The organism is Saccharothrix saharensis (assembly GCF_006716745.1).
Lineage (GTDB): Bacteria > Actinomycetota > Actinomycetes > Mycobacteriales > Pseudonocardiaceae > Actinosynnema > Actinosynnema saharense.
In genome coordinates this window covers 2,701,639-2,759,309 of the sequence record NZ_VFPP01000001.1, presented here as the reverse complement: position 1 = coordinate 2,759,309, position 57,671 = coordinate 2,701,639, and the positions used below count along the sequence as shown (strand labels likewise).

Annotated in this window: 51 protein-coding genes and 1 pseudogene (2 of these 52 only partly in view); 33 read left to right on the top strand and 19 right to left on the bottom strand. The window is 72.5% G+C overall.

The features are described 5' to 3' along the window. Positions 1-393: the 5' end (the start) of a DegT/DnrJ/EryC1/StrS family aminotransferase gene (locus tag FHX81_RS11275; protein WP_141983883.1), read on the bottom strand. 717 nt of this gene lie to the left of the window's left edge; only the first 393 of its 1,110 coding nucleotides appear in the window; it begins with the start codon at positions 391-393; its stop codon lies off the left edge, out of view. Between the two features lie 258 nt (positions 394-651). Between FHX81_RS11275 and FHX81_RS11270 the strand changes: the two genes are divergently transcribed. Together FHX81_RS11270 and FHX81_RS11265 are read left to right on the top strand one after the other, a co-directional pair. After that, positions 652-1,872, top strand: a complete 1,221-nt coding sequence (locus FHX81_RS11270) for a macrolide family glycosyltransferase (RefSeq protein WP_141977637.1) — start codon at positions 652-654, stop codon at positions 1,870-1,872. Continuing rightward, positions 1,869-3,344 (top strand): AfsR/SARP family transcriptional regulator, encoded by a 1,476-nt coding sequence (locus FHX81_RS11265; protein WP_141977635.1) that lies wholly within the window; start codon positions 1,869-1,871, stop codon positions 3,342-3,344. The genes FHX81_RS11270 and FHX81_RS11265 overlap by 4 nt, the downstream gene beginning before the upstream one ends. Before the next feature lie 57 nt (positions 3,345-3,401). Here the strand turns inward: FHX81_RS11265 and FHX81_RS11260 are convergent, their stop codons facing one another. Beyond that, the gene (locus FHX81_RS11260; protein ID WP_141977633.1) at positions 3,402-5,012 is read right to left on the bottom strand and encodes an FAD-dependent monooxygenase; all 1,611 of its coding nucleotides are present in this window, start codon (positions 5,010-5,012) and stop codon (positions 3,402-3,404) included. A 142-nt stretch (positions 5,013-5,154) separates the two neighbouring features. Here FHX81_RS11260 and fabG point away from each other — a divergent pair, with 142 nt between their 5' ends. From fabG to FHX81_RS11175, 17 genes are read left to right on the top strand one after another with little or no spacing between them, the layout of a single operon-like run. Continuing rightward, on the top strand, positions 5,155-5,901 hold the full coding sequence (gene fabG / locus FHX81_RS11255) for a 3-oxoacyl-ACP reductase FabG (RefSeq protein ID WP_141977631.1): 747 nt from the start codon (positions 5,155-5,157) through the stop codon (positions 5,899-5,901). Between the two features lie 39 nt (positions 5,902-5,940). Then, complete coding sequence (locus tag FHX81_RS11250) at positions 5,941-6,246, top strand: acyl carrier protein (RefSeq protein ID WP_141977629.1); 306 nt, start codon at positions 5,941-5,943, stop codon at positions 6,244-6,246. Further along, positions 6,243-6,722, top strand: coding sequence for a 3-hydroxyacyl-ACP dehydratase FabZ (fabZ, locus tag FHX81_RS11245; RefSeq protein ID WP_141977627.1), 480 nt, complete (start codon positions 6,243-6,245; stop codon positions 6,720-6,722). The genes FHX81_RS11250 and fabZ overlap by 4 nt, the downstream gene beginning before the upstream one ends. A 7-nt stretch (positions 6,723-6,729) precedes the next feature. Then, a complete protein-coding gene (locus FHX81_RS11240) occupies positions 6,730-7,803 on the top strand; it encodes an aminomethyl transferase family protein (protein ID WP_141977625.1) in 1,074 nt (357 codons plus the stop codon). Positions 7,804-7,849: 46 nt separating this feature from the next. Then, positions 7,850-10,123, top strand: coding sequence for a beta-ketoacyl-[acyl-carrier-protein] synthase family protein (locus FHX81_RS11235; RefSeq protein WP_141977623.1), 2,274 nt, complete (start codon positions 7,850-7,852; stop codon positions 10,121-10,123). Further along, the gene (locus FHX81_RS11230) at positions 10,120-10,848 is read left to right on the top strand and encodes a nitroreductase family protein (RefSeq protein WP_141977621.1); all 729 of its coding nucleotides are present in this window, start codon (positions 10,120-10,122) and stop codon (positions 10,846-10,848) included. The genes FHX81_RS11235 and FHX81_RS11230 overlap by 4 nt, the downstream gene beginning before the upstream one ends. Beyond that, on the top strand, positions 10,845-12,095 hold the full coding sequence (locus tag FHX81_RS11225) for an FAD-dependent oxidoreductase (protein WP_141977619.1): 1,251 nt from the start codon (positions 10,845-10,847) through the stop codon (positions 12,093-12,095). The genes FHX81_RS11230 and FHX81_RS11225 overlap by 4 nt, the downstream gene beginning before the upstream one ends. Continuing rightward, complete coding sequence (locus tag FHX81_RS11220; protein WP_141977617.1) at positions 12,092-12,973, top strand: alpha/beta fold hydrolase; 882 nt, start codon at positions 12,092-12,094, stop codon at positions 12,971-12,973. The genes FHX81_RS11225 and FHX81_RS11220 overlap by 4 nt, the downstream gene beginning before the upstream one ends. Positions 12,974-13,023: 50 nt before the next feature. Further along, positions 13,024-13,938 carry an ACP S-malonyltransferase gene (locus tag FHX81_RS11215; protein ID WP_141977615.1) on the top strand — a complete coding sequence of 305 codons (915 nt, stop codon included), beginning with the start codon at positions 13,024-13,026 and terminating at the stop codon, positions 13,936-13,938. Next, the gene (locus tag FHX81_RS11210; RefSeq protein WP_141977613.1) at positions 13,935-14,378 is read left to right on the top strand and encodes a holo-ACP synthase; all 444 of its coding nucleotides are present in this window, start codon (positions 13,935-13,937) and stop codon (positions 14,376-14,378) included. The genes FHX81_RS11215 and FHX81_RS11210 overlap by 4 nt, the downstream gene beginning before the upstream one ends. After that, a complete protein-coding gene (locus tag FHX81_RS11205; RefSeq protein WP_141977611.1) occupies positions 14,369-15,217 on the top strand; it encodes an ester cyclase in 849 nt (282 codons plus the stop codon). The genes FHX81_RS11210 and FHX81_RS11205 overlap by 10 nt, the downstream gene beginning before the upstream one ends. Before the next feature lie 19 nt (positions 15,218-15,236). After that, positions 15,237-16,010 carry an alpha/beta fold hydrolase gene (locus FHX81_RS11200; protein ID WP_141977608.1) on the top strand — a complete coding sequence of 258 codons (774 nt, stop codon included), beginning with the start codon at positions 15,237-15,239 and terminating at the stop codon, positions 16,008-16,010. Then, positions 16,007-16,522: a holo-ACP synthase gene (locus FHX81_RS11195; protein ID WP_246107757.1), complete on the top strand. Its 516-nt coding sequence runs from the start codon at positions 16,007-16,009 to the stop codon at positions 16,520-16,522. The genes FHX81_RS11200 and FHX81_RS11195 overlap by 4 nt, the downstream gene beginning before the upstream one ends. Next, entirely contained in the window at positions 16,513-17,541 is a 1,029-nt protein-coding gene (locus FHX81_RS11190; RefSeq protein WP_141977606.1) for a right-handed parallel beta-helix repeat-containing protein, read from the top strand. Before FHX81_RS11195 ends, FHX81_RS11190 begins: the two co-directional genes overlap by 10 nt. 13 nt (positions 17,542-17,554) lie before the next feature. Continuing rightward, positions 17,555-18,493, top strand: coding sequence for an ABC transporter ATP-binding protein (locus FHX81_RS11185; RefSeq protein ID WP_141977604.1), 939 nt, complete (start codon positions 17,555-17,557; stop codon positions 18,491-18,493). Positions 18,494-18,523: 30 nt separating this feature from the next. After that, positions 18,524-19,717, top strand: coding sequence for an ABC transporter permease (locus tag FHX81_RS11180; RefSeq protein WP_246107756.1), 1,194 nt, complete (start codon positions 18,524-18,526; stop codon positions 19,715-19,717). Then, positions 19,714-20,862, top strand: a complete 1,149-nt coding sequence (locus FHX81_RS11175; protein ID WP_141977602.1) for an ABC transporter permease — start codon at positions 19,714-19,716, stop codon at positions 20,860-20,862. The genes FHX81_RS11180 and FHX81_RS11175 overlap by 4 nt, the downstream gene beginning before the upstream one ends. 809 nt (positions 20,863-21,671) lie before the next feature. Here the strand turns inward: FHX81_RS11175 and FHX81_RS11160 are convergent. Then, positions 21,672-22,463 (bottom strand): TetR/AcrR family transcriptional regulator, encoded by a 792-nt coding sequence (locus FHX81_RS11160; RefSeq protein ID WP_141977599.1) that lies wholly within the window; start codon positions 22,461-22,463, stop codon positions 21,672-21,674. Positions 22,464-22,654: 191 nt separating this feature from the next. Here FHX81_RS11160 and FHX81_RS11155 point away from each other — a divergent pair, with 191 nt between their 5' ends. The 4 genes from FHX81_RS11155 (at position 22,655) to FHX81_RS11145 (ending at position 25,869) form a co-directional block, all read left to right on the top strand. After that, complete coding sequence (locus tag FHX81_RS11155) at positions 22,655-23,305, top strand: DUF2306 domain-containing protein (RefSeq protein ID WP_425473883.1); 651 nt, start codon at positions 22,655-22,657, stop codon at positions 23,303-23,305. Positions 23,306-24,129: 824 nt separating this feature from the next. Then, positions 24,130-24,327, top strand: coding sequence for a hypothetical protein (locus tag FHX81_RS41960; RefSeq protein ID WP_170232013.1), 198 nt, complete (start codon positions 24,130-24,132; stop codon positions 24,325-24,327). Positions 24,328-24,347: 20 nt separating this feature from the next. Then, entirely contained in the window at positions 24,348-24,869 is a 522-nt protein-coding gene (locus FHX81_RS41955; protein WP_170232012.1) for an RNA polymerase sigma factor, read from the top strand. After that, a complete protein-coding gene (locus FHX81_RS11145; RefSeq protein ID WP_141977593.1) occupies positions 24,862-25,869 on the top strand; it encodes a CU044_5270 family protein in 1,008 nt (335 codons plus the stop codon). Before FHX81_RS41955 ends, FHX81_RS11145 begins: the two co-directional genes overlap by 8 nt. Positions 25,870-25,949: 80 nt before the next feature. Here the strand turns inward: FHX81_RS11145 and FHX81_RS11140 are convergent, their stop codons facing one another. From FHX81_RS11140 to FHX81_RS11125, 4 genes are all read right to left on the bottom strand, one after another. After that, positions 25,950-27,221, bottom strand: coding sequence for a glycosyltransferase (locus FHX81_RS11140; RefSeq protein ID WP_141977590.1), 1,272 nt, complete (start codon positions 27,219-27,221; stop codon positions 25,950-25,952). A 188-nt stretch (positions 27,222-27,409) separates the two neighbouring features. Further along, a complete protein-coding gene (locus FHX81_RS11135) occupies positions 27,410-27,655 on the bottom strand; it encodes an acyl carrier protein (RefSeq protein WP_141977588.1) in 246 nt (81 codons plus the stop codon). Beyond that, a complete protein-coding gene (locus tag FHX81_RS11130) occupies positions 27,648-29,330 on the bottom strand; it encodes a fatty acyl-AMP ligase (RefSeq protein WP_141977586.1) in 1,683 nt (560 codons plus the stop codon). Before FHX81_RS11130 ends, FHX81_RS11135 begins: the two co-directional genes overlap by 8 nt. Next, complete coding sequence (locus tag FHX81_RS11125) at positions 29,327-30,385, bottom strand: SDR family oxidoreductase (RefSeq protein ID WP_141977584.1); 1,059 nt, start codon at positions 30,383-30,385, stop codon at positions 29,327-29,329. The genes FHX81_RS11130 and FHX81_RS11125 overlap by 4 nt, the downstream gene beginning before the upstream one ends. 83 nt (positions 30,386-30,468) lie before the next feature. Here FHX81_RS11125 and FHX81_RS11120 point away from each other — a divergent pair, with 83 nt between their 5' ends. Then, positions 30,469-31,026, top strand: coding sequence for an EF-hand domain-containing protein (locus tag FHX81_RS11120; RefSeq protein ID WP_141977582.1), 558 nt, complete (start codon positions 30,469-30,471; stop codon positions 31,024-31,026). Between the two features lie 123 nt (positions 31,027-31,149). Here the strand turns inward: FHX81_RS11120 and FHX81_RS11115 are convergent, their stop codons facing one another. Beyond that, a complete protein-coding gene (locus FHX81_RS11115; RefSeq protein WP_141977580.1) occupies positions 31,150-31,773 on the bottom strand; it encodes a peptidase inhibitor family I36 protein in 624 nt (207 codons plus the stop codon). Between the two features lie 317 nt (positions 31,774-32,090). Between FHX81_RS11115 and FHX81_RS11110 the strand changes: the two genes are divergently transcribed. Then, entirely contained in the window at positions 32,091-32,294 is a 204-nt protein-coding gene (locus tag FHX81_RS11110; protein WP_141977578.1) for a hypothetical protein, read from the top strand. Positions 32,295-32,303: 9 nt separating this feature from the next. On the opposite strand, the gene FHX81_RS11105 is transcribed toward FHX81_RS11110, so the two are convergent. Further along, a complete protein-coding gene (locus FHX81_RS11105) occupies positions 32,304-33,692 on the bottom strand; it encodes an FAD-binding oxidoreductase (RefSeq protein WP_141977576.1) in 1,389 nt (462 codons plus the stop codon). 417 nt (positions 33,693-34,109) lie between these two features. Here FHX81_RS11105 and FHX81_RS11100 point away from each other — a divergent pair, with 417 nt between their 5' ends. After that, positions 34,110-35,270 (top strand): cytochrome P450, encoded by a 1,161-nt coding sequence (locus FHX81_RS11100; RefSeq protein WP_141977574.1) that lies wholly within the window; start codon positions 34,110-34,112, stop codon positions 35,268-35,270. Here the strand turns inward: FHX81_RS11100 and FHX81_RS11095 are convergent. After that, entirely contained in the window at positions 35,256-37,808 is a 2,553-nt protein-coding gene (locus FHX81_RS11095; protein WP_141977572.1) for an ATP-binding protein, read from the bottom strand. The genes FHX81_RS11100 and FHX81_RS11095 overlap by 15 nt on opposite strands. Before the next feature lie 400 nt (positions 37,809-38,208). Here FHX81_RS11095 and FHX81_RS11090 point away from each other — a divergent pair, with 400 nt between their 5' ends. Then, complete coding sequence (locus FHX81_RS11090; RefSeq protein WP_141977570.1) at positions 38,209-38,751, top strand: LmbU family transcriptional regulator; 543 nt, start codon at positions 38,209-38,211, stop codon at positions 38,749-38,751. A gap of 438 nt (positions 38,752-39,189) precedes the next feature. Here the strand turns inward: FHX81_RS11090 and FHX81_RS11085 are convergent, their stop codons facing one another. From FHX81_RS11085 to FHX81_RS11075, 3 genes are read right to left on the bottom strand one after another with little or no spacing between them, the layout of a single operon-like run. Further along, on the bottom strand, positions 39,190-40,341 hold the full coding sequence (locus tag FHX81_RS11085; RefSeq protein WP_141977568.1) for a class I SAM-dependent methyltransferase: 1,152 nt from the start codon (positions 40,339-40,341) through the stop codon (positions 39,190-39,192). Positions 40,342-40,351: 10 nt separating this feature from the next. Then, on the bottom strand, positions 40,352-41,614 hold the full coding sequence (locus FHX81_RS11080) for a hypothetical protein (protein ID WP_141977566.1): 1,263 nt from the start codon (positions 41,612-41,614) through the stop codon (positions 40,352-40,354). After that, positions 41,611-42,462: an alpha/beta fold hydrolase gene (locus FHX81_RS11075; RefSeq protein WP_141977564.1), complete on the bottom strand. Its 852-nt coding sequence runs from the start codon at positions 42,460-42,462 to the stop codon at positions 41,611-41,613. The genes FHX81_RS11080 and FHX81_RS11075 overlap by 4 nt, the downstream gene beginning before the upstream one ends. Before the next feature lie 600 nt (positions 42,463-43,062). Here FHX81_RS11075 and FHX81_RS40440 point away from each other — a divergent pair. Further along, entirely contained in the window at positions 43,063-44,637 is a 1,575-nt protein-coding gene (locus FHX81_RS40440; protein ID WP_170232010.1) for a tetratricopeptide repeat protein, read from the top strand. A 119-nt stretch (positions 44,638-44,756) separates the two neighbouring features. Here FHX81_RS40440 and FHX81_RS11065 read toward each other — a convergent pair whose 3' ends face one another. Together FHX81_RS11065 and FHX81_RS40435 are read right to left on the bottom strand one after the other, a co-directional pair. Continuing rightward, a complete protein-coding gene (locus FHX81_RS11065) occupies positions 44,757-45,608 on the bottom strand; it encodes a trypsin-like serine protease (RefSeq protein ID WP_141977561.1) in 852 nt (283 codons plus the stop codon). 36 nt (positions 45,609-45,644) lie between these two features. Next, a complete protein-coding gene (locus tag FHX81_RS40435; protein ID WP_170232009.1) occupies positions 45,645-45,983 on the bottom strand; it encodes a hypothetical protein in 339 nt (112 codons plus the stop codon). Positions 45,984-45,996: 13 nt separating this feature from the next. Between FHX81_RS40435 and FHX81_RS40430 the strand changes: the two genes are divergently transcribed. From FHX81_RS40430 to FHX81_RS11045, 4 genes and pseudogenes are all read left to right on the top strand, one after another. Then, on the top strand, positions 45,997-46,251 hold the full coding sequence (locus FHX81_RS40430; protein WP_170232008.1) for a DUF732 domain-containing protein: 255 nt from the start codon (positions 45,997-45,999) through the stop codon (positions 46,249-46,251). A 10-nt stretch (positions 46,252-46,261) separates the two neighbouring features. After that, positions 46,262-47,205 (top strand): annotated as a pseudogene (locus tag FHX81_RS11055) (helicase domain-containing protein); the annotation flags it as partial. Positions 47,206-47,513: 308 nt separating this feature from the next. Continuing rightward, positions 47,514-51,848 (top strand): alpha-L-arabinofuranosidase C-terminal domain-containing protein, encoded by a 4,335-nt coding sequence (locus tag FHX81_RS11050; protein ID WP_141977557.1) that lies wholly within the window; start codon positions 47,514-47,516, stop codon positions 51,846-51,848. Next, on the top strand, positions 51,845-54,256 hold the full coding sequence (locus tag FHX81_RS11045; protein ID WP_141977554.1) for an OmpL47-type beta-barrel domain-containing protein: 2,412 nt from the start codon (positions 51,845-51,847) through the stop codon (positions 54,254-54,256). The genes FHX81_RS11050 and FHX81_RS11045 overlap by 4 nt, the downstream gene beginning before the upstream one ends. Before the next feature lie 60 nt (positions 54,257-54,316). On the opposite strand, the gene FHX81_RS11040 is transcribed toward FHX81_RS11045, so the two are convergent. After that, on the bottom strand, positions 54,317-54,754 hold the full coding sequence (locus tag FHX81_RS11040; RefSeq protein ID WP_141977552.1) for a hypothetical protein: 438 nt from the start codon (positions 54,752-54,754) through the stop codon (positions 54,317-54,319). 109 nt (positions 54,755-54,863) lie between these two features. Beyond that, positions 54,864-55,280, bottom strand: coding sequence for a DUF3592 domain-containing protein (locus FHX81_RS11035; RefSeq protein ID WP_141977549.1), 417 nt, complete (start codon positions 55,278-55,280; stop codon positions 54,864-54,866). 133 nt (positions 55,281-55,413) lie between these two features. Here FHX81_RS11035 and FHX81_RS41250 point away from each other — a divergent pair, with 133 nt between their 5' ends. After that, complete coding sequence (locus FHX81_RS41250; protein ID WP_211363461.1) at positions 55,414-55,641, top strand: hypothetical protein; 228 nt, start codon at positions 55,414-55,416, stop codon at positions 55,639-55,641. Between the two features lie 113 nt (positions 55,642-55,754). Here FHX81_RS41250 and FHX81_RS41950 read toward each other — a convergent pair whose 3' ends face one another. Both FHX81_RS41950 and FHX81_RS11020 read right to left on the bottom strand, forming a co-directional pair. Then, positions 55,755-57,371: a putative Ig domain-containing protein gene (locus FHX81_RS41950; protein ID WP_170232007.1), complete on the bottom strand. Its 1,617-nt coding sequence runs from the start codon at positions 57,369-57,371 to the stop codon at positions 55,755-55,757. Between the two features lie 250 nt (positions 57,372-57,621). After that, positions 57,622-57,671 carry the 3' portion of an oxidoreductase gene (locus tag FHX81_RS11020; protein WP_141977544.1) on the bottom strand. It continues 856 nt past the right edge of the window, so 50 of the gene's 906 nt are visible here — the last part of the coding sequence; its start codon lies off the right edge, out of view — the gene reads right to left on this strand; its stop codon occupies positions 57,622-57,624.

Here is a 57,671-nt window from a genome sequence, read left to right as displayed (position 1 = left end):
CACGGGCAGCAGGGCCTTGGTCCGCGGTGTGATCACCGAATCGACCTGAGCGACGTCCATCAGGTAGGTGTCCGGGTCCACGTCGACGAACACCGGCGTGGCGCCGACGGCGTCGATCGCCAGCACGGTCGGCGCGGCGGTGTTGGACACCGTGACCACCTCGTCGCCGCGGCCGACGCCGAGCGCCTGGAGGGCCAGTCGGATCGCGTTCGTGCCGTTGTCCACGCCGACGCAATGGGCGACGCCGTGGTAGTCGGCGAACTCCGCCTCGAAGGACGACACGCTCGGCCCGAGCACGAGCCTGCCGGAGGAGAACACGGTCTCGACCGCGTCGAGTATGTCCTTGCGCTCCGATTCGTATTCGCGCGAGTAGTCCCAGACGAGCGTGGCCATCGGCAGCCCTTTCGCGGTGGTCGGCATCCCGTCCAGCCTAGGTCCGGCTCCCGGCTAGGGGGTAACCCCTAACCTGCAGGTCAGGGTGGGCGGCGCGGGCCACAGGGGTGAACGGCCACTGGTCCGTTCGCGCGCTGCCCGAGCCTCGGGTGAATAGGGGGGATAGGGGTGTCCAGGCCGCTTCCGGGCGCTTTACGGTGGCCACGCTCCCGGCGGGGTCGCCGGATTCCAGCACATCCATTGGGGCGAGGACGACGAATGTCGCGGCATTTCCTGTTCATGTGCCACCCGGACCACGGACACGTCATCCCGAACCTCGCGGTGGTCACCGAACTGGCCGCGCGCGGGCACCGGGTCACCTACCTGACCGCGCCGAGCATGGCGGAGATCGTCGCCGAGGCCGGCGCCACCGTCGTGACCTACCCGTCCCGGTACCGCGACGCCGATTTCGCCCTCGTGGCCAACGATCCCGGCTACCTGATGGGCGTGCTGCTCGACGAGAGCGAGGCCATGCTCGCCACCGCGACGGCCGAGCTGGACGACGACCGGCCGGACTGCCTGGTCTACGACACCTCGGTGCTCTACGCGGCCCGGGTGCTCGCCCGGCACTGGGACCTGCCCGCCGCGCAGGTGATCCCGGTGTTCGCGTCCAACGAGCACTTCTCCTTCCTCAACGCCATGTACAACCCCGAGTCCGACGCCGCCGAGCGGCCCGCGGCGCAGCGGCCGAAGGAGATGCCCGAGTGGGTCGGCGCCACGATGGCGCGCATCGGCGCGCTCTGCGCCCGCTACGGGGTGGCCGCCGCGCCGCACGAGGTGTGGTTCGAGGTGCCGCCGTTGAGCCTGGTCACCGTGCCGCGCGAGTTCCAGTACGCGGGTGGGACCTTCGACGAGCGGTTCGCGTTCGTCGGGCCGTGCGTCGGCGACCGCAGCTTCCTCGGCACGTGGACGCCACCCGCCGACGGCCTGCCGGTGGTGCTGGTGTCGCTCGGTGCGGTGTTCAACCAGGACGAGGGTTTCTTCCGCACGTGCGTCGAGGCGTTCCGCGGCCGACCCTGGCACGCGGTGATGACCACCGGCGGCGGGGTGGACCGCGCCTCGCTCGGCGACCTGCCGCCCAACGTCGAGGTGCACGACTTCGTGCCGCACGTGGCCGTGCTGGAGCACGCGTCCCTGTGCGTCACCCACGCCGGCATGGGCACCGTGATGGAGGCGCTGCGGTCGGGCACGCCGATGGTGTGCGTGCCGGGTTCCGCGCTCGACCGGCCCACCGGGTGGCGGGTCCGCGACCTGGGACTCGGCACCGTGCTCGACCCCGCCGACCTCACGCCCGCGGCGCTGGTCGACGCGATCAGGTCGGTGCTGGGCGACGAGGAGACCGCGGCCCGGTCGGAGCTGATGCGCAAGGCCGTCGCGGAATCGGGCGGCACGGTGCGCGCCGCCGACGAGGTCGAGCGGCACCTGGCGCGGTCGCGTTGACCACCGCTGCGACCGAGTTCGGCGTACTCGGCCCGATCCGGGTCCTGCGCGAAGGCGTGGAGAAGCGGGTGGGCGGCCCCCGCGAGCGGGCGGTGCTGGCGCGGTTGCTGTTCGACGCCAATCGCGTGGTCAGCGTGGACCGGCTCATCGAGGCGGTGTGGCACGGAGACCCGCCGGCCAGCGCGCGCGGCCAGATCGCGATCTGCGTGTCGCGGCTGCGGCGGGCCCTCGGCGAGTCGGGTCGCGCCATCGGCACCGCGAGCCCCGGCTACGTGGCGCGGCTGGACGGGGACGCCGTGGACTGGCTGCGGTTCAACGCACTCGTCGGCCGGGCCCGACCGCGCGCGGCGGGCGGTGACGCGGCGGGCGCGGTGGCGTTGTACCGCGAGGCGCTGGGGTTGTGGCGCGGTGTGCCGTTCGAGGACCTGCCCGGACTGCGCGCGGAAGCGGTGTCGTTGCAGTCCGCGCGGTTGGACGCGGTGGAGGCGTGCGCCGAGCTGGAGCTGCGGCTCGGGCTGCACCACCGGGTCGCCAAGGACCTGGCGGCCGTGGTGGCGGAGCACCCGCTGCGCGAGCGGGCGCGGGCACAGCTGATGCTGGCCCAGTACCGGTCGGGTCGGCGGGCCGACGCGCTGCGCACCTACCAGGACGCGCGGCGGGTGCTGGTCGAGCAGATCGGCTTGGAGCCCGGTCCGGAGCTGCGCGAGCTGCACGAGCAGATCCTGCGCGACGCGCCGGCGCTGCTGGCACCGGCCCGTGCCGAGGCGCCGGCGGTGGCGCCGTCCCAGTTGCCGCGCCAGGTGCTGCCGTTCGCCGGTCGGACGGCTGAGCTGGCAGAGCTGGACGCCGCCCTCGCGACCGGCCCGGACGTGTGCGGCGCGGTCGTGCTGTCCGGTCCCGGTGAGGTGGGCAAGACGGCGCTGGCGCTGCGCTGGGCGCACCACCGCCTGGACTGGTTCCCGGACGGGCAGCTGCACGCCGACCTGGTGGACGACTTCGATCGCCCGGTGCCGCCGGCCGTGCTGCTGGACCGGTTCCTGCGGGCGCTCGGCGTGCCCGCGGCGTCCATCCCGGAAGACCTGGGCGAGAAGGTCGCGTCGTACCGCAGCACGGTGTCGCGCAAGCGCGTCCTGGTGGTGCTGGACGGTGCGGTGGACCACGCCCAGGTCCGGCCGCTGCTGCCCAGCGGCGCGCACACCCGGGTCATCGTCACCAGCCGGTACCCGATGGACGAGCTGGTCGCCCGCCACGGCGCGCACCGGGCGTTCCTGGAACCGCTGAGGCCGGAGGAGTCGTGGGAGCTGCTGACCATGCTGCTCGGGCACGACTGGGTGGCCGAGGAGCGCGGCGAGGCGAGCAGGATCGTCTGCTCGGCCGACGGCTTCCCCCTGCCGCTGCGCCGCGCTGCGGCGGGCGTCCGGGCCGCACCGCACCGCCCGGACCGTCGATGGCTGACCGGCGTGCCCGCTTGACCGGCGTGCCCGCTCGGCCGGGTTTCCGCTTGAGCCGTGCACGCCGTGCCGGGCCTGTCAACCACGTGCCAGGACCGTGTCGACCGCCGCCGACAGCGCGTCCGCCGACGCGGCAGCCGTGCTGCGCCACGCCACGTGGCCATCCGGCCGCACCAGCACCGCGCCCAGCTCACCCACGCCGTAGGCCGAGGCCCACACGGGCGACACGACCTCGGTCGAACCGTCGGCCGACACCTCGACCGCCGTGATCGCCGCGCCCGTTCGGGCGCCGACCTCCTTCGCGACCTGCGCCCAGCCGCTGCCCGCCGGGGTGAGCAGGACGAAACCCGCACCGAACAGGTCCAGAGTGGACGAAGTGTCCGCGCCACGGGTCAGCGGCACGTGCGGCGCGCGGTGGCCCGGTCTCGCGGTGGGGACGTACGTCCGGTAGGGATCCTCGACCGCCGGGGCGTCGGTGCCGTCCGGCACGACGGCGGCCGAGTCGTAGTGGAAGCCGAGGATCAGGCCCTCGCAGCTGCGCCGGCCCGCCTGCTGCGCGATGGCCTCCTTCATGGACAGCTCGCCCTCCATCATCCGGAACGTGATGAAGGCGTTGGCCAGGCTCTCGCCGACGGTGCGCTCGCCGATCGGGTGGCGCTCGGCGTCGTAGGTGTCGAGCAGGGCCTCGCCGGCCGTGCCCGCCAGCACCGCGGCCAGCTTCCACACCAGGTTGTGCGCGTCCTGGATGCCGCAGTTCATCCCGAACCCGCCCTGGGGCGTCGACACGTGCGCCGAGTCGCCCGCGAGGAACACCCGACCCGAGCGGAAGCTCGTCGCGGTCACCGCCTGTTGCAGCCACGGCATCACGCCGACCAGCTCGACGTCCAGGTCCGGCACGCCGACGGCCTCGCGCACCACCCGCACGCAGAACTCGGGCGTGAAGTCGACTTCGCTGCCGCCCTCGTCCGGGTCGTAGCCGGTCTGGATGATCCAGCGCCGCTGGTTGTCCACCGCCTCCACCGCGCAGGGGATCGCGCTGCGGATGAAGTACAGCGCGCACATCCGATCGGTCAGCAGCGGCACCAGGTCGGCGTCGAACATGATGCTGATCATGTGCCCGAGCGGTGGCGGGCCCTCGACGCCGATGCCGAGCCGGTCGCGCACGGTGCTGCGCCCGCCGTCGGCCGCGATGGCGTAGCGGGCGCGGACGCCGGCGCGGCCGGACGCCGACTCGATCACCGCGTCCACACCGGACCCGTCCTGCTCCAAGGACGTGAGCGTGGTGGAGAACCTGACGTCCGCGCCGGGCAGGCTCTCGGCCAGGCCGCGCAGGACCACCTCGAACTTGTCCTGCGCGCAGATGTAGGTGTACGTGGGGCTGTGCGGCGCGTCCTCGGCGACGGGGGCGACCTCGCGGTGGAAGTCGTCCGCGGTCAGCGAGGAGCCGACGCCGACGGCCAGGCTGTCCTCGCGCGGCAGGCCGACGCGCTCCACCTCCGCGGCCAGCCCCCACGACCTCACCAGCTCCATCGTGCGGGTGGACACCAGGCGTGCCTTGGGGAAGATCGACGTCCCGGCGTGCCGCTCCACCAGCAACGACGTCAGCCCGTGCCGGGAGCACTCGATCGACGCGGCGAGGCCGACCGGGCCACCACCCACGATCAGGACGTCGACCTCGAGATCAGCCATGTGCATGAGCCTGCGACACCGCCGCGGGGACGTCAAGGAGACGGATATCGAAGTGATAGAGCACTGAAGTCGCAGGTCAGTAGCTTTGTGGCGAACGACGGCGTGCGCAGCGGGCAAGCCTTGGACAACGTGGGGAGGCGCCATGTTCGCCGAAGGATCGGTCGCCGTGGTCACCGGCGGATCGCGCGGGATCGGGCGGGCCGTCGTGGTCGACCTGGCGGCCCACGGCGTGCACGTCGTGGTCAACTACTCGCGCTCGGAGGAACAGGCCAAGGAACTGGTCGCGCAGGTCGAGCGGAGCGGTGGCAGCGCGAGCGCGGTGCGGGCCGACGTGACCGACGAGGACGCGGTGCGCGAGCTGTTCCGCTCCGTGCGCTCCGAGCACGGCAGGCTCGACGTGCTGGTCACCAGCGCGGGCGTGACCCGCGACCGGCACCTGGTCGCGATGAGCAGCGCCACGTTCCGCGAGACGTTGGACATCAACGTGCACGGCACGTTCCTGGCCTGCCGCGAGGCGATGCGCATCATGCAGCACCAGCGGCGCGGCGCGATCGTGACCCTCAGCTCCGCGAGCGGCCTGGACGGCGGCTTCCCCGGGCAGACGAACTACGTCGCGTCCAAGGGCGCGATCATCGCGTTCACCAAGGCGCTGTCCTACGAGGCCGCGCCGCACGGCGTGCGCGTCAACGTGGTGGCGCCGGGGTTCGTCGAGACCGACATGACCAAGGTCATCCCCGCGAAGCTGCGCGACGGCTACGCCTCGCGCATCCGGCTCGGTCGCATGGGCCGACCCGAGGAGATCGCGAACCTGGTCACGTTCCTGGCCTCGGACAAGGCTTCCTACATCACCAGCGAGACGTTCGTCGCCAACGGCGGCGGCCTCGGCTGACCCATCGAGCCGGACCACCCAGCGGACGGAAGGACAAGCGTGAACCTCGACGAACTGCGCGCCACGGCGGCCGCCCGGCACGACACGTGCGCCCAGATCAAGAAGATGATCGTTTCGCGGCTCGACCTGCCGATCGAGCCCGCGTGGATCACCGACGACCAGCCGCTGTTCGGGCGCGGCCTGGAGTTGGACAGCCTCGACGTGCTGGAGCTGTACGTGGCGATCGAGGCCGAGTTCGGCGTCGCCCTCTACGACAGCGACATGTCGGTGTTCGGTTCGGTGTCGCGCCTGGCCGACCACGTGAACCCGGCCCTCGTCGAGCAGGCGCCGACCGGTTCGGCATGACGACCACCCGGGAGCCCGTGCGGGCGGGGACGTCGCTGAGCAACGACCAGCTCCGGGAGGTCCTGCCGCACCGCTGGCCCTTCCTGCTGATCGACCGGGTCGAGAAGGTCGAGCCGGGCGTCGGCGCGGTCGGGATCAAGAACGTCGCCGCCACGGAGATGTGGTTCCAGGGGCACTTCCCGACCGCGGCCGTGCTTCCGGGCGTGATCGTCGTCGAGGCGATGGCCCAGCTGGCCGGCGTGGTGTTCGCCCTCGCCGGCGCGGGGCCGATCGGCTACCTCGCGGGCGTGCGGGCGATGCGGTTCCGCCGTCCCATCGTGCCGGGGGACCAGCTCGTCCTCACCGCCGACCGCACGGCGGGGGGCCGAGGCTTCAGCGAGTTCAAGGTGAGCGCCAGGGTCGACGGCCAGGTCGCCGCCGAGGGCACCATCACCATCGCGGACCCGGCAGCCACCAGCCCTACCGGAAAGGTTTGACACGACAATGGAATCCCTGACGTCGCCGGTGAAGGCCGCGCACCCCGACGGCGCCGTGTACGGCACCGTCCTGGACGCCGAGGTCGCGCTGCGGTTCAGCACGCTCGACGCCGAGTACGAGGCGATCCGGGAGCGGGCCGCCCTGCTGGACCTGTCCGGCGAGCGGATCATCGAGCTGTCCGGCGGCGGCGCCACCGACTTCGCGCAGAAGGTGCTGGCGCGCGACGTGGAGTACCTGACCGCCGAGCGCTGCATGACGAGCCTGGTGCTCGCCGAGGACGGCACCGTCGTGGACCAGGTCGTGGTGTGGGGCCGGGAGGACGGCCTGCTGCTGGAGTCCTCCACCGGCGCGGGCACCCGGCTGCTGGAGCACCTGCGCGCGCACGCCGAGCCCGGCGTGGAGATCACCGACCGCACCGCCGAGCACGCGCTCTTCGGCCTGGAGGGCCCGTACGCGTGGGGTGTGGTCGGCCGGCTGATCGACGGCGAGCTGGCCGCGCTGCCGTTCGAGTCCGTCGTGGACACCCAGTGGGACGGCGTGGACATCGTCTTCGCCCGCACGGGCGTGACGGGCGAGTACGGCTACAAGGTGCTGGTGCCGCGCGAATCGGCCGAGCGGCTGTGGACCAAGGCCCTGGAGCAGACCGTGCCCGCCGGCCAGGAGGCCGTGGAGCTGGCGATGCTGGAAGTGCGGCAGCCGGTCGTGCGCCACGAGGCGGGCGGGGGCGTCGACGTGCTGGAGATGGGCGCGGGCTGGCTCGTGGACATCACCAAGGACGAGTTCGTCGGGCGTGACGCGGTGGTGGCCGCCTTCGAGGGCACGGCCGAGCGCCGCACGGTCGGTTTCTCCGGCGGCACCGAGGTTCCCGCGCCGGGCACGCCGGTCACCGTGGGCGGGGAGACGATCGGCGAGGTCGTGCACGCGGTGCACAGCGTCGGGCTGAAGTCCGCCCTCGGCCTGCTGCGGCTGCCGCCGGACCTGGCCGCCGCCGGGCTCAAGCTCACCGTCGGCGACACCGAGGTCACCACGCTGACCAGCCCGTACGTCACGCCCAAGAGCTGGAGCACCCCGATCATCTGATCTGGTCACCCGGGTGGTCGCCCGGGGGTCGCGAGGAGGAGCAAGCATGGCGCTGCGGCCAGTGGTCATCACCGGGGTCGGGGTGATCTGCGCGGTCGGTCGGGACCCGGAGGAGTTCTGGGCGCGGCTCACCGCCGGCGGGGGCGGCATCACCGCCGTGGACGACGAGCGGTTCGCCGCGTTCGAGGCCAGGTTCGCGGGCCAGGTGCCCGACGGGTGGATCGACGCGCAACTGCCGGCCGAGGACACGGGACTGGACCGCACGGCCCGGCTCGCCCTCGTCGCGGCCCGGCAGGCGGTCGCCCAGGCGGGACTGGGCACGACCACGCCCGCGGACCTGCCCGCCGAGCGGTTCGGACTGGTCCTCGGCAAGTGCCAGGCCACTCCGACCGCTGCGGGCGGCTACCAGCCGATGCACGCCACCGGTGACGTCGTCGCCCACAAGCTGGGCCTGGCCGGGCCGCGCATCCTGGTCTCGACCGCGTGCGCGGCGGGTGGCAACGCGGTCGGCCTGGCGAAGGACAAGATCCTCACCGGTGAGGCGGACGTGGTGCTCGCCGGCGGCGTCGACCCCCTGTTGTTCGGCACCTACGCGGGGTTCGCGGGCCTCCAGGCCCTCAGCCCCCGCCCGTGCGGCCCCTACAGCCGCTCGGACGGCCTGAACCTGGGCGAGGGCGCCGCGTTCCTGGTCGTGGAGGCGCTGGACCACGCGCTGGCCCGGGGCGCGGAGCCGCTGGCCGAGGTCGCGGGCTACGGCCTGTCCGCCGACGCCTACCACGCCACCGCGCCGGACCCGACCGGCCGCGGCGGCGCCACGGCCATGCGCCGGGCGCTGGCCGACGCCGGTCTGGACGCCGACGCCGTGGACTACGTCAACGGGCACGGCACCGGCACGCCCGCCAACGACGCCATGGAGAAGAAGGTCATGCGCGCCGTGTTCGGCGAGCGGGCGCCGCAGGTGCCGACCAGCAGCATCAAGAGCTTCATCGGGCACACGCTGGGCGCGGCGGGCGCGGTCGAGGCGGTGGCCAGCGTGCTGGCCCTGCGCACCGCGACCGCACCGCCCACCATCGGGTTCACCGAAGAGGCGATCGCGCAGTCCACCTTGGACTTCGTGCCGAACACCGCGCGTGCGCTGGACATGGACGTCGTGGTCTCCAACAACTACGCGTTCGGCGGCAACAACGCCTCGCTCGTGCTGCGCCGCCCCGGCGGGCCGCGCGAGTACGACGAACTGCCCGCCACCGAGGTCGTCCTCACCGGCCTCGGACCGGTCACCGGCCTGGGCACCGGCATCGCCGAGGTCGCCGAGGCGGTCGCCAACGGCCGCACCGCGGTCGGCGCGGAGCCGTCCCTGGAGGGCCGCACGTTCGCGCCGCGCTCGCTGTGGCGGCACATGAACAACCTGTCCCGCATGGCGATCGCCGCCTCCCGGCTCGCCTGGGAGGACGCCGAGCTGAAGCTGCCCCGCGCCGCCCTGGACAACGTGGGCGTCATCTTCGCCACCGCGGCGGGCTCGGTGGAGAGCACCGACGGGTTCGACGAGAGCGTGCTGGCGAACCCGAACAAGCCCGCCGTGCTCAGCTTCTCCAACGTGGTGCTCAACGCCACCGGCGGCGCGGTCTGCCAGACCTTGGGCCTGCGCGGCCCGACCACCACCATCTGCAACGGCAACGCGTCGGCGTCCATCGCGCTGGACTGCGCGGTGGAGACCATCCGCGCGGGCAAGGCGGAGGTGGTGATCGTGGTCGCCGCCGACGAGGCGTCGAGGTCCGGCGACGGCACGCAGGTGAACCCCTACGACCGGAACTCGGGCGAGGCGTCCGCGTCCGCGTCGGTGGCCCTGGTCGTCGAGTCCGCCGCGCACGCCGCCGCCCGGGGTGCGACCCCGTACGCGCGGGTGCTGGGCAGCGCCCACGCGGGAGCCGGAGCGGGCGACGAGCGGTCCCTGGTGGAGCGCGCCATCGCCGCGCTGCCCACCGAAGGCGTGGACCTGGTGGTCGGTGCGGCCACCGGCGGCGCGACCGACGAGGCGGAGGCGGGCGCGGTGCTCGACGCCGTCCCGTCCGCCCGGCTCACCGCCACCGCGGGCCTGACCGGTGACGCGGGCGCGGCCACCGGCGCGCTGAACCTGGCGCTGGCCGCGCTCGCCCTGCGCGACGGCGTCGCACCGGCCGTCGCGGGGCTGAGCAGCCCTCGTGCCGGCGCGGTCGAGTCCTACGTCACCAAGCCGGAGCTGCCGGCCGCACCGGCCAAGGCCCTCGTGCTCAGCGCCGCGCCCGGCTCGGTGCGCGGCGGGACCCTGCTGGGTGCGGTATGACCGGCGCACCCTTCGACGTGCTGGAGACCGACCGGCTGCTGACCACCACCCGGTCGGTGCGCCGCCGGCTCGACCTCGACCGGCCCGTGCCGCGCGAGGTGATCGAGGAGGCGCTGGAGGTCGCCGTCCAGGCGCCGACCGCGAACGACCAGCAGAACTGGCGCTGGGTCGTGATCACCGAGCAGGCGGTGAAGGACCAGCTCGCGGAGCTGTTCGACATCTCCTGGCAGTTCCACCAGAAGGAGGTGTGGACGCGGTCCGGGCGCCGGCGCAACAACCCGCAGGCCAGGAAGAACAACGCCTCCGCCGCCACCCTGGCCGAGACCATCGCCAGGGTGCCCGCGCTGGTGATCCCGTGCGTGCTCGGTCGGCCGCCGGACATCGGCGCGATCGACGCCGAGTGGCTCGGCGCGACCGGCACCCGCAACCTCGGCACCTGGCAGGAGGGCGTGCGGATCGGGGCCATGCGGGCCAGCAACTTCTACGGCTCGATCTTCCCCGCCGTCTGGTCGTTCCAACTGGCCCTGCGCAGCCGCGGCCTCGGCAGCACGATCACGTGCATGCACCTGCCGTTCGAGCGGCAGGTCGGCGAGCTGCTCGGCATCCCCGCCGGCGTCACCCAGATCTGCCTGGTACCGGTCGCCTACACGATCGGCACCGATTTCCGCCCCGCGAAGAGGGTTTCGGCCAAGGAGCGCACGTCCTGGGAGAGGTGGCAGGCATGACCGTCGAGCACACCGGGATCGACGTCGTCGTGGTGGGCGGCGGCATCGCGGGCGCGTCCGCCGCGGCCAACCTCGCGCTGAACGGCCTGTCCGTGGTGCTGTTGGAGAAGCAGGAGACGTACCAGGACATCGTGCGGGGCGAGTGGATCGCGCCGTGGGGCCTGCGCGAGGCGCAGAGGTTGGGCGTGGAGGACGCGTTCGGCTTCGGCGGCGCGTGGGAGATCCGCGAGTGGACGCAGTGGGACGAGACGGTCGACCCGGCCGAGGCGGAGACCGTGGACATGACGCGGTTCGTGCCCGGTGTCGGCGGCCCCATGTCGTTCCCGCACCACGAGGTCTGCGCGCTGATGGCCGAGCAGGCCGAGGACAACGGCGCGACGGTGGTCATGGGCGCGCAGCGGGTGCAGGTCACCGCCGGGACCAGCCCGGAGGTCCGCTGGACCCGGGCCGGGCAGGAGCACCTGGCCAGGCCGCGCATGGTCATCGGCGCCACCGGCCGCGGCTGCACGGTCGGCCGCCAGGTCGGCGTGTCCATGGCGACCTCGGTGCACCACTGGGGCGGCGGGTTGCGCGTCACCGGCCTGGACGACTGGCCGATGGACGTGCAGGCGATGGGCACCGAGGACGAGAAGATGTTCATGGTGTTCCCGCAGGGCGACGGCAACGCCCGGCTCTACATCAACTTCCCGACCGCCAACCGGAAGCTCTACCAGGGCCCGGAGGGCGAGAAGCGGTTCATCGCGGACTTCGAGCTGGCCTCCCTGCCCGACCGCGGCAAGGCCGTGTACGGCGCCGCGAAGGCGATCGGGCCGCTCAAGCTGTGGCCGTCGGTGGCGATGTTCCCCGAGCAGCCGATCGTCCTGGACGGCGTGGTGCTCGTCGGGGACGAGGCGGGCAACGCCGACACGGTGCTCGGCACCGGCCTGTCGTGCAGCCTGCGCGACACCCGGGCCGTGTGCGAGGTGCTGACCGGCGGCGACGACTGGTCACCCGCCGCCTTCGAGGGGTACCTGGCCGAGCGGAAGTTCCGGATGGACCGGCTGCACTTCGGCGCGGGCATCATCGCCAAGCTGCACTGCGAGTTCGGGCCCGCCGCCGCCGAACGCCGCCGCCGGGCGCGCGAGTTGATGGCCGAGAACTTCGCCGCGTCGGTGACCGGCCTGCTCAACATGGTCCCGCCGGAGGACGTGCCGGAGTTCGGGTTCAGCGAGTTCTTCGCCGAGAGGCTGTTCAGGGAGAGGGCATGAGCGTCAAGGACACCCTGCTGACCGGGTCGGCGCACGTCAACGGCGTCGACATCGCCTACGTGGACAAGGGCGAGGGCGACCCGGTCGTGCTGCTGCACGGCTTCCCCGACTCGCACTACCTGTGGCGGCACCAGATCGACCCCCTGGTGGAGGCGGGCTTCCGCGTCATCGCGCCCGACCTGCGCGGTTTCGGCGAGTCGGGCAAGCCGCAGGAGGTCGAGGCCTACGACATGCGCACGATCGTCAACGACGTCGTCGCGCTGACGCAGCACCTCGGCATCCCCAAGGCGCACATCGTCGGGCACGACTGGGGCGCCGCCATCGCGTGGATGTACGCGTTCCTGATGCCGCGCCGCGTCGACCACCTCGCCGTGCTGTCGGTCGGCCACCCCGGCGTGTTCAGCACGCCGTCGATCGAGCAGCGCAAGGCCAGTTGGTACATGCTCTTCTACCAGTTCCCCGGGGTGAGCGAGCAGCTCCTGCGGCGCAACGGGTGGCGGCTGTTCAAGGAGATCATGGGCGGCGAGGGCGACCACCAGCGCTACCCGCGCGAGCTGGCCAAGCCGGGCGCGCTCACCGCGGCGCTGAACTGGTACCGCGCCAACCGCTCGCCCGAGGCAGAGCTGCGCGTGGAGGGCAACTTCCCGCCCGTGCTCGCGCCCACCCTCGGCATCTGGTCCACCGGGGACAAGGCGCTGCTCGAAGAGGGCATGACGGGTTCCGCGAAGTTCGTCAAGGGCTCGTGGCGCTACGAGCGCGTCGAGGACGCCAGCCACTGGATCCCGCTGGACCAGCCGGAGATCGTCACCAAGCTGCTGCTGGGCTTCCTGGGCACCGAGAAGGCCGCGGCGGTGCCCACCCGGCGGCGCCGGCTCTAGTCGGCGCCCGGCTCGTCGGCAAGGCAGCGCAGGAGACTGGAGGTTCGCAGGTGATCGGCTTCGTGTTCCCCGGTCAAGGCACGGTCCGGATCGGCATGGGCGGCTGGCTGCGCCGCGACCCGGCGGGCGCGGCGGTGCTCGCGCGCGCCGACGAGCTGCTGCCCGAGCCGGTGTCGGAGCTGTGCGCCCGCGGGCCGCTGGACAAGCTCGTCGACACTGCGCACGCGCAGCCCGCCGTGACCGCGTGCAACCTCGCCGCGCTCGCGGTCCTGGGTGGACGCGGCGTGGAGCCGGACATCGTCGCCGGGCACAGCGTCGGCGAGATCAGCGCGCTGTGCGCGGCGGGCGTGCTGGACGTCGACACCGCGCTGCGCCTGGTCGCCGACCGCGCCCGGCTGATGGCGGACCTGCCCGACACCGGTGGCATGACCGCCGTGCTGGGGTTGACGCCGCAGCGGGTGGAGGAGCTGTCCGCCGAGGCCGCCCGACCGGGTGAGCCGCTGGTCGTCGGCCTGGAGAACGCGCCGGACCACACCGTGGTCTCCGGCGCGACCGGGGCCGTCGACCGGCTCGTGGCGCTGGCCACAGCCGCCGGCGCCCGCAAGGTGGTGGCGCTCAAGGTGAGCAACGCGTTCCACTCGCCGCTGATGGCGGGAGCGCTGGACGGCTGGGCCGAGGCGGTGCGCGCGACACCGATGCGGCCGCCTCGCGTCCCGGTGGTGCCGAATGCGACCGCGGAGCCGACCACGGACCTGCCGACCATCGTGGACGCGCTGATCGCGCAGCTCACCGCTCGGGTGCGGTGGACCGAGACGATGCGCGTGCTCGCCGACGCCGAGACCCTGGTCGAGGTCGGCGACAGCAAGGTGCTCGCCGGGCTGCTGCGCGGCGTCGGCGCGCGGTGCGTCAGCATGGCCGACCCGGCCGCCGTGCGGAGGTTGCGCCGCCCGGAGCCCGCGGCATGACCACGTGGGGAAGTGCCGCGGTCTCCTTCGGCGGGCTGACCGCACCGTGGCAGCTGGTCGAGCCGATGCCGCTGGAGGTCGTGTTCACCCGCCCGGAACGGCTGCGGTCCGGCGCCGGGCGCACCCTCCAGCACTGGGCGGGCAGGCTCGCGGCCAAGTACGCCGTGCTGCGCCTGCTGGACGAGCCCGTGACCGCGGAGCACCTGGGCGCGGTGGAGGTGCTGCCCGTGCCCGCGCCCCTGTGCGACCGCACGGCGGCCTGCCTGCACGGCCACCCGCCGGGCGTGCGCCTGATCGGCGTGCTGGACGGCAGGGAGGCGGCGGGCACCCGCATCCGGGTCTCCGTCAGCCACACCGCCGACCTGGCGTTCGCAGTGGCACTGACCTCGGCCCGGCTCCCCGAGGACCACGACCTGGAAGCGGTGACCGCATGGACCTGATCGAGACCGCCGCGCGGTGGACCGCGGCCTGGCGCGCCCGCGACGCCGCCGCCATCGCGGACGCGGTGGCGGAGTTCGCCGACCCGGACACCCCGGAGCCGGTGTCGGGCGCCGACCTCGTCGCGCACGTCGAGGCCGTGCTGACCCGGTTCCCGGACCTCGTGCTCGACTTCGCGCCGGCCGCCGACGCGGGCGACACCGCCGTGCTCACCTGGACCCTGGCCGCCACGCACCGCGCCCCCTACCTGGGGATACCGGGAACGGGCGCTGCGGCGGCGGTGGTCGGCGCGGACGTGCTGACCGTCGTGGACGGCGCGGTGCGGGTGCGCCGCCACTTCGACCGGGTCGCGCTGGCCTCGTCGCTGGGCCACACGGCACGCTTCGTCCTCGACCACGACGAGGTGCAGGAGTACGGCATCAGCGCGCGCACCACGATGGGCAGGACCGACTACCCGCAGGTGCTCGCGTTCACCTACCTGGACTTCCGCGACGAGGTCGAGGGTGCGGACGTCGACCTGCTCAGCACCGAGGTGGTCAAGTCGCTGCGCGCCTCGAAGGGCTTCCTCGGCGTGGGCACGTTCGAGATCGGCACCCGCAAGTACACGATCAGCGCCTTCGACCGCCCGGAGTCGGTCCGCGCCGTGCACGCGCGGCCGCACCAGCGGTCCCTGCGGAAGTTCTTCCGCAGCGGCCTGTGCACCGGGGCGTACACCAGCGTGTGGGTGCTGGAGCGGCAGAGCCTGCACCTGCGCTGCCCCGACTGCGAGGAGGTGGTCGACGCGGGCGCGGGCAGGACCTGCGCGTGCGGCACCACCCCGACCCCCGACCCCCTGTTCTGATGACGCCAGGAGTTGCCCGATGACGGTCTTCACCGCCGACCACCAGCCCGCGGCGGGCGGGCGACCGCTGGTGGCCTTCATGTCCGCCCTGTTCGCGGGCGGCTGGATCTGGGACCACCCGTTCGCCGCCCTCGCCGACGCCGGCTGGCCGGTGCTGCGCACCGAGGAGCCCATCTGCGGCGTGGACGCGAAGGTCGCGGGTTCCATCGAACGCCTCGGCGACGCCCTGATGGAGGCCGTGGACGCGGCCGGCGCGCGGGAGGTCGTGGTCTGCGCGAACTCGCTGGGAGGTCTGGTCGCCATCGACCTCGCGGGCCGCTTCCCCGACCGGGTGAAGGCCATCGTGGTCAGCGGCGCGCCCGGCCTGACCGCCGACCCCGACGTGGGCCTGAACATGGACCGGCGCGGCGACGTGCGGTTGCAGGGCGAGCAGTTCCGCGACCGCATGCTGGCCGCCCTCTTCCACGGTGAACCGCTGTTCACCGACGAGCAGGTGGAGTCGACCGCGCAGCTGCTGCGCCAGGGCTCGGCGATGGTGGCGATGGCCCGCAGCATCCGCGCCACCAGGACCTACCAGGTCGACCCGGCGATGGACAAGGTCACGTGCCCGTCGCTGTACGTCTGGGGCCGCCACGACCGCATGACGCCGATCGAGCCGTGGCTCGAACTGGTGCCGCGGCACGCGAACACCGAGTTCGTCACCGTCGAGGACTGCGGGCACATCCCGATGATCGAGCGCGGCGAGGTCTACACCGCCGAGCTGCTGCGGTTCCTCGACGGGGTCACCGGGTGACCGCGCCGCTGATGCTGTTCGGGGTGGACGTGGTGGACGTCGCCCGGGTCACCCGCGCCATGTCCTACAGCGGGCCCGCCTACACCCGGCACGTCACCTCACCCGCCGAGCGCGACCTGCACCCCGATCCCGGCCTCGCCACCGCGGCCACGGTGGCGGTGAAGGAGTGCCTGGTGAAGGCGATCGGCGGCCGGCCGCCCGGGTTCTCCTGGCACGACTTCGAAGCGCGCGGCGAGGCGCCGCTGCCCGGTGCGGAGTGGGCCGACCCGCTGCTGGCCGCCGCGGTGCCCGAGGTCGAGGCGGCCACCCGGGTGTCGATGACCGAGCGGTGCGCCTACACCGTGTTCGGCGCCAGCGGTTCGGCCGCCCTGGCGCGGCTCACCGAGCGCTCCGCGGACCCCGGCGACGGCGTGGCCGTCGTCGGCATGGCCCGCTGGGGCTTCCGCGGTGACCTGATCGTCGCCCTTGCCATACTGACCACCACATCGAGAGGAGCGCTGCGATGCCCGTGACCGAGGCCGCGGCCGAAGTACGCATTCAACCGGGGGATTCCGTCCAGGAAGCGCTCGACACCTGCGCGCCCGGCGCGGTGCTGCGCCTGGCCGAGGGCACCTACGAGGGCAGCCTGGTGATCGGCCGCCCGGATGTGGCGCTCGTCGGCGCGGGCGCGGGCCGCACGGTCATCGTGCCCGGCGCTGTCGCGCCCAGTGCCGTGCCGGCACTGCACGACGCGCCCGCCGACGTGGTCAGCGGCATCACCGTGCACGACGTGCCCGGTGTGACCGTCGAGGGCCTGACCGTGCGCGGCTTCTCCGGCGCGGGCGTCTACGCGCACACCGCCACCGACCTGCGGCTCGTCGACGTCGAGTCGGTCGACAACGCGGTGTGGGGCCTGTACGTGCGCGAGTCGGCCAAGGTGGAGGTGCTGCGCTGCCGCGCCGAGGGCAGCCAGTACGGCGGCATCGCGCTGGCGTTCTGCCCTGCCGCCGACGCGCTGATCGCCGACTGCGAGAGCACCGCCAACGCCTTCGGCGTGTTCGTCGACAACTCCAGCCGCGCCCGGGTCGTGCGCAACCGCAGCCACGGCAACGCGGCGGGTGTGCTGCTGCTGCACCAGACGTACGAGGGAGAGCTGCCCGGCGGCGTCGCCGACGTGCTCGTCGCGGACAACGACATCACCGGCAACACCCTGGCCTCCGGTGGCGACGAGCCCGGCGTGCTGGGTTTCGCCGGCCCGCCGATCTCCGGCGTCGGCATCGCCGCCATCGGCGTCCAGCGGGTCTCGATCGTCGGCAACCGGCTGCACCGCAACGAACCCGGCGGCCCGTCGGTCATGGGCGCCGCGCTGGTGCTGGCGTCGTCGGCGGACTGGGGCGGGTCCGACTCGGTCGACAACTCCATCGAGTGGAACACCGTCACCGGCAACAGCCCGTTCGACGTGCAGATCGGCACCGACCCGGGCAACCAGCGCTTCCGGAACAACGTGGTGGGCGCTTCCCAGCCGGAGCGGATCGAAGGGTGCGGACCCTGATCGAGAGGATGACATGACGCCTGCGCTGGTGTGCGAGGGCCTGGTCAAGCGGTACGGCGACAAGACCGTGGTCGACCGGGTCGGCTTCCACATCGACGAGGGGGAGGCGTACGGGTTGCTCGGCCCCAACGGGGCCGGCAAGACCACGACCATCTCCATGCTCGTCGGGCTGCTGCGCCCGGACGAGGGCTCGGTGCGGGTCGGCGGCATCGACGTCGGCGAGGACCCGGTGGCCGCCAAGCGGCTGATCGGGTACGTGCCGCAGGAGATCGCGCTGTACCCGGAGCTGACCGCCCGGGAGAACCTGCGCTACTTCGGCAGGCTCTACGGCCTGCCGCGGCGTGAGCTGGCCTCGCGCATCGGCGAGGTGCTCGACCTGGTCGGCCTGGCCGATCGCGGCGACGACAAGGTGGACACCTACTCCGGCGGCATGAAGCGGCGCACCAACATCGCCGTGGCCCTGCTGCACCGGCCGCGCCTGCTCATCCTCGACGAGCCGACGGTCGGCGTGGACCCGCAGAGCCGCGTCGCCATCCTGGACCGGGTCGAGGCGCTGGTCGGCGACGGCATGAGCCTGCTCTACACCTCGCACTACATGGAGGAGGTGGAGCGGGTGTGCACGCGGGTCGGGATCATCGACCGGGGTCGCGTGGTCGCCGACGGGACCAAGCGCGAGCTGGTCGCCGAACTGGGCGGCACCGACCGGGTGGAGCTGACGCTGGACGGCGACGTCACCGCGGCGGCCGAGAAGCTGCGGGTCGTGGAGGGCGTGTCCGAGGCGGTGGTCACCGGGTCGTCGTCGATCCGGTTGCTCGTCGCCGGCGGGCGGCACCTGCTGCCCGCGCTGCTGTCCGCCGTCGGCGAGGCCGGCGCCGTGACCGGTGTCGAGGTCGTCGAACCCGACCTGGAGGCGGCGTTCCTGCACCTCACCGGCAGCACCCTGCGCGACTGACGCGGACCGAGCTAGGGACGGGCGAGAACCTTGGGGAAGAGCACCTTGCGTGCCCTGCTGGTCGTGGGCGGCCACGAGTTGCGGTCGCGGCTGCGGGACGGCACCGCGCCGCTGATCGCGCTCGTCGCGCCGATCATGCTCGCGACACTGTTCGGGCTGGCGCTCGGCGGTGACGAAGACCCGCCGCTCAAGGCGACCATCGGCGTGGTCGACCTCGACGGTGGCGAGTTCCCGGCCAGCGTGCAGCGCGAAGCGCTGAACACCGATGAGCTGAAGGGCGTGCTGACCTTCCGCCAGTACCCGGACGAGGCCGCGGCGCGCAGCGCGGTCGACGGCGGCGAGGCGGGTGCGGCCCTGGTGTTCCCCGCCGGGTTCAGCGAGGGCGTCGGCGCGGGCCGCGGCGGGCAGGTGTCGGTCGTGGAGTCACCCGAGTCGCCGCTGGCGGGTGTGGTGGCGCGCGGCATGGTCGATCGGATCTCGGCCCTGGTCGAGGCCAGGACGCTGGCCGTGCGCGCGTCGCTGGAGGCGGGCGTGCCCGCCGACCGGGTGCAGCTGTTCGTCGAGGAGAACGGCGCGGCGGGGCCCGCGCTGTCGCTGGTCGGCGACCCGGTCGCGGGCGGGCGGGTGGACCTCGCCGTGCACTACGGCGCGGGCATGGCGGTGATGTTCGCGTTCTTCGTCGTCGGCACCACGGCCCGCAGCCTGCTCACCGAGCGGCAGAACGGCACGCTCGACCGGATGCGCGCCGCGCCGGTGCCGCTGTGGACGGCGCTGGTGGGCAAGAGCGCCGTCGGGTTCGGGCTGGCGCTGGTCAGCATGTGCGCGACCTGGCTGTCGTCGGTGCTGATCTTCGGTGCGAGCTGGGGAGACCCGCTCGGGGTGTTCCCGCTGCTGCTGGCGCACGTGTTCGCGGCCACCGCGATCGTGATGCTGGTGGCGAGCCGCGCGAAGACCGACGCGCAGGCCGACGGCTACACCCTCGGCGTGGCGTTCGTGTTCGCCTTCCTGGGCGGCAGCATCGTTCCCGTCTACAACCTGCCCGAGTGGCTGCGCGGCGTCTCGCTGATCACGCCCAACGGCTGGGTGTCGGCGGGCCTGTCGGAGCTGGCGGGCACCGGCGCCGGGCCGTCCGCCGTGCTCGGGCCGATCGCCGTGGTCACCGGCATCGGCGTCGTCGCCGGCGCGCTGGCGCTGCTCGGCTTCCGCAAGGGGAGGTTCGCGTGAGGTCCCGCCCCGTCACCGCGCTGGTGCTGGCCAACCTGAAGCGCCAGCTCCGCGACAAGGTCGGCATGTTCTTCATCGTCGTCATGCCGTTCGTGACGATCGTGTTCGTCGGCATGGCCCTGGGTGGCGACGCGGCGGACGCGAAGCTGCCGGTGGCCGTGGTCGCCGACACCTCCGACCCGGTGTCGGCGGCCGTGGTCGCCGAGCTGGAGTCCGACGCGGCGCTGGAGGTGCGGCGCGCGGAGTCCGAGGAGGAGGTCCGTGACGGCGTCCGCCAGGGTGAGCTGGCCGCGGGACTGATCGTGACACCGGGTGACACCAACCTCGAACTGGTCATGACCCAGACCAGCGGCAGCGGCATGGCCGCGCGCAGCGAGATCGACGTGGCGGTCGGCAGGGTGGCGGCCGTGCTGGAGGCGACCCGCGCGGCGCGGGCGGCGGGCGCGTCACCGGAGCAGGCCGACGAGTACGTGCGCAAGGCGAAGGAGCAGGCGGTGGCGGTCACCGTCGCCTCGACGGGCGGCGAGGAGCCGGGCAAGCCGACCGGCTTCGCCTACACCGCGCCCGCGAACCTGCTGCTGTTCACGTTCGTCAACTCGATGGCCGTCGCCGCCGCGCTGGTCGAGAGCCGCCGCATCGGCATGGTCCGCCGCTCCCTGGCCGCACCGGTGCGGCGGAGCCGGGTGCTGCTGGGCGAGGCGTTGAGCCGGTTCGCGGTGGCGCTCGCGCAGTCGTTGCTGATCATCGTGGTGAGCCGGTTCCTGTTCGACGTGCGGTGGGGGGACCCGCTGGGCGTCGGGGTGGTCGTCGCGCTGTTCTGCCTGATCGCCACGGGCGCCGCGATGCTGGTCGGCGCCCTCGTGCGCTCACCGCAGCAGGCACCCGCCATCGGTCCCCCGGTGGGCATCGTCCTGGGCATGCTGGGCGGCTGCCTGTGGCCGCGCGAGGTGGCGGGCGAGGCACTGGGCACTATCGGCTACCTGTTCCCGCACTCGTGGGCGATGGACGCCCTGCTCACCCTGTCCCGCCCGTCGGCCGGGCTGGGGTCGGTGCTGGTCGAGGTCGCGGTGCTGGCAGGCATGGCGGTGGTGGTGCTCGTCGTCGCGCTGGTCGTGTTCGAACGACGAGCGCTGGCGACGGTCTAGACGTGCGGTCGACGCCGTCGTGGGAGCGCACCACGAGGTCGGCGGCCGAGTGGCGGACCGTTCCGAGGTCGTGGCGGTCGAAGGTGCTGCCGATCCACTTGATCGACCCGGCGAAGTCGATGCGGTTGGCGACGGGAGAGCGGTCGGCTCCGACGAGGTCGATCCCGGGGTGGTGTTGGCGGTCCCACCAGCCGCCCACCGCGGCGGTGTCGGGCCGGGGCAGTTCGCCGACCCGACCGGCGGGCTTGCTCCTGGACGGCGCGTCGGATGGGTGGGTAGAGGGCGCAGGTCGCTGTCGGAGAGCGGGTGGTCCACCGCCAGAACGCGTTTTTCTTCGGTGAGTCGGCGCAGCAGCGGGGGACAGCGTCCCGGAGGGGCTGTGTGCCTGGTCGCTTCCGGCGGTGGCTGGGCGTTGGGGAACTGTCGTCAGGTGGGGCCGGTGTGGCGTGGTGCCGGGTCGATGCCCGCTTCGTGCAGGATCCGCCAGACCGTCGAGGCGGCGATGCGGTGGCCGAGACCGGCCAGTTCGCCCCGGGTCCGCCGACGACCCCACCGCGGGACCTCCCCGGTGAGTCGCGGTACGAGCGACTTGATCGCCGCTCGGGTCAGCGCGCCCGGTGCGTCGACGTGCGGAGTGGTCCCACTTGCGGGCCACGAACCTGCGGTGCCGGGCGAGCGGGGTGCCCGGCGGCGTCACCGATCGATGGTCGTGCGGTGGCCGGGAAGTCGGCGCGCCGCCGCGTGGAGCTCTGGGAGCCGTCGTCCCGTCCGCCCGCCGGTCGAAGGGCCGGTACGAGAATGCGGGTCGCTCAGCTGCTCCCGGCACGGCGAGCCTCCGCCGCTGCCCAGGCCTCGACGCCGTCCAGGAACCGGTCCACCCCGAAGCTGAGTTCGACGGGCAGCGCGTCCCCGTCGAACCGCTCGGGTCCGGCGTGGTCGCCGGCGGTCTCGGCGGCGTGGACCGCTGCCAGCGCGGGGTAGCCGGTCGGGTCGATGAGCTCGGCGAGTGCGTGCGCCAGTTCGGCTTCGTTGTGCGGCGACCCTCCGGCGGTCTTGTGCGCACCGGTCATGTCCATGCTGATCTGGGCTGTGCCGCGCACGACCGCGGTCAGGTGCAGGGCCGCCGCCCTCGCCTCGCCACCCGCCAGGCCGGCCGTCAGCAAGGGGCGCAGCAGGCGGTCGAGCCATGCGAGCTGGTTGGGCCCGATCGGTGCGTGGTCGAGCGGGACCCGCAGTAGCCAGGGGCGGGCCTGGAAGCCGGCCCACAGCGCGCCGACCCACTGCCGGACCGCGTGCCGGAAGCCCCTCGTGCTGTCGAGTTCGGGTGGTCGCCCGGCAGCGATGTCGGTCACGACCTCCAGCAGCAGGTCCTTGCTCGGGATGTGGTTGTAGATGGACATCGTCGAGTAGCCGATCTCGGCGGCGATCCGCTGCATCGACAGCGCCTCCAGGCCGTCGGCGTCCGCGATCCGGATGGCGGCGTCGGCGATCTGCGCCACGGTGAGCTTCGGCCGGGGTCCGCGCTGTCCCCGGGAGTGTCCCGACCACAGCAGCGTGAGGCTGCGTTGCAGGTCAGGGCCCTTGCTGTCACGTGTCGCCATGTGCCATCCCGTCCGTGTGCCTCCGCCATTCTAAAACTATGTATGCCGCACACTATTATGTATGGTGTACGTAGTTTCGCTCCCCTCACCACGATCGGATCGCCATGACCCACACGACGAACACACCTCCGGCGGCTCCGCCTCGCTGCACCCGAGCTTGGTGGCGCCGCCCCTGGATCGTGCCGCTGCTGATGGTGGTCGCGGCGTTCCTGGCCTTCTCGGTGCCGCCCTACCTGACCTTCGACCCGTCCCTCTCCCGCCTGCGACCGCCGGAGGGCAACGACCTCTACTACCCGTTGCTCGTCGCGCACGTCCTCTTCGGCAGCGTCGCGATGGCGACTGCCTGCTTCCAGATCTGGCCCGCGTTCCGCGCGCGACACCGGCGGGGGCACCGGATCACCGGCCGGGTCTACGTCTTCGGCGGGGTGCTGCCCGCCGGGCTGCTCGGCCTGTACATCGGCTGGCACACCGCGGCCGGTCCCTCCGTGCGGGTGGCCAACCTCGTGGGCTCGGCGCTGTGGCTCGCGGTCACGATCGCCGCGCTGCGGATGGCCCGCCGGCGCCGCTACGGCGAACACCGCAAGTGGATGTCACGCAGCTTCGCGCTCACCATGTCGATCGTCCTGAGCCGGGTCGTCAACGTGGTGGCCACGATCGTGCTCATGCCCCGGGTGGACACCACCTTCGGCGGCAGCGAAGAACTGATGCGGCACAGCGCCGCGAGCATCGGGGTCTGGCTCAGCCCCTTGCTCCTCCTGCTGCTCACGGACTGGCTGCTGGAACGCCGCAAACCCGGTGGCGCCTCCCTGAGCACTCTCCGACCTCAACCAGCCACGGGATGAAGGGCGAGAACGGCTCGGGCCAGGTCGGTGATGCGAGTGGCGGCGCAGCGGACCGCACGACCACGCCCCTTGCCGTCGGCGATGATCAACCGCACGCGGGGGCAACGCCGCGGGGGTGAGCGACGAACGTCTTGCCCTGGTCCAGCTCGGCGCCGACGCGAGCGGGCCGGGGATCGGGTTGGTGGCGTGAGGATCGGCATCGCCCACCTACAGCGCAGCCGCCCGGCGTGGCCGCGGACATCGCGGGCAACTCGGGGATCCGCAACATCACCATGGTCGACAGCACCCGAGCACCTGCTGATCACGGACCGCGCCTCGCGCGGGAAGCCGCACGGGAGGCACGGTCCTGGTCGCTACGGCCCGACGTCCACCCGGACGTCGCCGCTCGTGCTCACGCCCGCGGCGTTGACGAACTCGGCGCGGTAGAGGGAGGAGCCCGCAGGTTTGCCGGTAACGGGTAGCTCGGCCCGGGGGGTCGCGACCGTGAGCGGCCCCCTCCGCCACGAGCACGCCGTTCTCGAAGAACCGGTACGCCGTCGCGTTCGTGCCCCACCGCAGGTTCGCGGTGACCAGTGCAGCGGTGTAGGCGTAGGTGCCGACCGACACCGTTCGCAACCTGCGGGGGTAGCCGACTCGCATGGTGTTCCCCGGCGATGTCCGACCTCGGGTGATCGACTCCGGGCTGAGAGGCGACCGCAACAGGGTCGTGCTCGGCTGCCGCTCAACTGGTTGTCGCCGGGGGCCGATCAGATCGGGATCTTCGCCGCGAGCCGGACTCCGCGTTGCCGGCGTCATCGGCCCAGCCGGAGAACGACGGATCGCGGATGATCACGTTCTTCGACGAGGACGCCACCACGGCCGCCGCCCAAGCCCGCCGGGTCGGCTGCCCGGCGCGGTCGTGGAGCGGCAACGGCGGCGGGCAGCTGACCGGGCTCGGGTACGGGATCGAGGACGGGCAGCGCGGGAACGCTCGCGGCGGCGAGCGGCAATCAGTTCCGTGCGAACCGACAGCGTCCCAGTGACGCGCAGGAGGAGTCCCCCGGTGGAACGGCTGGACGGGCCGGAAGCGCTGGCTGCCTGGTACGACGCCCACGCTCGCCCGCTGCACCACTACCTGGCCCGGCGGGCCGGGACGGCCGTGGCCGACGACCTCGTGGCCGACGTGTTCCTGGTCGCCTGGGAGCAGCGGGCGGGGTTCGACCCGACCCGCGCCGGGCCCAAGGCGTGGCTGTACGGGATAGCCACCAACCTGCTGCGGCGGCACCACCGCTCCGAGGAGACCCGGCTGCGGGCCTGGGCGCGGGACGGTGGCCGCCGGTCCACCCAGGACGAGGTCGACCACCGGGTCGCGGAGAGCGTGGACGCGGACGTGCGCGCCCGGCGGATGGCCGAGGCCATCGCGGGGCTGCGCGCCGAGGAGCGCGACGTGCTGCTGCTCGTGGCGTGGGCCGAGCTGACCGCGGTGGAGATCGCGGAGGTGCTCGGCATCAAGGAGCAGACGGTGCGGACGCGCCTGCACAGGGCCAGGACGAAGCTGAGGACCGAGGAGGCGCGCGGTGCGTGAGGACGAGATGGACCGCGTCGTGCGGGACGTGCGGGGCGACACGGCTCGGATGACCGATGAGAGCTTCGCCGTCAACCGGGAGAAGGTGCTGGCGCTCACGGCGGCCGGACGGCCGGCGGGCAGGCCGGCGCGGCGGTGGTGGGGTGCCGCCGCGGGCATCGCCGCGCTGGCCGCGGGCGGGGTGCTGGCCCAGGTGGCGCTGGGTGGTCCGACGCCCGCGACCGCCGAGGCGGCTCAGGCGTTGACCAGGGCGGCGGAGGCCATCACGACGACGGACCCGGTGCTGGGCCCCGGCCAGTACCGGTACGCGATCAGCCGCGGCCGGTCCGCGGTGCAGGCCCGGCAGGGCGGGCAGGACTTCCGGTGGCTGGGCGAGGAGGTCCTGGAGGTGTGGCTGCCCGCGGTCGAGGGCGAGGAGTACCTGGTCCGTCCCCGGGACACCGGTCGGCGGGACTGGCTGGTCGGCACCGAGGAGCAGGCGCGCAGCGCCGGGGTGGACCTGCGGCCCGCGCAGCAGAACGAGGTCCGCGGCCGGTGCGACCGGCAGTGCCAGGAGGACCCGGGGACGTGGCAGCAGCCCAACGCCCGGTTCCTGGCCGGCCTGCCCCGCGCGCCGGAGGCGCTGCTGGAGCGCCTGCTGGCGGACGGTCGGGGACGCGGGTCCAGCGACCACCAGGAGGCGCTGGTCCTCGCCTCCGACCTGCTGCGCAGCGGCAAGGTGCCCGCCGACCTGCGGGCCGCGCTGTTCCGGGCGCTGGCGCTGCTGCCCGGCCTGGAGGTGGTCGACCAGTCGGCCAACCTCGACGGCAGGCGGGGCGTCGCGCTGGCCGTGACCGACGGCGACGACCGCCAGGAGGTCATCGTCGACCCGGCCACCGGCGAGTTCATCGGCGACCGCCGCGTGCTGACCGAGTCGGACGGGACCCTGCCGGCCGGGACCGTCGTGGGGTCCGGTTCGGTGACGACGGCCGTGGTCGACGGGATCGGCGTCCGCCCCTGAGGTCCGGACCGCCCGCGGTTCGGTGGGACGGCGAGGGGGTGCGGCCGGTGGCCGCACCCCCTCGGTTCACTTCATCCCCGCTACCGCTTGGGGATGTCCGACGGCGCCGGTTGGATCAGGCGTTCCAGCACGGTGACCGCCGCGCCCGGGCCGTCCTCGGCCGCCACGCGGTCGCCCAGGGCACGAGCCGGTCGGGCGCGGGACAGGGCGGCGCGCAGGGCGTCGGCGAGGGCGTCGGCCGTCACGCGGTCCCGGGCCGGGGTGGTGGCGCCGACCTCCAGTTCGGTGACGCGGCGGCCCCAGAAGAACTGGTCGGCGAAGAACGGCACGACCACCGACGGGATGCCGGCCAGCACCGCCGCGGCCGTGGTGCCCGCGCCGCCGTGGTGGACGGCGGCGGCGCAGCGCGGGAACAGCGCGCGGTGCGGGACGTCGTCGACGACCAGCACGTCGTCGCTCGTGTCGGACAGGCGCAAACCGCTCCAGCCCGACAGCAGCACGGCTCGCCTGCCGACCCGGCGGGCTGCGGTGAGCAGCAGCTCGGTAGCGGCGGACGGGTCCGGATCGGGCATGCTGCCGAAGCCCAGGTACACCGGGGGTTCGCCGGCGTCCAGGAAGTCGGTCAGGGCGGGCGGCAGAGCGGTGTCGGCATCCCTGGACCAGTAGCCGGTGACGTGGTCGGTCGGCGTCCAGTCCCGTGGGGGTGGGACCACGGAAGGGCTGAAGCCGTACAGGCGGGGAGCTCGGTCGCGCGGCGGCGGGGTGCGGCGCGGCAACGGCGGGAGGCCGAGGTCGGCGCGCTGGTCGTTCAGCAGCGGGCGGAAGGCGCGCCACAGCAGGGCTTCGGAGAACCTCCAGGTGGCGCGGTTGAGGACGGCGGGCACCGGCTTGGGCAGGGCCGTCATCGGGAACGCCCCGGTCGGCGTGTTGGGGGACAGGTGGGCGGCCACGACGGGCACGCCCAGGTGCTCGGCCACGGTCGGCCCGAACGCCACCAGCGTGGAGTGGACGACCAGGTCGGCGTCGCGGCACGCCTCGATCGCCGCCGTCAGCGACCCGCGCAGCTCCGGTCCGACCACCTCGCGCAGCCGCCGGACCAGCGTGACCGGGCTCCGCGCGGCCAGCAGCGCCTGCCCCTCGGGCCCGGCGAGGGTGGCCTTGGGGTCGCCGGGCAGCTCGGCGAAGTCGAGCCCCGCGGCACGCACGGCGAGCTCGAACTCGCGGTGCGTCACCAACCGCACACCGTGCCCGACCGCGCGCAACCGCCCGCCCAGTGCGAGGAACGGCTCGACGTCACCCCTGGACCCGGCGGTCAGCACGGACACCCGCATCCGCGACCCCTTCCACTCCACGACAGGACCGCAAAGGTAGCGCCGGGGCTCGATCGGCCCGCGAGGTCCTCACCCGGGCTCCTGCACCACCTCGACGACCCGACACCGAGCGCACCGCCGAAGCCACCGCGCTGTTGGGGATCCGGATCAGGTGGTCGAGGTCAGGGCCCTCGTGCCCGCGAGCGCTTCGAGGCACCGGGTCCCGCGGCTCACTCGCCGCTCGTCAGCGGGGCGAGGTGGGTCACGATGGTGTCGATGGTGGGGAAGTCCCAGGCGAGTGTGGGTTCCACGAGGACGCCCCAGCGATCCTCGATGTCGACGCACAACGCCATGGCGTGCACGGAGTCGAGGCCGAGGGAGCGCAGGGTCACGTCGGTGCCGACCTGGGACGGCGGCAGCTTGAGGTAGCCCGCCACTGTGTCGACGAGCCAGGCCCGCAACGTGTCGTCAGACATGGCTCTCCTCCGGAGCGGCGACGGTGGCGGCGACCGCGGGGGACAGCGCGCGGTGCAGGATCGGCAGTCCGCCGGAGAGGAACAGCTCACGCATGTGCCCTCGGCGCACCTTGCCGCTCGTGGTGTGGCGGATGGTGTTCGGGCGGACGACCGCGATGCTCACGGGCACGCCGAACTGCTTGGTGACGGCGTCGAGCACGACCTGCGCGAAATCGGCCGGGTCGGGTCGGGAGGCGCGGCGCAGCTCCTGCACCAGCACGACGTGCTCGCCGGATTCCTCGTCCCGCACACCGAAGGCGGCGCCTCGGCCCGCGTCGGGATGCGCCTCCCGTGCGGCGTGCTCGACGTCCTGCGGGTAGAGGTTGCGGCCGCGGATGATGATGATCTCCTTCAGCCGTCCGGTGACGTAGAGCTGGTTGTCGAGGAGGAATCCCAGATCGCCGGTCCGCAGCCACCGGCCGTCGGGGCCGGTGACGAACGTGGCGCGCGTCGCGGCGGGGTCGCCGTGGTAGCCCGCGGCCAGGCTGGGGCCGGCCACCCGGATCTCGCCGATCGTGCCGTCGTCCACCTCGGAGCCGGTGACCGGGTCGACGATCCGCACCGCCATGTCGCCCGGCTCGCCGCACCCGACCAGCGGCACACCACCGGCGTCCGACGTGGGCACGGCCCGGCCGGTGGCCAGGGGCGCCGGGGCGAACGCGCGGACGGTCGGCCCGCGGCCCCGTGACGTGCAGGTGACCACCAAAGTCGATTCGGCGAGCCCGTAGCCCGGGTTGAGCGCGGTGCGCCGGAACCCGACCGGCGCGAACCGGTCGGCGAACGCGTCGAGCGTGGCGATCCGGATCGGCTCGGCTCCGCTGACCGCCATCGTCAGGCAGGACAGGTCGAGTCCGGCGAGGTCCTCGTCGCCGATCCGGCGGGTCGCCCACGCGTAGCCGAAGTCGGGGGCCACGGTCCAGTCCACCCGGTGGTCGCTGATCGCGCGCAGCCAGCGGATCGGGCGGGCGACCACCGACTCCGGGGAGAGCAGGACCAGGTCGGCTCCCGCGTGCAGCGCCTGCAACTGGAGCCCGACGAGTCCCATGTCGTGGTGGTGCGGCAGCCAACCGCCGATGCGCCGGACGGGGACCTCGCCGCTGACCCTCCCGAACACCTCCAGGTTGTGCGTCAGGTTGCCGTGGGTGACCTCGACGCCGCGCGGCACGCTGGTCGACCCGGAGGTGTACTGGAGGTAGGCGACGGTGTCCGGGTCCGGCGCCCGCGGTGGCTCCCCGGCGTCGGGCACGGCGGTCTCCTCGAAGGTCCGCGCCGACAGGTCGCCCAGCGCGGCCACGTGCGCCTCGTCGGTGAGCACCATCCGCGCACCCGAGTCCGCGAGCAGGCGGTCCACCCGGTCCGCCCGCGAGGCGCCCGACAGGGGCAGGGGCGCGGGCACCGCCACGACGCGCGCGTAGAGGCAGCCGAGGAACGCCACCAGGAAGTCCAGCCCGGCGGGGTAGAGCAGCAGCACCGGCGCGCCCTCCGGTGCCGATCCGGTCAGCCAGGCCGCCACGGCCCTGGCCCTCCGGTCGAGTTCCAGGTGGGTCAGTTCGGTCGCCGGACGCCCGTCGGAGAGGTAGGTGACCTTCCGGTCGGGGCGCGGGTGGGCGCGGAAGCGGGTGACGAAGTCCGTCATTCGGGCAGCCCTTCACGCACGTACCAGGAGATGAGCAGGTCGAGGATCCGGGGTGTGACGGGTGGCGGCTGGGCGTCTGCGCGGGACTCGAACTCGTACTCGTGGCGCAGGTAGGGCGAGGTGAACTTGCACCGCATGTTGACGATCGCCTCGAACCTGGTGAAGGGCTCGGCCTCGACGTCCTCGGCGGTGACGGGGACCAGCTCGACGGGCAGGTGGGCGGAGATCGCGGCGAACAGGTCGGTCACCGGCACGGCGACGGCGGGCACGAGGTGCCGGACCGGCCGGTCGAGCGGGCCGTCCGCCAGCGCCAGCATCCGGTCCACCGTGCCGTCCACGGGGGTCAGGTGCAGCGCCGCCCCCGGGTGGCACACGAAGCGGACGCGTTCGCCGGGGGTGCGCCTCGCGAACAGCGCGATCACCCGGAGGAAGTCGTAGAGCCCGAGGTCGGACAACGCCCGACCGGTTCCGGAATGACCGACCATGACGCCCAACCGGGTGACCAAAACGACACTCTTTCGTGCTAACCCGGTCTGCGAGAGGGCGACTTCGGCCGCTCTTTTGGAGTGCTCGTAGTCATTCCTGAACTCGGACGGGTGACCGTATTCAGGCCATTGCTCCAACGTTCTACTGTGCGTGGTTCCATTTTGGTAAGCCGTGCTGACGTGGACGTAACGCGACCCGGGTTTCGCGTGCCTGGTGAACGCGGTGACGGCGTTGGCCGAACCGACCACGTTGACGGCGTGCAACTCGGCCTCGCGCCGCGGGAAGAACGTGATCAGGGCTGCGCTGTGCCAGTAGGTGCAAGGCTCGGCGAACACGTCGGGCGCCGCCGTGCCCAGCGCGGGATCGCCCAGCGAGAACGTCCTGAACTGCACCTTCTTCGCCAGGTCGGGGTTCAGGTGCAGCGTGGCCAAGGCGTCGGAGACCTTCCTGCGGACCACCTCCTCACTGGCCCGCGCCAAAGCGATCACCGAGTCGCCGCGCGCCACGAGCGCGCCGATGAGATGGGAGGCGACGAATCCGTTCGCGCCGTCTACCACATGATTAGCCATCCAGCAACCTTCGCGTGGTCGCGTGGTGGACACTAGCGTTCACGTCGTCAGAGTAATGCACCTTCGGGAAAGGGTCGCATGCCATGCTCAACGAACTGCTGAAGCGAAAACTCGCACACCTCTTCGCCCTGCTGGACGTGGACGACGACGGCACGATCGACAGGATGGATTACACGGCGTCCGCCGACCGGCTCGTCACCGCTTTCGGGTACGCGCCGGGCTCGCCCGAGAGCGAACTCCTCCGGAGCCGCTACGACCGGTTGTGGGAGACGGTCACCCGTCCGATGGACACCGACGGTGACGACCGCGTCGACGTGGCCGAGTACTCCTCGGGCATGGACCGGTTCGTGACCACGTCGGAGGAGGGCTACCGCACCCACATCGCACCGGTCGCCGACGCCTTCTACGACCTGATGGACGTCGACGGCGACGGTCGGATCACCAGGACCGAGTACGTGCGCATGGCGGCCAGCGCCTTCCGCCTGTCCGAGGAGGCGGGCAACGCCGCGTTCGACAAGCTCGACCTGGACGGCAACGGCTCGCTCGAGCGCGCCGAACTGCACGCCGCCAACGAGCAGTTCTTCCGCAGCGCGGAGGAGGACGCCAGGGGGAACTGGATCTTCGGACCGATCGCGGTCTGATACCGACCCGCCGGGCGCGGACCGCGCCTGCGCACACCCGGCGGGATCTGGCCGGCGGTGCCGCGCTCCGGTCGGACATCGATGCCGACCGGAGCGCGGCACCGCACTCCGCTGCGGGTCGCGCTATTGGCCCCGGCAGTCCCACCGCGTCAGCCTGTCGTTGTTGGTGGCGCCGACGTACTTGGAGACGCTGTTCTCCGGCTCGTCCCACAACCGGGTGTTGCCGTCGTACGCGACGATGGTCTTGTCGGTGTCGGTGTTGACCCAGCTCGACGTCTTGCGCGAGAAGCCCCAGTCGCCGGCCTGGTCGGCGCACGTTTCGGCGAACTGCCACCGGTCACCGCCGAAGTCGCGGTCGCCGTAGAAGCAGTAGTTGTCCTTCTTCGTCGCCCCGGAGGGGCAGCCGTGCACGTCCCTCGTCCCGGACGGGTCGGCGAGGTCCGCCAAGCCCATCGACCGGACCTGCCGACCCCGGGGGTTGCGCCCCAGGCCCCTGGGCGCCACCGCCTCACCGGGCGAGGGCATGACGAGCACGACCCGGCCGCGGTCCCACGCCAGCGCGTTGTCACTGACCTGGACACCACCGGGGTGCTCGGCCAGCAGCTGCTCCATCCTGGGCGCGAGCGGACCGGTCGGTCCACCCGGCGCCGCCCCCGCCGCCGGTGGGACCGAGGCCGCCAGGAACGCCGCCGTGACGACGGCACCGCACCTCGCGAGCATCCGGCGAGTACTGGATGTGACTCCCATGTTCCCCTCCTCGGAGACGGTCGGGCACGCGTCGCGCCCACTCGTGAGGGTCTCCGAATCGCACCTGCGCCAGTACGGGGTGAACCGCTACTCCACTCGATCGGGAAGGCCTGGCGCGGCCACGTCACCGCACGTGGCCGGGCCGACGGGGTGCTGCCCGGCGCGGCCCCTCGAACGGTCCACAGTGGTCAGTCCGGATCGGGTGGTCGAGTGGCGGCTGATCGGACGATCGTCGGTGCACGCGGCCCGGAGGGTGATCGATCGAGCCCGACGGTTACGAGGATCTCGACCGGGCGCTCGGGCGGGCTCGTGACCGGGTGGACCGGCTGGGGGCGCTGTCCGGCGCGCGTGCCGGTGGCGAGTGGCGAGGCGGCGAGGCCGTCCAGTCGGAGTTCGACGACGGGTTCGGGGCCGACCACCAGGTCGACTGGCGGGCCGGCCGCCCCTCGGTGGTGATCGGGGTGCGGCACGAGGACAAGGAGTTGCCCGTGCGTGCCGTCCTTCGTGTCCACAACACGTGAAGCCCGGTGCTACGGGCGGATGTTCTTGTTCAGGTGGAGGAAGTTGGTGGGGTCGTACCGGCGCTTGAGCGCGGCCAGGCGGGCGGTCTTGGGTGGGCCGTAGGCGTCGGTGACGCGGTGGGCGGGTTCGTCGGCGTCGAGGAAGTTCGGGTGGGTGCGGCCGTCGGTGAAGTGGGCGAAGGCGTTCCAGGCTGCCCGGGTCCAGGCGGTGTGGGCGGTGTCGGCGGGGTCGCTCCAGGTGGACTGGAACATGCAGAAGAAGCGCGCGTCGCGGCCGGGGAACGCGGTGCCGTCCTCCGGCACCCGGGCGACGGCGCCTTCGAGGTGCAGCAGTTCGACCAGGCACAGGGGCGACACGGCGGTGCCGGCGTGGTGGACCAGGGCGGCGATGGCGTCGTCGGTCAGCTCGGTGAGGTAGCCGGAGCGGATGCTCTGGCGGTAGCCGTAGTCGCCGGCGGGCATGCCGTCGAACATGCTCTGCAGCGTCGTGTAGGGCATCTGCGCGATGAGGTCGGCCGCCGGTGGGCCGAACTCGCGCAGCGGGCGCAGGGCCTGTTCGGCGTCCTCGGGTGGACCGCTGTGGCACACGCCGATGGCGACCGCCGGCTTGCCGTGCAGTGATTCGGGCAGGCCGGCCATCACCGGCGCGGTCAGGGCGATGACGGTCGAGGTGACGGAGTCGGGTTCGGTCGCGGCGTAGTCGCGGTAGAAGGCGAGGACGTCGGCCAGCCGGTCGCCGGGATGGACCAGCAGTCCGGCCGTGACCTCGCGGACCGGGTGCAGGCGGAACTCGAACTCGGTGGCGACGCCGAAGTTGCCGCCGCCTCCGCGCAGGCCCCAGAACAGCTCGCTGTTGTCGTGTTCGCTCGCGGTGAGCAGCCGTCCGTCGGGCGTCACGACGTCGACGGAGAGCAGGTTGTCGACGGTGAGCCCGTGCTTGCGCATGAGCCAACCCATGCCGCCGCCGAGGGTGACGCCGGCGACCCCCGTGCCGGAGCACTGCCCACCGGTCGTGGCCAAGCCGAACGCCTGCGTCTCCCGGTCGAGCTCGGCCCAGGTGAGCCCGGCCTGGGCGCGGGCGACGCGCCGCACGGGATCGACCCGGACGCCCTTCATCGGCGACAGGTCGAGCACGACGCCGCCCTCGCTCACGCCGTTGCCCGCCACGTCGTGGCCACCGCCGCGCACCGCGACCTCGACACCGAACTCCCGCGCCACCGCCAGCGCGTGCAGGACGTCGGCCACCCCGCGGCAGCGGGCGATCACCGCGGGACGCCGGTCCGCCACGGCGTTCCACACCACGCGCGCCCGGTCGTACCCGGCGTCGTCCGGCTCCAGCAGCTCGCCGCCGAATCCGGCGCGAATGGCGTCGGCCAGCGGCCGTCCGTCCCGGTCCACCACCGCTGCTCCGATCGCCGGACCCGCGCCGGCCGAGCCACCGGCGCACCGGCACCCGTCGTGGCGACCGCCGGGAGAGCAGCGTAACCGCGTACCGCGCCCGGGCCGTCCGGTGTCGCCCGATCGGACCTGGTGGGGCACGTCGGACGCTTGTCCGGTTATCGTGGGGATGCCGACCCCCTGGTCCGCCGCCCACCCCCCTGGTCGAGCGACACGGGTATCAGGGGGTTCCTCCGGTGGTGGGCACCTGGTTGTCTGCCGGGCTGTGGGCACGGGTGGTCGCGGTATCGGCGTTGAGCGGTCAGGGGCGTGGTGGTGTACGAGAGCGTGCTGCAAGGGGACCCTCCCGCGGGCGAACCCGGCCGCGTTCCACCCTGGGCGGAGGCGTTCGACCACTTGGCGCCGGGAGTCGGTGAGGTGATCCACGAGCGGACCGCCGAGCTGCGCGAGGCGTGCCCGGTGGCGCGCAGCGAGGCCTACGGCGGCTTCTTCGTGGTGACGAGGGCCCGGGAGATCGACGCGGTGGCCAAGGCCGACGACACGTTCTCCTCGGCGGTCGAGGGGTTGGGCGCCACGATGGTGCTGCCGGCGTTGAACAGGGTGACGGCGCCGCTGTTCGAGTCGGACCGGCCCGCCCACACCGTCTGGCGGCGCGCGATGCAGCCGTTCTTCACCCCGGCCGCGGCGGCCGGTCTCGAGCCCGCCGTCCGGCGCCTGGCCCGCGAGGTGCTGGACGGGCTGGCGCCGCGCGGGCGCGCGGACCTCGTGGCCGACTTCGCGGCGGTCGTGTCGTCTTTGGTCACCGTGACGCTGCTGGGTGTGCCGGAGGTCCGCCGCGCGGAGATCGCGGCGTTGACCCGGCAGCTGTTCGGTGCCGCCGACGCCGAGCAGGCGGGTGCGGCGGGCGGGCGGTTGGCCGAGGTGCTGGCCGGGTTGGTGCGCGAGCGGCGCGGCGCGCCGGTGCGCGACGTGTTCGGCGCGGTGGTCAACGCCGCCGTGGACGGGGTGCCGGCGACCGACGACGAACTGCTCAAGCACGGGTTCCTGATGCTCGCGGCGGGCACCTTGACCGCGTCCGACACGATCGCCAACACGGCCTACGTGCTGGCTTCCGACGCGAGCCTGCGGGCTCGGGTGACGGCCGACCGGTCGTTGCTGGGCGCGGTGGTGGAGGAGAGCGTCCGGCACGAGTCGGCGGTCGCGGCCACCGGGCGCACCGTGCGCCACGGCACCCGGTTGGCCGGTGCGGACCTCCAGGCGGGGGACCGGTTGTTGCTGCTGTGGGGCAGCGCGAACCGCGACCGGGCGGTGTTCGAGGACGGGGACCGGTTCCGCCTCGACCGCCCCCATCCCACCCGGCACCTCGGGTGGGGCGCGGGGGCGCACCACTGCCTGGGCAAGCACCTGGCCCGGTTGCAGGTCCGCGTGGTCCTCGACGAGCTGCTGGACGCCCTCGGCGACTTCGCGGTCGAGCCCGGCTTCGTGCCCCGACGCACCTTCGGCGTGCTGCGCGGCCTGACCGCCTTGCCCGTGCGGTGGACGGTGGACGACGGCCTCGTGGCGTCACCGGCCGGGTGACCGCCCGTCCGACCCCGCGGTCGCCGGCGTGGACGCGCCGTCGTGCATCCGCTCGATCCAGTCGGTCAGGGCGGTGCGGTCGGTGACGCCCAGGGTGCGGTAGATGACGGTCAACTGCTGTTCGACGGCACCGCGCGAGCTGTGCACCTTCCCGGCGACCTGCTGGTTGGTCAGCCCCTGGGACACCAGGTCCGCGATCTTCCGCTGCCGCGGCGTCAACGTGCTCCAGGAGGCGTTGGCGTAACGCTCCTCGCGTCGTCTCAGCGTGTCGCCCGCGACGATGTGCGCGGTGAGCGCCAGGTGGTGCACCTCGACGGCGGGCATGGCCGCGCCCTTGTCGAAGCACTCCCGGAAGCGATCCCGGCCCAGCACCCGTTCCAGGGTGGCGTGGGCGCGGTCGCGTTCCCGGCGGAACGGGACCAGGCCGATCACGTTGACGTGGGTGTCGCGCTGGATGGCCAGCGCGCCGCCCATCAGGATCGCGGCGGCTTCGGCCACCTCACGGGCGCCGGTCTCGGCGTTGCCCGCCTCCAGCCGCCCGGCGATGGCGGCCAGCGCCCAGAAGCACGCCTCGCTGCCCCAGGTCGAGCCCCACCGCTCGCGCAGGTCGATCTGCGTCTCCAGACCGGCGCGGAACCACTGGACGGCCTCCACCGGGCGCCCGTGCATCAACGGCGCCAAGCCCCTGGCCCACTGCGCCCAGCTGATCGCCCACTCGGCTCCGGCGGCCCGGGCGTCGTCCAGGCAGCGCTGCGCGATGCGGGTCCCGGTGGCGTCGTCGCCCCAGAACCCGGCGCCCAGCGCCCACATCAGCAGGGAGTTGCCCCGGTCGCCGTCGAACTCCGGGCCCGACCGCGCGAACAGGTCCACCGCGCGCCCGAGGACCTGGATGCAGTCGGGCGTGCCCGTGCCCTCCATCAGCCAGGCGCCTTCCAGGAACACCACCGGGGCGACGTCGTCGGCGGGCGTGTCGGTCATCGCCACCAGCTCGCGGCAGTGGCGCAGGTGGATCTCGGCCTGCTCGGGCAGCCCCTGGCACAGCTTGATCCAGCCCAGCAACGCCGAGGAACCGATGCGCTCGGGCGTGGGTTCGACCGGCACGAGGTCGAGGAACCCGGCGAACCGGTCGCACCACTCGCCCAGCCGCGCGAAGAAGAACGGCAGGCGCAACCTGGCCAGGTGGAAGACGATCTCGAGGCCGGTGCGGGCCTGGTCGCTCGCGGTCTCGGCGCACCAGTCCATCGCGGCGAGGAAGTTGGCGATCTGGTCGTTCGCCCGCCGCAGCAGCTCGACCTCCCGCGGTCCGTACCAGGTGTCGGCGTAGTGCTTGGCCAGGTCGCGGAAGTGCCGGGCGTGGCGGGTGCGCACCGACTCCGGTTCGCCGCGGTCGACCAGGCGCGCCTCGGCGTACTCGCGCACCGGGTTGAGCTGGCCGAGCTTGCCCGGACCGTGCCGCTTGATCAGCGACTTCTGGATCAGGTCGTTGACCAGGTCGGCGACCTCCGCGCGGTGCACGCGCACGGCACCGCCGGGCTCGTCACCGTTCGGGACGACCTCCGGGTCGGCGCACACCGCCTCGACGTCGCCGACCGTGAAGCCGTCGGCGAACACGCTGATGCGAGCGGCCAGGGCGGCCTGCTGAGGGGTCAACGAGCGCCAGCTGTCGTCCATCATCGCGGTCAGCGACGGGTGGTGCGTCTTGAGCCCCTGCCGGCGGCTGCGGCGGCCACCGGCCCGCGCGTGCAGCAACCTGCCCTTGTCCAGGCGCTCCAGCACCTCGCGCGGGGCCATGCCGCCCAGCAGCCGAACCGCGACGAAGATCAGCACCAGGGGGATGCCGTCGGTCCACGCCACCAACCGGCGCAGAGTTTCCCAGTCGTCGTCCGGGGTCAGCCGCATGCCCCGGTCGTTGAGGCACTGCACCAGCAGTCGCTCGGCGTCGCTGAGCGGCCCGTCCGACTGGTCCCGGTAGTCGGCACCACCGGTGCACTCGGAGGGCTCCAGCGCCAGCGGCGGCACCGCGACCACCAGCTCCTTGGCCAGTTCCAGCGTTTCCCGGCTGGTCAGCAGCACCCGCAGGTCGGGCAGCTCGTCGAGCAGCCGTTCGACGAGGTCCACGACGTCGTCGAGCAGGTGGTCGCAGTTGTCCAGCACCAGCAGCGTCCGGCGGCCCGCCTGCTCACGCCGGCGCAGGTGGTCCACGATCACCGGCAGCGGCCGGTCGACGCCCTGGTCGGTGATCTCCAACGCCCGCAGGACGAGGTGGTGCAGCCGGTCCTCGTCGGGTGCCTTCAGCTCGGCCAGGTAGGCGAGGGCGACGTCACGCCGCGCCGCGCCGCCCACCGCCGGGTCATCCCGCACGCGCCGCGCGGCCTCCTCGGCCAGGCTGGTCTTGCCCACACCGCCCGGGCCCAGCAGCGTCAGGACCCTCTTGTGGCCCTGCCCCTCGATGAAGGCCACCACGTCCGCGATCAGCGCGTCCCGCCCGATCAGCGCCGTCGCTTCCCCCTGCGGATACCCACCTCGACCCGTCGTCACTCGCCGCCCCCCAACCGATCACATCGTCCGCGTCGGTCCGCGCCCCGTCCAACGCGGCTCACCGGTGGTGATCGACGCACTCCGGGCCGTGACCAGCCCATGATCGTGCCCGCAACGCGGAACCACGTCCACCCGATTCGCGGAAGACGGCGCTCTCGTCGTGATCAGGGGGTGGCGGGCGACCCCCTGACCCGAGAACTGCGTGGCCACCCCCTGGCGATACGGGGGGTGGCGCGGCCGAGACTTGTTCCGCCGGCCGGCGGCGAAGCCGTCCGCGACCGGGGACAGGCCGAGGGGAGCGATCGCAGTGACAGTGGCGCACCACGCCCGACGCGAGCCGACCGTTGCACGATCACAACCGGTCACCGCGGTCGACGCCGATCAGGCGAACAGGACCGGGGTGCTGGCCACCGTCAGCGGGCTCGCCTTCCCCCGCGACCTGACGTTCGACGCCTGGCAGCAGGCGGGGCTCCGGGTCGCCCGCATCGCCAACTCCTCCGCCTGGTACCTGGGCGACTGGCTCGTCTACGGCAAGGAGAAGTACCGCGACCGCTACCGGCAGGCGATCGACCTGGTCGGGCTGGACTACCAGACCCTGCGCAACTACGCGTGGGTCGCCCGCAAGGTGGAGTACCCGCGACGCCGGAAGGACCTGAGCTTCCAGCACCACGCCGAGGTCGCGCCCCTGCCCCCGGCCGACCAGAGCCGTTGGCTCGACCTCGCCGAACGGCACGGATGGACCCGCAGCCGGTTGCGGCAGGCGGTGCGCGGCGGGCTCGGGAGTGCGACCGATGACGAGCAGCGCGCGCTGCCCCGGTTGAGCGTGCCGAGCGCGCGGGTCGAGGTCTGGCGCAAGGCGGCCGCCGAAGCGGACGTCGAGTTCGGCGTCTGGGTCGTGAGGGCGTTGGACCGAGCGGCTGGGACGGTCCTCGACGCGAGGTGAGCGGGCGCCCCCGGCGGCTGCTCCGGCCTCGGCGGCGTGCGACGGTGGTACCGGTGTGGGTTGAACTGGTGTCCGGGCCCGTGACGGCCGAACGGAGGTCAAGACGCGCAGCAGCCGTCTTCGTGGATTCCGGTCCGGGAGGCGGGGACGGGGTCCTGGTCCTGGTCGGCGACCGACGTGGGCCGCCGGTCGTCTCGCGGACCCAGGGGGTCGGCTGTTACCACCAGGGCGATGGGACGCGTGCTCAGCCGGTGCGCCGCGGCGGTGCGGGAGAGCGGGGCCGTGGTCCGCGGTGTCCGAGGTGGTGACGCTCCGCCGGGGCTTCCCGACCGGGTCATGGCCGTGGACCTGGTGGCGGTGTGCGGCTTGTGCCCGATCCAGTCGCACGTCGTCGCGGGGACCGCTACCGGGTCGGCGCCCGGTAGCGGCGGATCCGCGTCACCGGCCGGGCGGCAGCCGCAAACCCCAGCGGTAGGCCTGGAGGTTGCCGCTGTCGAACCCGAGCGCGGAAGCCCACAGGAACAGGCGGAACCGGCGGTACAGCGCTTGACCCCAGCGTTCCACGACCTCCTCGCGCGCCGCGTCGAGCCGGCGTGCCCAGGCCCGGCAGGTGAGGTGGTAGTTGTGCCGCTCGTCGTGCAACCCGGTGAGCTGCAACGGTGACCGCGCGACGTGGGCCAGGTACTTGGGCAGCAGCAGCGGGGACGACCGACCGGGGTAGACGAACCGGGTCATGAACGTGGACATCCGGTACTTCGAGCGCATCCCGAACGCGTCCAGGTACACCCGGCCACCGGGCCGCAGCAGGTCCGCGTACTGGCGGAGGGTCCGGCGGTAGTCGGGCAGGTGCTCGGTGACGCCCATGTTGACGATCGCGTCGAACTTCCGCCCGGTCCGGTACTCGAGGAAGTGCCTGCGCACCACGGTGACCGGGAGGTCGTGCCGTTCGACCAGGTCGTTGAGGTACCGCTCCGACTCGACCGCGAGGGTGAGCGCGGTGACCCTGATGCCGCGTCGCCCGGCGTGTTCGAGGAACGCGCCCCAGCCGCCGCCGACCTCCAGGACGTGGGCGTCCTCGGGCAGGTCCAGCGATTCCAGGGCGATGTCCATCTTGCGCGTCATGGCGTCTTCGAGGGATTCGTCGTCGTGCTCGAAGGCACCCTGCGTGTAGCAGCGGTGCCGCTCGTCGAGGAAGGTCAGGAAGAAGTCCGACTCGATGTCGTAGTGCGAGGAGATCGCCCTGCGGTCGTGCGCGGTGCCCGCGCCGAGCAGCGTCGGCAGGTACCGCCCGATCCACGTCACGGGGTGGAAGTCCCGGAAGAACCCCCGCATCGCCAGCGCCGCCGTGAAGTCGCCCTCGACGTCGAGCCACCCCTCCAGGTACGCGACGCCGATCTGGAACTGGTCGAGCGAGGCCAGCGCTTCCTCACCCCGCCGGTCGGTGGCCGCGAAGGTGAACCGCGGCTCGCCGGACCCCACTTCGTAGACCCGGCCGGACGCGGTCCGGACCGCGAACGGGACGGCCGCGCGGCCCGCGTAGTAGTCGCGATGGCGACGCGCGATCGGGTTGATCACGGCGATGTCGTTCATGAGCCTCCCATCATCGTGTCCCGAAGGTCAGGGGCAGGAAGATCTGCGCGGCGGTCAGGAGCACCGGGAGCACGGCGAGCACCGCGTAGGTCGAGAACGACGCCGTGCCCAGTCGGAGCGGGCGGATCCGGGCCGCTCTGCACCGCTCGGACTCGGCGACGTAGGGGGCGGCTGCCTCGATGTCCACGTCGGGGTCGATGCCGCGGCTCGCCATCAGGTCCGAGATCTGCCGGACGCGGGTGTCGCGGGCCGTCTCCGCCGCTCGCCGCAGGACCAGCCACGGCACGCCGATGAACAGCGGCACGAGCGCGATGTAGACGACCACCAGGACCGCGACCCACCCGTAGTTGTCGATGCCCAAGGACGCCAGGACGATCGTGAGCGTGACGCCCAGCAGCGCGTTCGCCCACACCACCGTCCGGTACAGGGTGGCCAGGGGCGTCCAGCCGTAGCGGCCGTCGCGGTTGAGCCAGTCGGCCGACGGCTCGACCACGAAGTGCGACGCCACCAGGAGGTAGATGGCGATGACGCCGACGACCTGGAACGACAGGATGATGAAGATCGCGAACCAGGCCAGCATCCAGTACAGGATGTGGCCGAGGATGTGGTGCTTGCCCGCCCACCAGCTGGCGTAGGCCTCGCGCACCCACTCGGCCTTGTCGTGCTCGTTCGCGCCCGTCGGCGCGAGCACGTGGAACATGTTGTTCTCCAGGCCGAGGATCAGCAGGATGGTGAGCACCAGCGCCGAGCCGCCCATGAGCACGAGGAGCCCGACGCCGCGCCGCTTCAGCGCTTCCACCACCTTGCTCACCACGGTGTCCAGCGCCTGGTCCGGCGCGACGCCGCTGATCATCCGGTCGACTCCCAGGAGCTTCGACACCCGGGTCGACCTCGGCACGTCACGCGCGACGAGGGCGCCGTTGGCCGTGAGCCGGGACAGGCACACCGACAGGTGCTGCCAGTGGCGGTGCAGCAGCACCGCGCCGCTCACGACGATCAGCGCGAGCAGCCAACTGACCACGTCCCGCATGAACGGGAAGCTCGGCGCCGACCGCTCCGCGAGCGTGATGCCGACGGTGCGCTTGAAGTCGGCCGCCGGTTGGAAGTCGGCGGCTCGGCCGAACGTGCCCTCGATCGTGCTGACCAGCACCAACAGCGCGATGACGACCACGCCGCCCAGCGCGAGCCACCACGTGTGCACGCCCTTGAGCTTCTGGTACAGCAGGGCGAACTGGAACGGGTCGAGATCCGCAGTGGTGATCTTCCGGCTCATGAGGTCTCCGAGGACGTCAGGCGCGCGGCGAGCTGTGACGGTTGTTCCAGCCAGGGCCAGTGGCCGCACCCGCGGATCACCGACACCCGGACCACCCGCATCATCCCGCGCAGTCGGGCGACGTCGTCCGCGTCGATCAACCGGTCCCGGTCACCGATGACGAGCGTGACCGGCTGTTCGACGGCGGAGAGGAGCCGGTGGTAGTCGATGGCGTTCGCGGTCAGCAGGATGCGCAGCACCGCCAGGCTCCCGCTCCCGGTCAGGGCCTCCACCAGGTGCTCGGTCGGGATGCGGCCGGGATGGGCCACGAACGGCCACAGCGTGACCGTGCGGAGGAGGGCGGACGAGGCGAGGGCGTTGAGCAGGAACCTCGGCACCGGTACGACACCCGCCAGGAACTGGGTGAGGACCACCAGACCGAGCTTCGGGTGCCGCAGTGCCCGGCTCGGGCGCTGCGCTATCTCGGAGGCCCGCAACAACGCGCCGCTGACCAGGACCAGGCTGCGGACGGCGTCCGGCCGGGCCGCGGCGAGCCCCGCGGCGACCACGCAGCTGATCGAGTGCGACACCACCACGCAGCGGTCGACGTGGAGCGCGTCCAGCACGCCCGAGATCCGCTCGACCGCGGCGGTGAGGTCGAAGTCGCCGCGCCGCGTGCGGCTGTGCCCGAACCCGGGCACGTCGATCGCGATCACCCGTGCGGTGGGGCTCAGCAGGCCGATCACGGGTATCCACTGCTCGAGTGATCCGCCCAGCCCGTGGATGAGCAGGAACCCGGTTCCGGAGGTGCCGCGCGGTCCGGTGTCGATGTAGCGGATGCCGCCTTCGACCCTGGTCGTGTACCGCATCGTCGTCCCCTCGACAGTTGCGCGTGGCGGACGCGTCGAGCCCGACCCGTCCGGTTGACCCGCATCACCTCTTCTTCGCGCCTCACCAGTGCACCGTTAGCGAGGAGGGAGGTCATGCCCCCGAACGGCGGCCAGCCGCGCACCGCCGTCCACTTCGGACTTGATCGGTGAGGGGACCGACAGGTCACGGATCCGTATAAGCCATGCACCCGACGACCCCGGTGTGGTCCCCTATCGATCGGGTCGGGACACCGTTGTGGGGGGATTGAAATGGGCGAGGACAGACCGAAGGCACAGCCACCGGCGGTCGAACCGCCGGAGCAGGGGGCACCGGCGGAACCCGGGTCGGCCGCGGTCGACTCGCCGGTCGTCGGGCCCGATCCGGTCGAACCGGCTGCCGTTGAGCCGTCTGCTGTCGAGTCGGTTGCCGTTGAGCTGCCTGCTGTTGAGCCGTCTGCCGTCGAACCGTCTGCCGTCGAACCGGCTGCTGGTGAGCCGGTTGCCGTTGAGCTGCCTGCTGCTGAGCCGGTTGCCGTCCAGTCGGCTGCCGCTGAACAACCCGTCGCCCAGGCCGTCGAGCTCACGGCGGCCGTTCCCGCCGTGGCGGCGAATCCGTGGGCGCGGCCGGGCGGGATCGAGGAGCACGTCGAGTGGGTCGACCCGACGCCGACCGACCCGATCCTGCGGATCCCGCCGACGCCGCCCGAGCCGAGGTCCACCGCGGCCGCCGTGCTGCTGAACCTCACCGGGGTCGGCGCCGGCTACTTCTACCTGCGCCGGCGCGTGCTGGCCTGGACGGCGGCGGGTCTCGCCGTCGCGCTCGTCGTGCTGGCCTTCGCCACCAACGCGGCGGCCAACCCGTGGTTGTGGCGGGCCGTGGCGGCGGTCTGGGTCCTCGTCCTCGTCCTCGACGCGTGGCGGATCGCGGTGAAGCACCCGCCGGTCGCGAACCGCCGGCCGGTGGTGATCGGGGCGGTCGCGGTGGTCGCCGTGGTGGGCGCGTACATCGGGTACGGCGTGCTCGGCCGCAACACCTACGACGACGGGCTCGCCGCTCAAGGCCGCGGTGACTGCGCCGCGGCGACCAGCCGGTTCGAGGCGGTGACCGGGCCCTACGAACTGACGCTCAGCTCGGACGTCGCCGCGGCCGGCCGCGGCTTGGTCGAGTGCGCCGACTTCACCCACGCGGCCGACTCCGCGGACGAAGCCGCGGCGGTGCAGCGCTACGGCCGGTTCCGCGTCGACCACCCGGACAGCCCGCTGGGCCCGTTCGTCCGCGCCGAGCTCGTCGAGACGTACACGACCTGGGCCCGCCGCCTGCGCGACGAGGGCCGGCCGGCCGACGCGATCAAGGTCTACCGCGACCTGCTCGCCGAGGACGAGTCGTTCGCCCCGGAGGTCGCCGACGCCTACCTGAGGCTGGCGAAGAAGATCACCGCCGAACCGCCCGTCAGCGCCGGCGCCGGTGCCACCGCCCTGACGACGATCGCCGACGAGTTCGGTGACACGCCGGCCGCCAAGGAGGTGCCGGCGGCGTTCGACGCGCTCTACGCGGCGGCCACCGCGCCGCTCGCCGCCGGCCAACCGTGCCAGGCGGTGGACGTCCTCGCCTTCTTCGCGGACCTGAAGGACGACGTCGCCGCGAAGGTGGCGGGCCAGGCGAAGAGCCAGTACCCGCGGGCCATGCTCGACTGCGGGTTGAACGAGCTGCGCGACGGCCAGGCGACGGTCGCGACCGGGTTCCTGGAGCGGTTCATCAGGACCTTCCCGGAACACGGTGACCTGCCGCAGGCCAGGTCGGCCCTCATCGCCGCCGAGGTGGCCGTCGGCACCGGCGCGCGGGTGCCGGTGCCCGCACCCCTGGGCACGGGCGGCCCGCTCACGATCACCTTCTACAACACCGTCAACAGCCCGATCGACATGAAGCTGGCAGGCTCCACGGCGCACGAGTTCACGCTGCCGGCGTGCACGGGTTGCCCGGAGGCCTACGCGGCCGGCACCGGCGACGAGGCCTGCGACTCGCCCGTCGGGCGGCCCCTGTTCGCCGTCGGCCTGAACGCGGGCACCCACCACCTGCTCGCCGACTTCGAGGGCAGCGGGAAGATGGTGAAGCAGTTCGACGCCGCCGTCGGCGGGTTCGACCTGTACTGCCTGTACGTGGAGAACGGCAACTGATCCCGTGACGCGCCGCCGGACCCCGCACCGGGTCCGGCGGCGCGCCTCACCGATGTCGGGTCACGGCGGCCGAACGCTCGCCGTGAACGACTCCCGAGCGCTGTGCGTGGTCGTCCGTGTCACGGGAGGGCGACGAAGGGTGCCAGGAACGAGCGCGCCGATGGCGCGTCCAGGCGGTACACGACGTTGGTCGCGTAGCACGGGGCGTCGCCGGTGATCGTGGTGGCCACGAGGACGCGGCGGCCGTCGATGGTGGCGAAGTTCGGGCCGCCGGAGTCGCCGTAGCACGCGCCGCCGTTGCCCTGCGACTCGTTCATCGACAGTCGCAGCCAGGTGTTGTTGAGCGCGTTGAAGCCGAGCGGTGCCTTCATCCGCACGCCGCCGCCGGGGTGGGTGTGGCCACCGGGGCCGTTCCGGGCTTCCTCGGTGCCGTAGCCGACGACGGTGTACTCGGTGGCGTCGAGCGCCTTCGGGCTCATCGTGTCGAGCCTGCCCGCGGTCGGCAGGGTGGCGGGGGTGAAGCTCCAGCGCGCGGCCACCTGCTCGGCGGGCAATTGGATCACGGCGATGTCGTGCGAGTCGGCGGAGTTGCCCGGGTAGGCCGGGTGGGCGTGGGCCACGCCCGCCACGCCGACGGCCGCCGCCTTCTGGGCCGGGGTGCCCGTCGCGGCGTCGAGCGCTCCCTGCACGTCCTGGAGCAGCGAGACGTGGAACTCGACGTTCGACGGCCAACCGTCGACGCAGTGGGCGGCGGTGAGGAACGTGTCGGCGTCCACCATCGTGCCGCTGCACACCCAGTCGACGCGGTCCGGCGTGGCGGGGTTGTCGTCGTCGTCCCACGTCGCGACCAACGCCCCCACCTCGGTGCGTTCCGGTGCGGGCACGGCGTTGTAGGTGTTGATCGCGGAAGCCGGCCAAGCGGTCACGGCGGCCAGTGCGACGACCGCGGCGGCCACGGTTGCTGTGCGCATGTGCACTCCTTGCTCCGAGCGGCGTAGTTCCGGGATTCAACCCCTTGCCACGCCCGGATGGCAGCGACCCGCGGCGGTTGACCGATACCAGTCCACCGGCGTGTGCGGGACGGGGAAGGGCCCAACCGCGGCAGAGACGATCAAGGCGATGGTGGCGATATCCGGTTGTAGCCGCGATCCGGCGGCTGCGGTGAGCACAACACGTCTTGGAGGAGACATGCGAAGGTCGAGGCTCTCCTTGGTCACCGCCGGCTTAGCCCTGTCCGCGCTCGCCGTCGCCGGATGCGGCTCGCCGTCGGACACCGCAGCGCCTTCGACTTCGAGGTCGAGCGCGTCGAGCGCCCCGGCACCGACGACCGGTTCGACGCCGGTCACGACATCCACCACGGTGCCCGTTCCCAGCGCCCCCGGCCAGACGACCGGTGACAAGCGGGCCGCCTACCTCGCCGCCCTCTCGGCCGCCGGTATATCGCTGACCGCCGACGGCGACGCAGAGGTGGAGGTGGCTCAGGTGGTGTGCGAAGAGCTCGCGAAAGGTGCCGATCGGGCGGAGCTGCTGAGCCTGCTGTCCTCGCTGGGTGGGCCGCTCACGCCGGCATGGGCCGAGACCATGGTGTCCACCGCGGAGAAGACCTACTGCTGATCCCGTCTCGCAGGCGCAGCAGGATCGGATCATCCGGCACGAGCCCGGCGGGGTGCTGGTGGCGCAGGGCGGTCCCGGCACCGGGAAGACGGCCGTCGCGCTGCACCGGGTCGCCCACCTGCTCTGCACCCGGCCGCACCTGAGCACCCGCGGTGTGCTGGTGGTCGGGCCCAGCCGGGTCTTCCTCGACTACGTCGGCCAGGTCCTGCCGGGGCTCGGCGAGCACAGCGCGGTGACGGTGACCGTCGCCGACCTGGTCCCGGGCGTCGAGGTGGACCGGGCGGACCCGCCGGCGGTCGTCGAGCTCAAGGGTGCGGTGGCCATGGCCGAACGGCCGGCGCGGGCGGTGCGGTCGCGGGTCCGGGCACCGGAGCACCCGGTCGACGTGGAGTTCGAGCAGCGGGTGGTGCGGCTCGACCCGGGCGCCCGCGCCGCGCGGAAGGCCGGGAGCACCGGGCTCCCGTACGAGGGAGCCAGGATGGTGTTCCACCGAGAGGTCGTGGACGAGCTCGCGCGTCGACTGGTCGACGGCATGGAGGCGGTCGTGCTCACCGACACCGGTGAGGCGATCGACGGCGGCAGCGCGGACGGCCGGCTCGGCGAGGCCGACCCGCGGGCACCGGCCGCCGCGGGTGTCGTGGTCGACCCGGACGACCGGGGTCCGAGGAGCCTGCCGGACCGGACCGACCGCGCCCGGCTGCGCGACTCGCTGCTCACCGACACCGGCCGTCCCAGCCGCACTCGACGCGCTGTGGCCGCCGTGGACACCGGAGGACGTGGTGTCCGACGTGGTGTCGGACCTCCGGGGTGAACGGGTCGACGGCTGGAGCGCCGCGGACGTCCCGTTCCCTGGACGAGGCCGCCGCCCTGATCGGCTCGCGTCCCGACCGCGCCACGTTCGGGCACGTGGTCGTGGACGAAGCGCAGGAGCTGTCCGGCATGGCCTGGCGGCTGGGCCACCACGACCTGTACGTCGCCATGACCAGGGCCACGCACCGACTGGGCGTCGTGCACCCCGGTCGGCCTGCGGTCGAGCTGTCCGCCCCGCGGGAACCGCCGCACAGTTGGGGGGACGGTCGAGCGCCGGTCCGGTCAATCACATCCTCATATGTGAACGTTCACTAGTGCTGGCGCCCAAGCTGGGTGGCTGTCGATCTGTTGGCCGTCATCCCTTGACGGTCCCATATGTTAACGCTCACACTCCCCGGTGGTAAACGCTGGCTTTTCCCAACGGCGGTGGAACTCAGAGTGGAGCACCCCTCATGACGACAGCGCAGCGGTCGGGCGGCAGACCCGGCCGACGGTGGATCAGCGCCCTGGTGGCCGCGGTTCTGCCGGTCACCATCGGGGTCACGCTCTCCGCGGCACCCAGTGCGGTGGCGGTCGAAGGAGAGACGTGGACGGACGACTTCGCCTCGACGGCGCTCCGGCCGGAGTGGGAGGTCGTCAACGAGGACCCGGGCGCCTGGTCGCTCCGCGACGGATCACTGCGGGTCACCGGCCAGACCGGTGACACCTACCAGGCGGTGAACACGGCGCGGAACGTGTTCGTGGTCGACGTCCCGGCGGGCGACTTCACCGCCGAGGTGACCGTCCGGGCACCGGTCGCGAAGACCTACCAGGGCGCCGGTCTGATCGCCTGGCAGGACATGGACAACTACGTCCGCTCCGGCCTGACGTTCGTCGGCACGCTGGCCCCGTCCGGCATCGCGATCGAGAACGACGTCGAGACCGCCGCGGTGTTCCGCGCCGAGCGGTTCGTCGACCGGCCGGGCTCGACCGGCGAGACGCTCCAGTTGCAGCGGGTCGGCGACACGATCACCACCCGGTACAAGGACGCCGCCGGCGCGTGGGTGGACGCCTCGTCCGTCACCGCCGCGTTCCAGACGACCCAGGTCGGCGTCTACGCCCTCGGCGCGCTCGACGGCACCGCGCTCGACGCCGCGTTCGACGACTTCCGCGTCACCGCCGCCGCGGGTCGGGACATCCAGCCCGGCGGCACGTTCTCGCTCAAGGGCGCCGCGGGCGCCCACCTGGTCGAGGCGGAAGCCGGGCTGGCCCTCTCGCCCGAGCCGCCGCTGTCCACCCTGGCGTTCACCGCGGCCGCCCAGGCCGACGGCACGGTCCACCTGCGCACCGCCAAGGGCGACCGCCCGGTCGTCGTCACCGACGGCCGCCTCGCGCTCGGCCAGACCGGCGGCGCGGCCACGCCCGTGCGGCTGACCGACGCCGCGGGCGGCGAGCTCTTCCTGCGCGACGCCGACGGCACCGGTTACGCGGGCGGGCAGAACCCGCTGGCGTTCGGCGACAAGGCCTCCGCCGTCCGGTTCAAGCTGGCCCAGGTCAGCACGTCCGACGCGGAGCTGGCCATCGACGGCGACGCGGCCGCCGCGCAGATCAGCGACACGATGTTCGGCATCTTCTACGAGGACATCAACTACGCGGCCGACGGCGGCCTCTACGCCGAGCTGGTGCGCAACCGGTCGTTCGAGTTCGACTCCTCGGACAACGCGAGCTTCACCGGCATGACCGGCTGGGAGGTCGTCAACGGTGGCGGCACGGCTCCGCAGGCGCTCGTCGTCAACGACGACACCCGGCTCAACGCGCTGAACCGCAACCACTTCCGGCTGGTCACCGACGGTCCCGGCGACGGCCTGCGCAACCTCGGCTACAACCGCGGCTTCGCGGTCAAGGCGGGCGCGAGGTACGACGCCTCGGTGTGGGCGCGCACGACGACCGCGCAGGACCTGGCGATCCGGCTGCTCAGCGCGGACGGCGCGGTCGCCTACGCCGAGGGGTCCGTGGCCGTCGACGGCTCGGACACCTGGAAGCAGTACCCGGTCACGCTGACCGCGACCGGCACGACCGACGCCGCACGGCTGGTCGTCACGGCGGGCGCGGCCTCGACCGTCGGCCTGGACATGATCTCGGTCATGCCGCAGGACCGCTGGGTCGGCCCGGTGAACGGCAAGTCGGTGCTGCGCAAGGACCTGGCCGAGAAGATCGCCGCGATGAAGCCGAAGTTCCTGCGCTTCCCCGGCGGCTGCGTCACCAACGTCGGCACGTTCCGCACCTACGAGGAGAGCGGCTACACCGACCGCCGCCGCACCTACCAGTGGAAGGAGACGATCGGCGCGGTCGAGGAGCGGCCGACCAACTGGAACTTCTGGGGCTACAACCAGTCCTACGGCATCGGCTACCTCGAGTACTTCAAGTTCGCCGAGGACCTCGGCGCCGAGCCGCTGCCCGTGGTCTCGGTCGGCGCAAACGGTTGCGGCAGCACCATCCCCGAGATGAAGGACCCGGCGATGATCGCCCGCTGGGTCGACGACACCCTCGACCTCATCGAGTTCGCCAACGGTGACGTCACCACCGAGTGGGGCGCGAAGCGTGCCGCGCTCGGCCACCCGGAGCCGTTCGGGCTGGACATGATCGGCCTGGGCAACGAGGAGAACACGACGACCTTCGAGGCGAACTTCCCGGTCTTCCGGGACGCCATCGAGGCGCGTCACCCGGAGATCACCATCATCTCCAACTCCGGCCCGGACGACGCGGGCGCGCGGTTCGACACCCTGTGGGACTTCAACCGCCGGCAGAACGTCGACATGGTCGACGAGCACTACTACAACGACCCCGACTGGTTCCTGCTGAACAACCACCGATACGACGACTACGACCGCAACGGCCCCAAGGTGTTCCTGGGCGAGTACGCCTCGCGCGGCAACACGTTCCACAACGCCCTGGTCGAGGCGTCGTACATGACGGGCCTGCAGCGCAACGCCGACGTGGTCAAGCTGGCGTCCTACGCGCCGCTGCTGTCCAACGAGTCGTACGTGCAGTGGAACCCGGACGCCATCTGGTTCGACAACGACGAGTCGTGGAACACCCCCAACTGGGAGGTGCAGAAGATGTTCGGCAACAACGTCGGCGACGAGGTCGTGCCGAGCACCTTCACCGGCTCGGTCAACCAGTCGGTCGTCAACGGCGGCGTCTTCCTGTCCACCTGGAACACCGCCGCCGCCTACGACAACGTCCGGGTGACGTCCAACGCCGACGGCGCGACGCTGTTCTCCGACGACTTCGCCGACGGGGACCAGTGGAACCCGGCCGCGGGCACCTGGGCCGTCGCCGACGGCCAGTACGTCCAGTCGTCGGCGACGACCACGGACGCGCGCAGCACCATCGACGACGCGTACGCGAAGGACTGGACGAACTACACGCTGGAGCTGGACGCCAAGAAGCTCTCCGGGGCCGAGGGCTTCCTGATCGGGTTCGGCGCCAAGGGCACCAACGACTTCTACTGGTGGAACCTCGGCGGCTGGAACAACACCCGGTCGGTGCTGCAGAAGGCCTCCGGCGGCAGTGCGGTCGAGGTCGAGTCCGTCGAGGGCCACAGCGTGGCCACCGGCGAGACCTACCGGGTGAAGGTGGTCGTCGCGGGCAACACGATCTCGCTGTACCTCAACGGCGAGCTGCAGATGACGTACGAGTCCGGCGCGGACGAGAAGCTGTTCCAGGTCGTCACGCGGGACAAGGCCGGCGGCGACATCGTGGCCAAAGTGGTCAACACCTCGACCGAGACGGTCCGCACGCGGGTCACCGTCGCGGACGCGGGCGTGCTGCCCGACGGCGAGGTCATCCAGATGACCGGCGCGCCCGGTGACACCAACACCAAGGACGCCCCGACCAAGGTGGTGCCGACGACGAGGCAGATCGGCGGGCTGTCGAACGACTTCGGCTACGACTTCCCGGCGCAGTCGATCACCTTCCTGCGGTTGCGCACCGCGGACGCCGTCGCGCCGGTCGTCGACGACGTGACGGTGCAGGGCAGGACGGTCAACGGCTGGTACGGCGACCCGGTCACCGTGTCGGCGACCGCCACCGACGACCGACGGCTCGACCGCATCGAGTTCCGGGTCGACGGCGGCGCGTGGGTGCCCGGCACGCAGGTCCAGGTCGGCGGCGACGGCCGGCACACCGTCGAGGTCCGCGCGGTGGACGCGGCCGGCAACGTCGGTGCGGTGCGGCCGGTGGAGTTCGGCATCGACAGCGTCGCGCCCGTCTCGAACGCCGCGGTCGACAGCGCGGCGCGCACCGTCGCGGTCCGCGCCGCGGACTCCGGCGTCGGCGTCGACCGGATCGAGACCCGGCTCGGCGCGGCCGACTGGCGGCCCTACACGGCCCCGGTCGTGGTCGGTGACGCCGAGACCGCGGTGCAGTTCCGCGCGGTCGACCGGCTGGGCAACGTCGAGGAGCCCGGCACGGTCGTGGTGCCCGCGAAGCAGGCACAGCTGAAGTCGACCACGACGACGGTGACGCCGTCGAAGCCGAAGGTCGAGCAGGGCGCCGTCGTCCCGCTGACCGTGAAGGTCGGCACGTCCGGTGGCACGACGCCGACCGGTGAGGTCCGGCTGCTGGGGTCCTCCGGGCCGCTGGCGTCGGCGACGTTGTCGGGCGGGACCGCGAGGTTGTCGCTCGACACCAGCGGCCTGCGCGTCGGCGAGCACACCCTGGTGGTGCGCTACGTGGGCGACGGCGGGCACAGCCCTTCACAGACCAGCGTGGTCGTGCGGGTCACCAAGCCGAGGAGAGGGTGATCGAAGTGAGGATCGCGATGCGCAAGCGGGCCACCCTCGCGCTGCTGGGCGCCGTGCTGGTGGCGGGTGGGCTCACCGCCCTGCCCGCCCAGGCGGCCGAGCCGGTCGTGGCCGCTTCGTCGGCGCAGGCGGCGGTGGACGCCGTCGCGCTGACCGACGCCGACGGCGTGCGGGGCAACCTCGCGCTTCCCGCGACCGGGGCCGGCGGTGCGACGTTGGCGTGGCGGTCGGGCGACGAGAGCGTGGTGACCGCCACCGGCGAGGTCACCCGACCCGCGCGGGGCGGTGACCCGGTGACGGTCGACCTGACCGTCACCGCCACGCTGGACGGCGGCACGGCGACCCGCACCATCCCGGTCACCGTGCTCCCGCTGCCCGCACCGGCGGCCAACGAGGCGTACTTCTTCCCGTACTTCGTCGGTGAGAGCACCGACGACGGCGAGAAGATCTACTTCGCCGCGTCGAAGGGCGACGACCCGCTGTCCTGGGACGAGCTGAACAACGGCCGCCCCGTGCTCACCTCGACCCTGGGGGAGAAGGGCCTGCGCGACCCGTTCCTCATCCGGTCGCACGAGGGCGACAAGTTCTACCTGCTGGCGACCGACCTGAAGATCTACGGCGGCAACAACTTCAGCGAAGCGCAGGAGTCCGGCAGCAAGCACCTGGTGGTGTGGGAGTCCACCGACCTGGTGCACTGGTCGGAGCAGCGGATGATCAAGGTGTCGTCGGACTTCGCGGGCAACACCTGGGCGCCCGAGGCGTTCTACGACGAGGCGTCGGGCGACTACGTCGTCTACTGGGCGTCGAACCTGTACCCGACGACCGACGTCACCACCCGCGACTTCCGGACCTCCTACAACCGGATGATGTACGCGACCACGCGCGACTTCCGCACGTTCAGCGAGGCGAAGCCGTGGGTGGACGTCAAGCGGGGCACCGGTCTCGGCATGATCGACGCGACCGTGGTGCGCGACGGCGACACGTTCTACCGGTTCATCAAGGACGAGGCCTCCATGACGGTCCGGCAGGAGAAGTCGGCGGACCTCATGGCCACGGTCACCGGGACGCTGCCGACCACCACGTCCTCGCCGTGGTCGCTGGTGCGCGAGCGCATCGGCGTCGGCCAGCCCAACCCGTGGGGCGGGACGTTCACCGGCGGCGAGGGCCCGACGGTGTTCCGCGACAACGCGGTGCCCGGGCGCTGGTACATGCTGATCGACCAGCCGAGCTACCACGGCGGTCAGGGGTACCTGGCGTTCCGGACCGACGACATCGCCTCCGGTGCCTGGACGTCGGTCCCGGGCGCGGCGCTGCCCCGCAGCCCGCGGCACGGCACGGTCATCCCGATCAGCCAGGCGGAGCTGGACGCGTTGCGCGCGGCGATGCAGCCGAACCTGCTCGCGAAGTCGGTCGCGTCGGTGTCGGTGCGCACCCGTGCGGGCGTGGCTCCCGCGCTGCCGTCCACCGTGGACGTCACCTACGCGGACGGCTCGACCCGGGCGACCGCCGTCGACTGGGCCGACGTGGACCCGGCGCGGTACGGGTCGTGGGGTTCGTTCCAGGTCGAGGGCACGTTCGTGGGCCAGGCGCTCCGCGCGAGCGTGACCGTGATCGTGACCGACAGCCTGGACCCGACGGTCTCGTTGAGCACGACGCCCGGTTCACCGACCGGTGACTGGTTCACGTCCCCGGTCGTGGTGCGGGCGACGGCCGCCGACGAGACCGGTGTGCGGTCGACCGAGATCGCGGTGGACGGGGCGTGGCGGACCACCGACGAGGTGACGCTGACCGACGGCAGGCACACCGTGCAGGCTCGGGCCACGGACGTCACCGGGAACGTCTCCAGCCCGGTGACCCGCGAGATCGACGTGGACACGCAGGCGCCGGTCAGCCGCGCCTCGTGGAACACCGCGACCCGGTCGGTGTCCATCGTGGCGGCGGACGACACGTCCGGCGTCGCGCGGGTCGAGTACCAGGTCGGCGACGCGGCGTGGACGACCTACACGTCCCCGTTGACGTTCGGCGACGTCGCCGCGACGGTGCGGTACCGGGCCGTCGACCGCGCGGGTCTCGTGGAGCAGGCGAACACGATCTCCGTGCCGCGGGCGACGCTCGACCCGAGCACGACGACCGCCACCCTCAGCCGGGACGCGGTCAAGCCGGGCGGGGCCGTGTCCGCCAAGGTCGCGGTGAAGGGCGGGCCGTTCACCCCGACGGGCACCGTCCGGATCCTCTCCGGCGACGACCTGGAGGTGGGTCGCGGGACCCTGGTGAACGGACGTGCGTCGGTCTCGGTCGACACCGCCGCGCTCGGCACCGGCCGGTGGCCGCTGACCGTGGTCTACGACGGCGACGCCAATCACGTCCAGTCGTCCACGACGGTCGTGCTGAAGGTCAACAAGCGCTAGTCGCGCGTGGAAGCGGTCGTCCCGGCCGGGTGCCGGGACGACCGCTTCCGCGTGTTCCGGTCAGTCCCGCCAGAGGTTCAGCGGGGCGCTGCACACCTTGCTGTCGGTGCCGTGCCAGCAGACCGTGATCTTCGTCCGGTCGAACCCGCCGACCCGGTCCGGGTCACCGAGGCCGAACTGGTAGCCGCGCGTGCCGCTGGACACCGTCCGGGTCGTACTGGTGACCTTGGTCGAGCCGGCGTACGCCTCGAAGTAGGCCGTGACGTACCCGGACGTGTACTCGTTGGCCACCGTGCCGCTGATGGTCGCGGTCCGGTTGCCCCAGACGACGGTGCCGTAGGTGTAGCCGAAGCAGCCGGCGGCGTCGGGCACGCACACGCTGAAGAAGTCGTCGGCCCAGCCGGCTTCGGCCTTCGCCGACGCCCCCGGCGTACCGACCACCGCCCCCAACGCCAACGCCAGTGCGACCACCGCGACCACGCGTCGAATGCCGATCATGTGATTTCCCCTCGTCCACGGGAACTCCCGTTCCTGCTCCAGACCGTGGCAGGGGGTTCTCACAAGTCGCTAACCGCGTCCTCATCGACGCGCCGTGCACGCGGGTCGGTCACTCCGGTCGCGGGGTGGGGGCCCAGGCGATCAGGTTGGCGAACACCGCGCCGAGGACCAGGACGCCCAGCATGCCGCCGCCGACCCAGTGGGCTTGGTCGTTGTCGGCCAGGGCGGCGTCCACGACCCGGCCGTGCTCCAGGTCGTAGCGGACCGTCACGTGGTCGCCGGGGTGGCGGGCCGGGCCGTTCTCGGACAGCGTGGCGACCTGCTTCGTGCCGTCGGGCAGGGAGTACTCGACCTCGACCGAGAAGCTCTTGCCCGACCGGAGCCGTTCCTGCACGATCCCGTCGGTGCCCGCCCAGGACCGTTGCTCGACCGACTCCCGGATCACGAGCACCAGTCCGGTGATCGCGCCGATCAGCACGACCCCCGCCACGACCCGCCCGGTCCGCGACTTCAGCGACTTCGCCACCACGCCTCCTCCACCCCGACATCGCCGGACCGCTGCCGGGTGTGACAACCGGCTGGTCGACGCGCCTCTGCTACCGCGGACCGCCCGGCAGGGTGGAGGTCCGCGTCGCCGTGCCGGACGGGGTGTCGAGCAGGTGCGTGAGCGCGCGGCGGTCGCCGGCGCCCACCAGCGCCGAAGAGGAACTGTTGTCCACCGGTCGAAAGCGGACGTCGACATCCGTTACGGGACGAAGCCCGTCCGGATCGGGCAGGACGGGTCCGGTGTGGACGTCACGCCGGACCGCGGCGGCACGGCGGTCACCGAGCGGTTCGACCTCGTGGTGGGTGCGGACGGCGTCACCTCCACGGGCTCGGCTAGGTGATCGCGGCGCTCGCCCTGCCGCGCCCGATCGAGGGGATGTCGCCGACTCGGTCTGATCGGCACCGCCGAGGCGGCCGTGCGGGTCGGGATCACCCGCACGGCCACCTCGTCCGGTCACGCGTTGGTGACCGTCCAGCTGAACGTGGCCTGGCTGGGCGAGCCCGCGCCGTCACTGGCCGACACCGTCACGGTGTAGGTGCCCGGGGTGGTCGGGGTGCCCGAGATGACGCCGGTGCCCGCGGCGATCGCCAGGCCCGGCGGCAGACCGGTGGCGGAGAAGGTCAGCGGTTCGGCGTTGCCGTCCCACGCCTGGATCGCGAAGTTCGTCCACTGCCAGCGGATCGACGTGCGCGGTCCCGGGTTGGCGACGCGCTCGGGGAACTCCGCGCCGGCCAGGAAGTTGTCGATGGCCGTGCGCAGGTTCGGCAGCGGGCCGATCTCCAGCGCGCCGCTCTGCGGGGTGCCGGTGGCGATCAGGATCTCCCGCGCCTGGGCGGGGGTCAGCGTCTGCCCGTTCGCCTCGGCCACGCTGAGCAGCGACGCCAGCGCCGACGCCACGATCGGCGACGCGCTCGACGTGCCGTTGAAGCCGGCGGTGTACTTGTCGTCCGCGCCCGTTCCGTACAGCGCGCCGTATCCCGTGGTGGTGACGCACTCGCCCCAGCCCTGCACGTCCACCCGGCTGCCGTAGTTGGAGAAGCTCAGCTTGGTGCGGGGCGTGCCGGTGCAGCCCGGCGCGGAGCCGGCGCCGACGATGATCGCGCCGGAGTCCGGCTTGTCGTCCGGGAACCGGGAGCCGAAGCACGAGTTGTCGAGGCTCAGGTTGCCGTTGCCGCCGGCCTCCACGACGTGCCGCCCGGACTGCACCACGGTGACGATCGCGTCGTACACCGAGGGCCACACCTCCATGGGCGCGTAGTTGCCGCACTGGGACACCTGCTGCTCGATGATGAGCACGTCACCCGCGTTCACGCCCGCGGCCGCGATCAGCAGCGAGTTGGCCAGGTCGTAGCCGACCTCGTGGTTGACCACGTTGGTGTAGTGCAGGCCCGCCTCTGGGACCAGCCCGGTGACGCCGAACCCGTTGTCGTCCGCGCCGACCACGCCGGTGACGGCGGTGCCGTGGTCGATGCTGGTCGGGGTGAAGTTCGGCGTGCCGTTGGCGATGAGCGCACCGGGCAGCCGCAGCTTGGACAGGTCCTCGTGCTGCGGGTTCCAGTTCCGCTCCAGGTCGACGACCTTGACGTGACCGCCCTTGCCTCCCGGCACGGTGCGCGCGTAGTCGGCGTCGATGCCGCCGCTGCTCGCCGGGTCCGAGTAGCCCTGCTGGCCGGAGAAGTCGGGCGTGACCGCGTCGACGGGCTCGGCCTGCGGGAAGGCGACCTCGACGCCGGGCAGCGCGTTCAGCTCCTGCGCCGCGGCCTTCGCGTCCACGCCCGGGGCGAGCTGGACCCGGTGCCACCGCTCCAGCCCCGGCGACGACGACCGCGCGTTCATCGGCCGCAGCCTGGTGAGCTTCTCGTCAAGGCGCGTGAACAGCGGTGTGATCTTGTCGATCTCGCGGTCCGTCAAGGCGTGCCGCACCGCGGCGACACCGGCGCCGGTGGACAGCTTCACCTCGATGACGGCACCCGGTTCGGCCGCCGCGGCGGCCGCGGGTGCGGACAGGGCCGAGGCACCCGCGCTCGCCAGGAGCGCGACGGCCAGCAATGACAACGGTTTCTTCCTCACAGCGTTACCCTTCGTCTGCACGACAAGCGGCAAGGGTCCGGGGAACAGCTGGGGATTCGCGCTGACGCGCGCGGAAGTTCCCCGCACATCAGCGATGCGCGGAGAAGCCTTCGTGGACAAACCCCCAGTGGTGCCCCCCAGCACTCCCACTTCAGCGCACTTCGGCGTCGTTGTCCAGCATCGGCGATCAAATACGCCGATCAGCCCAACGTCGTTCATTCACAGGGGATTCGCCGCCACCGCGCGGGTGTCAGAGGTACCGCACACCGGTGAGTTCCCGTGCCACCGCCCAGAACCGCG

Coding starts and splice junctions, on each gene's coding strand:
- FHX81_RS11230 (WP_141977621.1), top strand. CDS start 10,120: ATGACCGGCGCACCCTTCGACGTGCTGGAGACCGACCGGCTGCTGACC.
- FHX81_RS11160 (WP_141977599.1), bottom strand. CDS start 22,463: ATGGCGACACGTGACAGCAAGGGCCCTGACCTGCAACGCAGCCTCACG.
- FHX81_RS11220 (WP_141977617.1), top strand. CDS start 12,092: ATGAGCGTCAAGGACACCCTGCTGACCGGGTCGGCGCACGTCAACGGC.
- FHX81_RS11080 (WP_141977566.1), bottom strand. CDS start 41,614: ATGAGCCGGAAGATCACCACTGCGGATCTCGACCCGTTCCAGTTCGCC.
- FHX81_RS11135 (WP_141977588.1), bottom strand. CDS start 27,655: ATGTCTGACGACACGTTGCGGGCCTGGCTCGTCGACACAGTGGCGGGC.
- FHX81_RS11115 (WP_141977580.1), bottom strand. CDS start 31,773: ATGGGAGTCACATCCAGTACTCGCCGGATGCTCGCGAGGTGCGGTGCC.
- FHX81_RS11205 (WP_141977611.1), top strand. CDS start 14,369: ATGGACCTGATCGAGACCGCCGCGCGGTGGACCGCGGCCTGGCGCGCC.
- FHX81_RS11120 (WP_141977582.1), top strand. CDS start 30,469: ATGCTCAACGAACTGCTGAAGCGAAAACTCGCACACCTCTTCGCCCTG.
- FHX81_RS11225 (WP_141977619.1), top strand. CDS start 10,845: ATGACCGTCGAGCACACCGGGATCGACGTCGTCGTGGTGGGCGGCGGC.
- FHX81_RS11155 (WP_425473883.1), top strand. CDS start 22,655: ATGGTGGTCGCGGCGTTCCTGGCCTTCTCGGTGCCGCCCTACCTGACC.
- FHX81_RS11185 (WP_141977604.1), top strand. CDS start 17,555: ATGACGCCTGCGCTGGTGTGCGAGGGCCTGGTCAAGCGGTACGGCGAC.
- fabG (WP_141977631.1), top strand. CDS start 5,155: ATGTTCGCCGAAGGATCGGTCGCCGTGGTCACCGGCGGATCGCGCGGG.
- FHX81_RS11190 (WP_141977606.1), top strand. CDS start 16,513: ATGCCCGTGACCGAGGCCGCGGCCGAAGTACGCATTCAACCGGGGGAT.
- FHX81_RS11270 (WP_141977637.1), top strand. CDS start 652: ATGTCGCGGCATTTCCTGTTCATGTGCCACCCGGACCACGGACACGTC.
- FHX81_RS11210 (WP_141977613.1), top strand. CDS start 13,935: ATGACCACGTGGGGAAGTGCCGCGGTCTCCTTCGGCGGGCTGACCGCA.
- FHX81_RS11125 (WP_141977584.1), bottom strand. CDS start 30,385: ATGGCTAATCATGTGGTAGACGGCGCGAACGGATTCGTCGCCTCCCAT.
- FHX81_RS11065 (WP_141977561.1), bottom strand. CDS start 45,608: ATGCGCACAGCAACCGTGGCCGCCGCGGTCGTCGCACTGGCCGCCGTG.
- FHX81_RS11260 (WP_141977633.1), bottom strand. CDS start 5,012: ATGGCTGATCTCGAGGTCGACGTCCTGATCGTGGGTGGTGGCCCGGTC.
- FHX81_RS11130 (WP_141977586.1), bottom strand. CDS start 29,330: ATGACGGACTTCGTCACCCGCTTCCGCGCCCACCCGCGCCCCGACCGG.
- FHX81_RS11235 (WP_141977623.1), top strand. CDS start 7,850: ATGGCGCTGCGGCCAGTGGTCATCACCGGGGTCGGGGTGATCTGCGCG.
- FHX81_RS11240 (WP_141977625.1), top strand. CDS start 6,730: ATGGAATCCCTGACGTCGCCGGTGAAGGCCGCGCACCCCGACGGCGCC.
- FHX81_RS11200 (WP_141977608.1), top strand. CDS start 15,237: ATGACGGTCTTCACCGCCGACCACCAGCCCGCGGCGGGCGGGCGACCG.
- FHX81_RS11085 (WP_141977568.1), bottom strand. CDS start 40,341: ATGAACGACATCGCCGTGATCAACCCGATCGCGCGTCGCCATCGCGAC.
- FHX81_RS11075 (WP_141977564.1), bottom strand. CDS start 42,462: ATGCGGTACACGACCAGGGTCGAAGGCGGCATCCGCTACATCGACACC.
- FHX81_RS11040 (WP_141977552.1), bottom strand. CDS start 54,754: ATGATCGGCATTCGACGCGTGGTCGCGGTGGTCGCACTGGCGTTGGCG.
- FHX81_RS11050 (WP_141977557.1), top strand. CDS start 47,514: ATGACGACAGCGCAGCGGTCGGGCGGCAGACCCGGCCGACGGTGGATC.
- fabZ (WP_141977627.1), top strand. CDS start 6,243: ATGACGACCACCCGGGAGCCCGTGCGGGCGGGGACGTCGCTGAGCAAC.
- FHX81_RS41960 (WP_170232013.1), top strand. CDS start 24,130: ATGATCACGTTCTTCGACGAGGACGCCACCACGGCCGCCGCCCAAGCC.